This is a genomic window from Acinetobacter sp. YH12231 (assembly GCF_013417755.1).
Lineage (GTDB): Bacteria > Pseudomonadota > Gammaproteobacteria > Pseudomonadales > Moraxellaceae > Acinetobacter > Acinetobacter amyesii.
In genome coordinates, this window is record NZ_VPDJ01000020.1 from 1 (window position 1) to 57,671 (window position 57,671).

The following is a 57,671-nucleotide window of genomic DNA, read 5'->3' on the forward strand; positions in this document are numbered from 1 at the left end:
AGCAAGTAACTTGGACCAGTGTTGATCATTTAGCATTGTTCGAGGCATAGCGAGTGTAAAATTGGGTTTGGCGATTTAATTTTACTATCTCGCTATTTTTTTAATCAACAAATGTCAACAGACCCTAAAATCGACCATGCATATTTGCATCAAGCCATTGTGAAAATAGGCAATCACATGGCGTTTTCCTGTGGTTGATTTGTTTCTAAATGCGTCTATTTCAAGTATCTGCTTCAAATCGCGTTATAACTATTGTTAGACAATAACAGAGAAGAGGCGAGAACGATGACAACTGAAAATAAAATTGATCAATTGAAAGATAAAGCGTCAGAGTTGGGTGATGATCTAAAGCTCAAAGCCAAAGAGGCTCAACTTGAAGGTGAAAAAGCACTCGATGGTACAAAGCATAAAGTTGAAGAACTCAAGCTTGAGGGTGAAAAAACCTTAAATGACGCCAAACATGAACATGCAGAACAGCATGCTGAAACCAAAGACCGTCTAGAGCAGTTAAAAGCAGAAGCGAGTCATAAATTTGATGAAGCCAAAGTCAAAGCCTCCGAACTTAAACATGAGGCTGTCGAAAAATTTGATGAACTAAAAGTGCAGGCGACAGAGAAATTTGACGAGTTAAAAAAGAAAGCCACTGACACACTGCATAAGTTTAAAAAAGATGACCAAGCTTAATTGGGGCTGATTAAAAAGCCGTTCTATAAAGAGCGGCTTTTTTAGGTTTCATTGCTTTAATCCATCTAAATTTTCAGTCTTAATATTTTTGACTTGATCATCGACTACGGTAATCACGTAGCGCATATTGGCAATTTCGTAGGTGTAATCTACCGCCAATTTTGCAGGCAGATTTTTCTCTTGCAGCGGATAGGACACCATTTTCATCGGAGAGGCTTGCATACGCGAGCGCATGAGATCGAGGCTATCACCAATCGCTACAGTTTGTCGGTCAGGTGTTTGAATGGCTTCAGTCGCAATTTCTGCATAGGCTGCTGAAGTCAGGAGCATCAAGGCACATAAAGTCGTTTTATAAATATTCTTCTTATAGATAGTCTTCGGATACATCGTCATCCCCATTTTAAAAACTAAAAAGCACAAAATGTGCCTTTAGATTGCACATCCATCGCTATGATTATTCTGTTGAAACGACTGAAATATAAACTGAAATTACGCTGTAAAAGTATGGTTGATATGTAATCAATTCAAATTTAATGGCTTTGGTTTAGCCGCATAGATCAACTACACGGGCATTTTAAGTGGCGCACGCTAGAAAAATTGTTTGAAAGCTGACTAAATTACTCAACTTTATAAGCTTATAGGGATAAGTCATTCATCTCCCTCTTACTCTGTGGCAAATGAACAGGTAAACTATCGCTATTATCTTTTGATTTTCCTGTTTGGAGACAACATAATGTCGTGGCTTTCTTCTCTAAAATCTGTGTTTTCACCCTCCCAAGAGGTGAAAGAAGAGGAAATCCAACAGGTTTTACAAAACTATGTACTTCCCAATTCAAATAATGCCTTAAAAGACCGTATTTCACAGGTCAATGTGCAAGGTCAGATCTTACAGATTACGATTAACACCTTTCCTTCAGAAGCTAATGACTTACAAAAAATTCATGATGATTTGGCTGATGCGTTGGAAAAATGCGGTATTAATGAGCTGAATATGCATGTGATTCAACAAAAAACAGGGCATAAATCTGAAGGTGGTTGTGGTCACCATCATGCAGAAGGCGAAAGCTGTTCTAGCCATGAAAAAGCTGAAAGTTCAGCAGCAAAAAGTCAGTTACCTCCAGTTGTGGATGCGTCTGCGAAAACACCTGAAGCACCTGCTGAAGTTGATCCGAATAATCCGCCGATTCAAAAAGCGGCTCCACAACAGCGTGATGTACCGAAACATCAACGCATTAAAAATGTCATTTTGGTGTCATCTGGTAAAGGCGGTGTGGGTAAATCGACCACCACTGTGAACTTGGCGCTCGCATTACAACAGCTGGGTTTAAAGGTTGGGGTATTAGATGCAGACATCTATGGTCCAAGTATTCCAACGATGCTCGGCAATGCAGGCCGTACGCCTATGATTGAAGCTGAACAATTTGTACCAATTGAAGCTTATGGTTTGGCAGTCTTATCGATTGGCCATTTAACAGGTGATAACAATACCCCTGTGGCTTGGCGTGGGCCGAAAGCGACGGGGGCGTTAATGCAGCTCTTTAACCAAACTTTATGGCCTGATCTGGATGTATTGGTCATTGATATGCCACCAGGCACAGGTGATATCCAGTTGACGCTTGCACAGCGTATACCGGTGACAGGTGCTGTGATTGTGACGACACCACAAAATGTTGCATTAATGGATGCGACCAAAGGCATTGAGTTGTTTAATCGTGTACATATTCCCGTGATGGGCGTGGTTGAAAATATGTCGACTCACATCTGTTCGAACTGTGGGCATGAAGAGCAAATCTTTGGTACAGGTGGTGGCGACCAACTTTCAGCCCAATACGACATTCCGCTCTTAGGTCGTTTACCGCTGAATGTACAAATTCGTGAAAATGCCGATGCAGGGAAACCATCTGTGATAGCAGGTGATGATGCTGCTGAAAGCTACATGGCGATTGCACAAAAAGTTGCAGATGCGTTACCTCAGGCTGAAAAAGATAAAAACCGTATTTTCTAAGGGTGAACTGAAATTTAAGTTGATCGTATTAAAATCTGGCCTCGTGCCAGATTTTTTATAACGTGGTATTGGGAGTGTTTGAAAATTATGAGTACTGAACTTTAGACATTCAACGATGTCTATGAATTACACATCTAAAAAACGATTTGCACAATTTCTTATTTTTCCTGCGATTATAAGCCGTCTGCCAAGGATAAAATTCTTGAGGCATATCAAAGGATGTCGCGTTTGTACTTAGTTTTTACAAAATAGCTTTCACGATATTTCTATTATTTTGGCTAGGATCAATTCTTTGAACGGCAGTAACTGTACAAACGCATTGTGTCTTAGATTTTTTGCCAAATGTCCTCTGTTACAAGGGGCTTAGCATTGAAAAAATATAGAGGAACAAATAATTTTAAATATTATTTGAAGTCATTAAAACCCACCCATCAAATGAGGGTACGCCTTAGTCTAAGAAATTAAAAAGCCCGGTAATTACCGGGCTTTTTAATTGGTTTTTTAGGAGGAAAGAGACGGGTTTGCTTTACGTTTAGCAGTGATAATATTCACCGTAATTGCGATGATGACCATGATAATGCCTACAATATCTGTAATGGTTTCTGGAATAATCATACACAGCGCACCCACACCTAAAAAAATACGCCAGAACCAGTTGAGATAAGTCTTGAAATAACCTTCAACTGCGGAGCCTAAAGCGAGAATTCCTATCACTGAAGTGACAGTAATACTCGCTATAGTTGTCCATGCTGGAAAGGCAAATTCTCGAGCATTGACTGCAACATTGGTGGTATCAATCATCAGCATGGCAGGGTTATAAACGAATAAAAATGGAACAATAAAACCAGCAAGAGAGAGTTTTAAGGCCTGAAACCCAGTGCGCATTGGATCACCGCCTGCAATTCCTGCACCAGCAAAGGCGGCAAGGGCAACTGGTGGGGTGATGTTTGCAAATAAACCAAAATAGAACACAAACATATGCGCGACTAATACAGGAATATCAAAGTTTGCGAGTGCTGGTGCTGCCATAGTGGCAGTAATGATATAGGCCGGAATAGATGGAAGCCCCATGCCTAAAATCATCGATGCAATCATGGTCAAAAATAAAGTGAGAAAGAGACTACCTGCACCTAAACTCATAATTGAAGAAGTCATTACTGAACCAAAACTTGTCAGACTTACTACGCCGATAATAATACCAACGACAGCACAAGCAGCCATCACAGATAATGATTGTTTGGCTCCATCAACGAGCGCATCTAAAATATCTTTTACGCCCATTCGTGTTGATTTTCTTATAGCTGCTACAAAGATGGTCAGGACGATGGTGTAGACAGCAGCATAGCTCACAGGAATATTTTGAAATAAGAAAAAGACCAGTGCCAAAATTGGAATAAGTAAATGTCCACGCTCTTTTAGAACTTCTTTTACTTTTGGTAAATCAGCTTTAGGTACGCCTTTCAGATCATCTTTACCCGCACGGAAATGAACTTGAGCCATGACGCCAAGGTAATACAATAAAGCAGGTAATAAGGCGGCTAGTGCAATTGTGCCATAACTCACGCCAGTTGTTTCGGCCATAATGAAGGCACTCGCACCCATGACTGGTGGCAAAATTTGTCCACCAACGGATGCACTGGCTTCAACGGCACCAGCAAAATTCTTGTGATAACCAATCTTTTTCATCAATGGAATAGTAAATGAGCCTGTACCAACAACATTGGCAACAGCAGTTCCATTAATACTGCCCATAAATCCACTTGAAATTACAGCAACTTTGGCAGGACCACCTTGTTTATGACCCGCCAATGCCATGGCAAGATCATTGAACAATTTCCCCATACCTGATTTTGCAAGAAAAGCACCAAAAAGGATAAATAAGAAAATAAAAGTGACGGATGCACCAATTGCCGAAGAATATAAGCCCTCGGTTTTTAAATACATATGTCCGAAAATGTCGCTGATGGTATAAGGGCGAGTAATTAATCGATCTGGCAACCAATCAAAGTGACTGATAAATGTATAGGTCAGGAAAATTAAACTTAAAATGGGCAACATCCACCCCATGACCCGGCGAGTTGCTTCTATGACTAATACCACACTCATAATTGCAAACGCGATATCTAAGGTATTTGGAATACCACCTCGAGTGGTCATAATAGATTGATATTCTTTCCATAAATATAAAAAACTGAAGATGGAAAGCAAAGCCAAGAACCAATCGAGAAGTGAAATATGCTGTCGGGAGCTTGTTTGACGAGCTGGATAGAGTAAAAAAATGAGTGCTAGGCCAATAGCGACATGGGCTGCACGCTGTATTAACTCAGGTAAAGGATTAAACGTAATAAATAAATGAAATAATGAATAAAAGATCGCTACAAATGCAACAAAGTAGGTAACAGATTTGCTCATATTGATTCGAGTAACAGATTCCCGATCAAATTTTTCTAATATGGCTTGTTGTTGTTTCTCATCGAGTTGTTCTAATACAACTTTATCTTCTTTGGAATTCATAGGCATTCTCCAATCCACCAAGACTTCCATTTGGGTTGATATTGAACCGAGATGTTGACCAAACTATAGTCTGGGTAACTTTGAAAAATAGACCAAATTTTTTGGTCAGCGAGGATAGTGCCTTGCATATTTCTAGAAATCACCCAGTTGATTTCATCTATATTTTGATTGACCCGCATTCTAATCACACCATTTTTTTGAAACTCAATGGGATAATTTGAGGGTGTACCTGCACCAAATGAAATCAAATCGGTGTGGCGCAGTAAAAACGTATTCTTTTGACGCTGATATTGTTCAGACCAAGCCGTCTTTTCTACTGAATGCTTCCACTGTAAATCAAATTGATCAGTTGAAATTTTGCATATATCAGTTTCAACTCTAACCTGCGTATACAGTGTTGGATAGCTAGCATAGATTAAGAAGAACAATATAAAAAATGCAGTATAAACTGCATTTTTTTGAAGCTTATTATTTTTTAGCCACTTCATCATAGTAGCGTTTCGCGCCTGGATGTAGAGGCGCTACAAGGCCTTGTTGAGCACCTTCAAGCGTGATTTCTGTTGCTGCTTGGTGTGAAGTTGCCAATTGAGGCAAACTGTCAAAGAAAGTTTTTGTTAGTTTGTAGACATCATCATCCGATATATCTGTGCGAACAACTAATGCATTTTTAATTGCGGCAGTTTGAATGTCCGCAGTATTGCCATATGTGCCTTTTGGAATAATCATCGGTAAGAAATAACTTTGATCTTTAGCTATTTCTTTGACTTTATCTGCATTGATTGAAACCAACTGTAGATCAAAGCTTTGTTGAAGTTCCATGAGTGATGAATTTGGAATGCCACTAGTCAGGAATGCTGCATCAAGCTTGCCACCTTTTAAAGCATCAGCGGCTTCAGCATAGCCCAAATAATCAACTTTAATATCTTTATAGGTGATTCCAAAACCATTCAACAGTGTACGTGCATTTACTTCTACACCTGAATTTTGTGCACCTACAGCGATACGTTTACCTTTCAAATCTTCGATATTTTTGATCCCTGATTTTTTAGAGGTTACGATTTGTACGTAGTTGGGATAAAGCGCTGCGACTTGGCTGACATTCTCAACTTTACCATTTGCGAAACTTCCTGTTCCGTTCAGTGCTTCTGTTAAGCTGTCACTCATAACAAATGCCATTTCAACTTTATTCTGTTTCAGAAGGTTTAAGTTTTCGACGGATGCACCTGTAGTTTGAGTCTTAGAATTTACACCAAAGGTTTTGTTATAAATTTCTGCAAGACTTGTCCCAATCACATTGTAAGGTCCTGATGCCCCACCAGTTGCAATGGTTACGAACTTGGTTTGAAGTTTGTCAGATGTAGCAGTTTCTGCGCTTTTTCCTTCCGTGGTATTTTTTGAAGTAGATTGATCATTTGAGCAAGCAGTAATACACGCCAAAGTAACCGAGAGTAACGTGAGTTTTGTCCATTGGTTCATAGAAACGTCCTTTTACACATAAATTTTGAATATTGATTTGATGAGTTTTAATTTTAATTTCCACTACTCAATTGAACATAACTTAATCAATTATTTTTGAAAAGTATTTTTTTTTGATTTTTTAGTCTCCAATAAATAATGGTTATGCGTAAGAATGGCATGGAGCTATATCGTTTATTTTAATAATATTTTGTTACGTGTAAAAACTGTAGGGTATACATGGAATCATGTGAAATTTCTTTTATAAATATAAGTTCAAACTATTTCTTTGAATTGTAAGGTGCTCTGAATGACTGTTCAGCTAAGGTTCTGTTTTTTCTATTTAAGTTACTGAATTTATAATTAAATAAGGAGTTTTTTATAAGCATTTCTATTTTTTATTTTGCTAATACGAAACAACTGAATTAATCTTCGCGGATTAAGTTTGAGGTCAAAGTATGATTTCATGGTTTTTTATTGGTCTAGTTATCAGTATTTTGTTAACGCCGGGACCAACCAATACGCTACTCGCATCTTCGGGTATTCAAGTTGGGCTACGTAAATCATTCCGACTCATTCCAGCGGAAGCCTTTGGTTATCTTATTTCGATTAGCCTATGGGGTTTTCTCATCGGTAAAATTTCCGTATATCTACCTTTATTGCCGACCATTTTGAAATTGTTTAGTGCTGGCTATATTCTATTTTTGGCTATGCGATTATGGCGTACAGCAACTGTTGCTGAAAATTTTAATCAAAAGGGCATTCGTGCACGCGAACTTTTTGTTGCGACGTTATTAAACCCCAAAGCATTATTATTCGCATCTGCGATTTTTCCTGCATTGGCTTGGCAAAATGCGCAGTATTATGTAGCTCACATGCTAATTTTTTTGTTGTTGATCGTTCCAATAGCATTCTTTTGGACCTTTCTTGGTTCAGTTTTGGCATCGAATAAAATTAGTTGGCTCAATCAAGCCAATTTACAACGAACAGCGTCATTGGTCTTGGTTAGTTTTTCGATACCACTGAGTTATTCTGCGATTTTAAAACTCTAAATTGATTTCAAAATGACTAAATCCGCTTAGTTCGGCAAAGCTTATTTTCATTAAGTCGGATTTCAGTTAAAGTACCACGCAATAATTGATTTAAGTTTTTGGATAGAGATAAATGGCTATTAAGTCTGATCGTTGGATTCGCGAAATGAGCGAAAAACACGGCATGATTGAACCGTATGCAGAAAACCAAGTCCGTTATGATGAAAATGGCGAAAAGCTTATTTCGTATGGCGTGTCGAGCTATGGTTATGACGTGCGTTGTGCTCGTGAATTTAAAGTCTTTACCAATGTTCATTCAGCAATTGTTGACCCTAAAAACTTTGACGATAAAAGCTTTATTGATATCGAATCAGACGTTTGTATCATTCCGCCGAACTCGTTTGCACTAGCACGTACAGTCGAATATTTCCGTATTCCACGTAATGTTTTAACCGTTTGTTTGGGTAAATCAACCTATGCTCGCTGCGGTATTATTGTCAATGTGACGCCTCTTGAACCAGAGTGGGAAGGTCACGTGACTTTAGAATTTTCGAATACAACCAACTTACCTGCACGTATTTATGCGGGTGAAGGTGTCGCACAAATGTTGTTCTTCGAATCAGACGAAGTGTGTGAAACCTCTTATAAAGACCGTGGTGGTAAATACCAAGGTCAAACCGGTGTGACATTACCGAAAGCTTAATCCTTCGGATTCAGTTTAAAAAAAGCGGGCGATTAAGCCCGCTTTTTTGTTGGGTCATTCATCGGAAAATAGACCATTCGGTGGGGAAGTTTTTGCAATTGAGTAATTATTCAGCATAATAAAAAGTTAAGTGACTGGTCTATCACAAGTCTCTATTTAAGGAATAAATGGACAATAACATCAAAGCCAGTTCTCAGGAATAAATATAAGAGAGATGCAGAGCATCTGATAAAAGGAAGGTCGAGATGACTCAATTCACCCAGGCTAAGTTATTCCGCCAGAGTTGCTTAGCAGCCGCAGTCAGCATGTTTGCTGCACCATCTGTTTATGCGCTTCAAGATTTATCAGATGAAGCACTTTCAGCCACAACAGGTGAAGGTGTTGCACTCACTTTAGAAAATTTCAAAATGGTCTTTCAAGGGCCAAATGACCGTTCTACCGCTTCTAGTTATGCGTCTGGTATGGTTGATCCAGGGAAAAACGATACAGGTTTTATTCGGATTATTCCTACTGGTGAAAACTATGAACAATTAGGGCAGCGTGCTTACGATAAAATCTACAAAGCAGCTTATGTTGATGCTTATCAGCAAGGCCGAGTTACGGGCTATAACGGTGTTTATGACTCAACTTTCTTAAGTTCTAAAAGCACTTATGAGACCAATAATGCTACACGTATTACCAATGAAACCATCGCAACATATTCAACAGAATATCGTGGTCGATTAGTACAGTCTTATCTTGAATCGCCAACGATGAAGGCATATTACGATCAGCGTTATGCAGATTATAAAAATGGTACTATTATTTCGGGCTTAGAATCTGATGGAACAACAAATAAAACGTTGACAGCAGGTCAGGATAATAAATCTAAAGAATATGCACTGCAAAATACGTATGAGATGATTGAGTTACTATACGGTAACAATAGTACGGGTAATTTACCGACCACTTCGACTTTTTATAAAAATTATGTCTCAGGAAAAATTACACGTTCAAATATTATAGATACGACAAAAAATGCTCAGTTGAATGCGAAAGCTGCAGAAACCCTCAATCAGTTGGCAACTGACTATGCCAAGCTTGAAGCTCAAAAGGCGAGTGATGCAGCATTAGCAACGGTGAAAAAAAATGCTGAGATTACAGCAAAACAAATTGCATCGACTGCGACCGTATCGAGTCTCAGATCGAAAGCAGATGTATTTATATATGGCTTAGCCCTGTCCAACAGTAAAGATAAAAATGGCAAAAGTTCATTAGCAACACGCTATACCGATCAAGGGTTTAATTGGGGCACAGCTGAAAATCCATGGCTTTTCCATGCGGGAAATCAAGATGTTGAACAATTTGCGGCAAATAATAAAGGAAATGTTGGTTACTTAGCCATTGAGGCACCATTAAAGAAAATTGCAGCAGATGATGCATCTAACAATATCAAACTTGGTTTGTGGATGGATGTATTTTCACGGTCTTTGAATTCAAGTAATGTTGTTGATCCGATTACCGGTGCGCCGACCAGTGGCTTGGATAAAGACTATCGTTTACGTACTCAAATTGTTGCGAATGGTTTGAGCTTCAATGGTTCACAAGTTCGAATTTTTCAAACCCTAAAATCAACCAATACCAATTACAACCAAACCTTGGGTTTAGCCAGTCTAATTCGTATTAACACCAACGATCGTGCTGAATCACTCAGTATTAATGATAGTGATTTGGATGCTCGCGGCATGCGTATCAGTACAGCTGCACGCCCTGAATTGGATGATGGAACAGCAGCGACACCAGCGATGGATCGATCTGCAGCTCCAATCTTTCATGAAACTGAAGGTCTATATTTATATAGCCCAAATATCAATTTAGTTTTAGGAAATATGTATCAGCCCTTTATTGTGGGTTCAGAAGGTCGAAATATTATTTTGGAAGTGACACGTATTCCAAATGTACCTTCTATTTACAGTAAAATTTATACTTACTATACGGATATCGCTGGTAATACCACAGGTACATCGGGTTTAAATGCCTCAGACTTTAAAGGATCAACCTGTAACGTCTATAGTTGTGGCACGGAGTTAAAAGCAAACTCTTCAGATGCGACAGCACTATATCAAGGACGTAATGCAACACACAGTAGCATTGCGATCGGTACAGTAGAGCGCTTGCCTGGTAATCTGTTGAATGCAAAAAGTACGGATACTGCGACAGGTGTGGTGTTTAAAGGTGTCAATGGACAAAGCACGAATTTAGGATCTGTTGCCATAGATGGCGTATTGATTCAGCACTTAAAAATAAGAACAACAGGGCTGTAGGAGAAATCACATGTATAAAATTTTATGCGCTGTTGTTTGTGCTGCACTGACACAAACTCATGCAGGTTTAGTGTCTATGGATAATAGGGAACTTACCGCTGCAACCGGTCAAGGCGGTGCAGATCTCAGTTGGACACTTTCCTTAAATCATCAATATGCCAATGATATGTCAAAAAACAACATATCAATCATGGATGCGAATGGTAAAACAACGCAAGCATTTTATGGATATCAATGTTCATCCAATGAGTTTTGTCGCTTAGCACTTGCGCCCAATAATCATGTGGATGCAAATGGTAATAAGAAATGGTTGGTGTTTAAACAGTTTCAAGGAACGTTACAGATCGATCAATTTTCACTAGATGGTGTGACGATTATCAATCGTGAAGGTAATCCACAAACGGCTATGCAGTTGACATTTTATGATGATAAGCCATTAAAAATTAGGAATTTAGGCTTTGCTACGTTGGCGGTGGAAACAGGTACGACAGGTAAGGAAGGTTACGAGAATACCAGTACTTATACGACCTATACCGAAAAGAAAGCTGATGGAACAACTTCAACTTTAGCTGTGCCTGATTTTGATCGTGGTTCAGAACAAGGATTTATGGGTGTTAATGTGCATGGCAACATGCACATGAGTGGAAAGTTAAACATCTTCAGTTTTAACTGCACTGGAAATGGTGCAGGTCGCTGTTAATCAGCTGTGACTGAATATAAGGATATAGTGATGAAAAAAATAACAACTTTGACGGCACTCGCAACCAGTATTTTACTTGCTCAACACACCTATGCTTTTGAAGCAATGACCGACGAAAGCTTGGGTGCAGTTACTGGCCAAGATGGTATTTCGATTACCCATGAAGTTTCTAGAGTCAAAGTCGATCAATTAAATTGGGTTGACCCAACCGACCAAAATAAGATGAAAATGGGTTTGCACAATGTGCAAATAGATGGCGTTGGGCAAAGCACCATTACATCAAAATTAGATTTTGATGTTGGGACTACGGATGCTGGTGTAGGCATGCGTATAGCTGCGAGTGTCAGCCCATTTACGGCTGTTGCACAAAATATTATGTTGCTGTGTCAAGGAACAACGTGCCAAACGCCTACACAAAATTTAGGTTCACTTACGATTGCAACATCTTCACCTTTAAAAGTATTACTTGAAACCAGCAATGGTCTATTTAACCGTAATGATACGGCGTATATGGAATTTCAATTGCAAAATGCCAGTATTAGTCATGGTATGAATGGATATAGCGTAACCTTAAAGGACTTTAACTTTAACTTTGCTGGTTCAGGTTATATGTATGTTGCAGCTGATGAAGGCATTGTTCTCACCACAAAATCCACAGGGAGCAAAGATCATACGGTCAATTTGGGGCGGGTCAAGGACACATCAGATGTGCATAGCTCACGTAGCGATGCCACAAACCCCGGCGTTAATATCGATTTACGATACGGTACCGATGGTGGTGCACAGCGCAATTTAATTCGTATGGGAGCATCGGGTGCTGTCACTAATGCACGAGTGGCCTTAAACGCCAATCAAGAAGGAATCAAAGATTTTGGTCTAGCAACGAAAGCTTCAGGATATGAGTCTGTTGGTTCAGGTGGTTTACATTTAGGAGTGCGCGCGGATTTTACTTCAAAGGATGATCCGAGTCTTGTTGCAGGTCAAGCACCGACAACCTTAGAAATTGGCCATACGGGTATTGGTAGTTATGCCATTGAATTTTCTAATTTAACGTCTTTAGTTGCTGATAAAAATGCCTATATTGATTTTGGCGATATTTATATCAATACCATTCAAGCAAAAAGCCTTGATTTTCTGGTAAATGATAAATTAAAAGCGACATTAGGTTTAACCAATAATGTTTTAACCCAAAACTTGTCAAATCAAACGGCAGGCGGAAATTTTGCACTAGTGGCGATTCGTGGTATGGATTTTCAGTCCATCGCGCGTACCGCACGATTTATTTCTGATAACTCAATTGCTGCAATTGCAAGTAATGACAACAGTTGGGGGATTGGTATCCCGATTTATAATATGAATGCCAATGTTGCATTATCAGAGAAAAAATACAGTTATAAAAATGCGGCTGAAAAATCAGGTATTGGCTATAACCTTGTAATGAGCACAGATGGTTATGGAGTTGATAAAAAAACAGGAACACCAAGTACAACTTCCATTATTTTGATTGATGGTAAAAAAGGTATTAATGGTCAAGAAGTCAATTATTATGCAGGCTTACGAAACATCAATGCCCTTATTCAATCTGATGGTGTGATTGGTTATGAAAATGATGGCATCTATGTACGTGCAGATAATTTATTGATTGCAGCTAATGCCGAGTTAGCGATTGGTCAACTTCCGGGTTCAACCTATAACTGTGCGACTACAGCTTCTGCCAAATGTGGGACTACAGTACCTTTAGATAATTTCTCTAAACGTGATGATGTGTTGACGAATATTGCGTTTAAACTTGATGGTAAAGGTGAGCTATTTATAGTGCCGGGTCTAAATGACAGTGCAGAAAATAATTATTTATCTTTCCGTGGAAGCTTTGAATTTAAAGCATTAACAGATGCTGAAAAGAAAGATCAAAAAGTTATGGGAAGCTATTTAAGTTTGATGAATGAAGATGTAAATGCCAGCGGTGTCGTTTCAGCTTCAAGTATCAATATTAATAAAATGCAGGGCGATCTAGGCTTTGATGCTCGAATTAAAATGAAACAAGATTCGGTAGAGTTTGATAATCAGGTGAAATTCAATCCAACCAATAATATGTCTAAAGCGTTTCGTGCAGAAGTATCGATGTTAACAAATGGCAATATGCAAAAGATGGCGGATATAGCCCTAACCGGTGGAACAATGCGAAGCACCATGGGGATTACTCCACGCTAGTAAAATTAAATCAATAACAAATAAATAAAATAACGAACAGGGAATTTGTTATGAAAAAGAAGTTAATCAGAGGTTTGATCTTCTCGACATTTGCGATGAGTAGCTTATCTCATGCAATGATGGCTTTAGATGATGAAAGCTTATCAAAAGTTGATGGTCAAGCATTACTCTCCATGGAATATACGCAGGGGTATAATTCTGTGGATGAGAGTGGACAAGCCGTAGACCAATCCAATGTCGGCTTTTATAAGCTTGGTTTAGAAGCTGAAATGGAGCTCAATGCCAATATTAAAAAGCTGCAATTGGGTTGTGGCGGTGCAAATGGCTCAGGTGCTTGTGATATTGATATCGATCATATTTCATTGAGTGGATTGCCTGTAAATAGCAATTATACGTCTGATGAACGTGCGGCAACTTCTGCTTTGTTGACCAATCCTTTTATCGAAATTGCAATTAAAGATCCCAAATCAGCTGCAACTCGTGAAGTGATGGGCTTTCGTCTGAGCGCTGAAAAAATTTCTGGGTTAATGACATTAGGTACAGAAAATAGTAATACACCCAATGGTATCAACACCTTTAGTGGGTATATGAAAACCAAAGCGTCTGCGGGTGTTGCAACAACTGCCGAGCGTGTGATGGACTATGCTTCTACGCAGCAATACATTGAAGGGGCAGTTAAGGGGACATTATTTGGTGCTGAAGTTGATCTACCGCTTCACTACAAATCAGATAATTATTCCTTTAATTTAAAATCAACCACAGCACCTTTTACAATTCCAGCCACTGTCGTGAGCGGGAATAGAATTAAGGATAATATTGCGGTATTAAAAGGCACAGGTACAGTTGATCGTCTAGATTTTAGTGGTCCATTAGAAGCTCAGATCTCTCTACTTGGGTTAAATATTAATTTGAATAAAGACGTAACAGGCTATCTTACTGGACTACAAACCGATATTACGGTAAATCAAAGTTTAGGTTTGATCCATGCACTTTATCTAAATAACCCTGCTTCGTTATCCTTACAAGCTCAAAAAATACTCTGGCCTGGTGCTGCAGTTGCAGCAGAAAGAGGTTGGTGGTTGGCGATGGAAGATGAGGTCGATTTGGGGAGTATTACACCTTCAGATAAAGTGGCGATTACGGATGAAGTGTTGAAACAAACGATCGCTGGAATTAACCATGACTTAAGTACCAATGTTCGTAATTGTGGAGATTTAATCTTTGGTTGTGTTGCAGGTTCGGCTTTAGATGTTAAAGAAATTAAAAACCCGTCATTAATTGATTTCCCATTAAACAATTTAAAACTTTCTGGACAGGAGTTTCGTTCTAACTGCTTCGGCGGGCTGAAATTCTGTTAAGGCTTAAAGTATTTAATATAAAAAAATCCCGCACTTAGCGGGATTTTTTTATATTTAGCGCAAATTATTTTGCAATTTTCGCTAAAAGGTCTTCTTTACTGAGGTTGCTTGATTCTTCATCACGGCGACCTTTGTACTCAAATGTACCAGCATCCAAACCTTTCTCACCAATAACGATACGGTGTGGAATACCTGTTAACTCGATATCAGAGAATTTAACACCTGGACGTTCATTACGATCATCTAGAAGAACATCATAACCAGCAGCAGTTAATTCTGCATACAGTGCTTCAGCTGCTTCCATTGTACGTGGTGACTTATGTGCATTCATTGGCACGATAGCAACTTCGAAAGGAGCAATTGCAGACGGCCAAATAATACCTTTGTCATCGAAGTTTTGTTCAATCGCAGAAGCAACAACACGAGTTACACCAATACCGTAGCAACCCATAGTCACAACGAGAGGTTTGCCATCTTCACCTAAAACTTTGCAGCCAAGCGCTTCAGAGTATTTTTGACCCAACTGGAAGATATGACCAACTTCGATACCACGTTTAATCAAGATTGTACCTCGACCATCTGGAGAAGGGTCACCTTCAACAACATTACGCAGGTCATAAACTTCGGTGTATTGTGCATCACGTTCCCAGTTTACACCTACAGCATGTTTATCAACTTGGTTTGCACCAGCAACAAAGTCTGAAAGTACAGACGCTGCACGGTCAACAATAACGGTAATGCCTTTTTCGGTTAAGCCTTGAGGGCCACAGAAACCAGCAGTTAAGCCTAAGTCAGCTAATTGTGCTTCAGTTGCAAAAGTTAATGGAGCAGCAATTAATGGGTGTTTTTCTGCTTTAATTTCATTCAGTTCATGGTCACCACGTAGGAATAAGGCAACCACTGGTGCAGCTTTACCTTCTTCAGCAACACCTTGAACCAATAATGCTTTGACAGATTGAGTAGGGTCTGATTTAAGGAATTCAGAAACCTCAGCAATGGTTTTTTGATTTGGTGTATCAACAATTTCAAGTGCTTTAGTTGGAGCAGCACGTTCACCTACTAATACTGCTTCCGCCATTTCTACGTTAGCAGCATAATCTGACTCTGTAGAGAATGCGATGTCATCTTCACCGCTAGACGCAAGGACGTGGAATTCGTGTGAACCAGAACCACCAATTGAACCTGTATCCGCTTGAACTGGACGGAAATTTAAACCTAAACGAGTGAAAATTTTGCAATAAGCTGCATACATCTTGTCATAGGTTTCTTGTAAAGAAGCTTGGTCAACATGGAAAGAATAGGCATCTTTCATGATGAATTCACGTGAACGCATCACACCGAAACGAGGGCGGATTTCGTCACGGAATTTGGTTTGTACTTGGTAGAAGTTTGCAGGCAATTGCTTATAGCTTTTCAATTCATTGCGAGCAAGATCTGTAATCACTTCTTCATGTGTAGGGCCAAGTACAAAGTCATTGTTATGACGGTCTTTAAAACGTAAAAGTTCTGGACCATATTGTACGAAACGACCTGATTCTTCCCATAAAGATGCGGGTTGAGTGACAGGCATCAGGACTTGAAGTGAACCAGCACGATCCATCTCTTCGCGGATAATCGCTTCAACTTTATTTAATACGCGAACGCCCATCGGCAGCCAAGTGTATAAACCTGAAGCCAATTTACGAATCATCCCGGCACGAAGCATAAGCTGATGTGAAATAACTTCAGCATCGTTTGGGGTTTCTCTTAACGTTGCAAATAAAAAGCGACTCGCGCGCATGGAAACTGTCCTAAAAAATTAAGCGTTAAAGTGGAGAGTATACAATAAAAAATGAGGTGAACATTTTCCAAAGTCACCTCATTTTAAATTTTGTCATTATGACATGATTTTTTTGGCCTGACGTGCAAGGAAGTTTCGGAAATCATCCAAATAGGTAAAAATCACTGGAACAACCACGAGTGTCAGTAAGGTAGAAGTAATCACTCCGCCAATCACGGCATGTGCCATTGGCGCGCTTTGTTCACCGCCTTCACCTAGACCAAGTGCAAGCGGAACCATACCCATCACCATTGCACTGGTGGTCATTAAAATGGGGCGTAAACGGGTTTTACCTGCTTCAGTAATTGAGTCATAACGATCTACACCATGATCCATGGCTTTTTTAATAAAGTCGATGAGTAGAATTGCGTTCTTTGTCACCAAGCCCATGAGCATAATAATCCCGATAATGGAAAAGAGGTTCATGGTTGAATTAAATAAGAATAAGGCTAAGAACACCCCAATCAATGATAAGGGCAATGAAGCCATAATGGCTGCAGGGTGAATGAAGCTATTAAATTGTGAACCCAAAACAATATAAATAAATACAATAGAGAGGGTAATCGCTGTCATTGCATAACCCGCAGACTCAGCCATATCTTTATTGGCACCTTGCGTGACAAAACTATAACCTGGTGGCAAGTCGAAGTTTTTCTCTATCTCATTGATTTCGGCACCAATATCACCCGCAGGACGTCCTGCTGTGTTGGCTTCAACCATTACTTCACGTGCCAGATCACGACGGTTAATTTGTGAAGCACCAAGTGTTTCTTCAAAGCTTGCCACACTTGCCAATGGAACTAAAATAGGTAAGCCTGCAGCATCGGTTTTTTGTGATGTGATGTACATGCTTTGAATGTCAGTTGGCAGTCGACGCTGATCTTCAGTGAGTCTTAAATTTACATCATAGGTTTCGCCTTTATCATCCTTCCACGTTGTTACATTATCACCCGCAAGAAGAGGGCGTAATACATTGGCGATTTGATTGACGGATAAACCTAAATCACTGGCTAAAACGCGATTGATATGTACACCTAAGGTCGGTTTAGGTTCTTTGAGTGAGCTTTCTAAGTCGACAATACCTTCGACTTTGGCAACTTCAACCAAGAATCGATCTGAAATGCGTTGTAACTCATCTAAGTCTGGTCCTTTAATCGAGATCATTACCGGCTTTTGGCCGCCCGATACTGTTTCATCAGCTGAGGCAATCGAGGTAATGGTAATACCTGCTACATGTTTTAAGCGGGTACGGAATTCATTGTTGAGATCCGTTAATGTTTGACTACGCTCCGTACGTGGTGAAACAGTGACACGAATGCTAGCATGGTTTTTACCCCGATCAGTGGCACTATTAATTGCACCATAAGTGGCTTTGACTTCTGGATGTTGGCGAATGATACGATCTACTTGCTTAAGCTTAGCCTGCGAATATTCAAGGGTTGCATCAATTGGTGTTTCAAATTTGATCCGAATTTCACCTTTGTCTGGTACGGGTACAAATTCAGTTCCGATCATTTTGGATAAACCTAATGCACCAAATAAAGACGCGACGGCGATTAAAAGGGTAATGAGCCTAAATTTTAAAGCAAGCTTGAGTAATTTTTCATAATGATGGCTTAGGTTGTCGAGCTTGCCCGAAATCCAGTTAAAAAAACGTTTGATTTTACCCGGCTTTTTATTTGGATCTTGGCGCTCTGCCCAGTGAGCAGACAACATCGGGTCAAGGGTGAAACTCACAAACATTGAAATCAGTACAGCGGTACTGACGGTTACACCAAATTGATAGAAGAAACGCCCAATAATGCCGCCCATAAATGCCACAGGTAAAAATACCGCGACAATGGTCAATGTTGTGGCCAATACAGCTAAACCAATTTCTTTCGTGCCGTCGAGTGCAGCGGTGACGTGGTCCTTGCCCATATCGGCATGGCGGACAATATTTTCGCGTACTACAATAGCATCATCAATCAGGAGACCGATACTCAGTGAGAGAGCTAGTAGGGTCATCATATTGATGGTAAAACCAAAAATCCAAACAAAGGTGAGGGTACCTAGTAGTGAAATCGGTAGAGTTAAACCTGTAATGGCTGTCGAACGAAATGAGCCGAGAAATAACAATACAATGAGTACCGCAAGTACTGCACCTTCAATTATGGTACGTGCCACGTCTTTAATGCTGCCACGAATACCTTTTGAAGAATCAACCACAATTTCTGCGGTCGTGCCTTTCGGCAATTGCTGTTGGATTTTACTTAAGGTTTTACGGGTATTATCAACTACCTCAATCACATTAGAGTCCGAACTTCTCAGAATGTCGACAGCGACGGCGGTTTTACCATTCAGATAAGCACTCGACTCCATTTCAGCTTGGCTATCTTCTATTTCGGCAATTTGTTTGAGATAAATCGGCGCGCCATTTTTATTGGCAACCACTAAATCACCGAATGAGTTTGGGTGAATAACCCGAGATTTAATTTCGACCACCAATTCTGAATTCTTTTGCTTTAAAGTCCCCCCCGGAACTTCAATATTTTCAGATTTTAGGGTGTTTATAACTTGGTCTATCCCAATCCCGAAACTTTGTAATTTTTGCGGATTTACTTGAATACGAATTTGACGCTGCGCATCACCCAATAAATTGACCGTACCGACACCGGGAACTGTTCTGAGTTGTGGCACAATCCGTTGATTCAGATAGGAACTCAAATCACGTAAAGACATGTCCTTCGATTCAAAAACAATCGACATAATCGCACTGGCAGTAGGGTCGTAGCGTTCTACAATCGGGTCATCAATTTCATCACGAAATTGTGCGGTTACTGGTGCAATTTTATCTCGAATATCTTGTGCAGCTACCGAGGATGAGACATCTAGATTAAATTCGACAATGACCGTGGATAAACCTTCACTGGATTGAGAAATGACTTGCTTGAGGCCTGAAATGGTATTGATCTGATCTTCAAGTTTCTTAGTGATTTCAGATTCGACAGACTCAGGAGAAGCACCTGGATAGTTGGTGTAGACCACAACAAAAGGGAAGTCGACATCAGGAAATTCCTCAACGCCCATACGTTGCCAAGAAGCGAGTCCTAGCAACATCAGACAGAACATCATCATGATGGTGAAAACAGGATATTTCACACTAATTCGGGTTAACCACATAACAACTGTCCTGCCTTATTCTTTTAATTTTGGCTGATACTTACATCTTGTTTGATATCTGAATCATTAAATTTAATTCGGCTGATCAGATCACTATTTTGTAAGCCCTGAACAATCGCGGTGTTATTGCTATAATTCTGATTCAAAATTTGTACAGGCACTTTGGCAATTTTATTTTGACGAATGACCCAGACATAAGGTTGGTCTTTTAGACTTTGAATGGTATCGAGTGGAATTTTTTGGCCTGAAATATTATCGGTACCTAAAATGTGACCTTCGACAAAAGCACCAATACTTAATGATGTAATGGTTTCATTTGGGGCTGCAAAAAATTCAATTTGACGACTAGCCTGATCGGCAATTGGTGAAATCCGACTGATTTGTGCTGTGAGTAAATTGCTATTGCCTTGGATGTTATATTCAATCTTTTGTCCAATTTTCAGCGCTGCTTGCTGATCACTTGGTAATTTGGCTTGAATTTCTAATTGGTCTGGATTGACGATTTCAAAAAGGGTTTGTCCGGCAGCAACCGTTTGTCCCGGTTCAACATCACGCTTGGTAATCACGCCTTGGATAGGGCTATAAATGGTGCCGTCTTGATTGGCTTTACGTGCAATATCGACATTGGCTTGTTGGGCGCGAACATTTTCCATTTGAGCTTGGTAATCGACACGACTTTGTTCAAACTCTACTTTGGAAATAAAGCCTTGATTTAGCAAGCGCTGTTTACGTTCCATCATCAGTTTAGCTTGATTGGCTTGAGCTTGCGTGGATGCGAGGTTCGCTTGAGATTGAGCAAGACGTGCTGCATTGTCTTGATTATTTAAATGCACTAACACTTGGCCTTTGCTGACACGTTGCCCGACCTCTGCATTAACATTGGTTGCAGTCGCAGTGACTTGGGCTTGAATACTGCTCTGATTGACCGCCCGAATGGTACCTGTAAAGGCAGTTTTTGAAATGGCGTTGCCTTGTTCGATCGTCACCAGATCTTGTTGAATTAATTCAATCTTATTTTCTGGTTTTACACTTTGCTGCGGATCTTCTTTTTGACATGCAGCCAAAGTCAGGCTTATGCAAAGCAGGCTAAGCTTTAAAAATGGGGATGATTGCTGTGCAGATTGCATAATGGTCCTTATATCAGCGGTCTACAAAAGCAATTGAATAACAAGTTTATTCCATCGCTTTTAAACGCGTAATAATTCTGTCGTATTCAGCTTCTGTATTTCGATAGCGAGTTTGTAACGATTGAATGTATTCTTTTTTCGCTACCATATTTTTTTGATTATTATCCAACATTGTTTTTAATTTTGCCGGAACGGTTTCACCTTTTCGAAAATGTTCACGTTCTTGGCGAACAAATAATACACGATCATTTTGTAATTGTTTTAATTGTTCTTGTTCAAACACGATCTGTTTACGTATACCAGTCAGTGCATCACGCTTTTTAATGGCCGCAGTTCGGCTATTGGTATAGGCTTTTTTAAGTTTGATATCTGAAGCTTGCTGACGTGCTTGGGCAGCACGCTGAGGAGCTTGTCTAACGTCCGCTTCAGCATTGTAGGGGCGGTTACGTTTAATCACTTGCATATTTTGATCAAGTGCTTCATAACCATAGCGGATGTGATTTGGTGTCACATTGGTACTGATGTTTGCTATGCCTTTACTGTCATAGTAACGATACCAAGTCGCCTTTTGTGGTTGCTGCGTATTGGTTGGTGCAGCAAATAAAAGCGGGGTATAAGCCAGTAAACAAGTCGTCAGAATGATTTTTTTTGAGAAATGTTTAAGGCCAATCAAGTGAATTTTTTTTGTAAACGGACTCAACCTTGTACTCCCCAGTTTAAAGTTGACTAAATTACTTATTTTAAAGTAATAATCTTGCTATAATATGCTTAATTAAGACAATTAAATACTATTCCAAGTTAAAAAAAAATCGTTGGTCATCGGAAAGTGTGAAGCAGTTAATAAAAACAAGAAATCTTGTGTGTTTGCGCAGAAAATGTTCATTGAAAACGCAAGTAAAGATATGTTAAAAATGTTCACAACTTGTAAATAATAATGCTGCTAACTTAATTGTTTGTACATCCTCAATGGGTAGGGTCAATAAATGGACGATAAATTCCAAAATCTAAAAGTCATGGTAATTGATGATTCAAAAACCATTCGTCGTACGGCCGAAACGCTGCTTCAGCGTGAAGGATGTGAAGTCGTCACTGCTGTAGATGGTTTTGAAGCACTTTCAAAAATTGCAGATGCGAATCCAGATATCGTATTTGTCGATATTATGATGCCACGTCTTGATGGCTATCAAACTTGTGCCCTGATTAAAAACTCTCAAAATTATCAAAATATTCCTGTGATTATGCTTTCAAGTAAAGACGGTTTATTTGATCAGGCGAAGGGTCGTGTTGTGGGTTCGGATGAATACTTAACGAAGCCATTCAGTAAAGATGAATTGCTGAATGCAATCCGTAATCACGTTACAGCTTAATTAGATTTTTTATTTTTGGGGGAAAAAGCATGGCACGTATCCTAATCGTTGATGATTCACCAACAGAAACTTTCCGTTTTAAAGAAATTTTAGGTAAACACGGATTTGAAGTGATTGAAGCTTCAAATGGGGCAGATGGGGTGACAATGGCTCAAGCTGAGTTACCAGACTTGGTCTTAATGGATGTGGTAATGCCGGGTGTGAATGGTTTCCAAGCAACACGTCAAATTGCACGTGGTGCGACCACCAAACATATTCCGATTGTCATTGTAAGTACCAAAGATCAGGCAACTGACCGTGTTTGGGGTAAACGCCAAGGTGCTTCTGATTATCTAACTAAACCTGTAGACGAAAAACAATTAATTGATGTGATTAAGCAACACCTCAATGCAGGATAAAGCTCTATGGCAGCAAATGGATTTATCGAATTACTTCGAATCGCAAAACGAGGAAACAAGAACTACGTTTCCACTGAAAATGAAGTAAACCGATGGTCAGGCATTGCTTTTGAGATGATGGGGCAATATTACGTTGCTCCTTTAGGTGAAGTAGCTGAAGTGATCTACCCACCAAAATATACGCCAGTTCCCAACACCCAACCTTGGGTGATAGGACTAGCCAATATTCGGGGACGCTTACTTTCTTTGTCTGACCTAGCACAATATATAACCGGTCATCGAAGTAGTTTTTCACCCACTCAAAAAGTTTTATGTATTAGTCATAATGACCATTATGTCGGTTTGGTAGTCGATCAAGTTTTGGGTATTCAACACTTTAATAAGAAAAGTTATTTTTCTAAACATAATGAGTTGGATCGAAATTTACAGGAATATTGTCAGGGGTATTTCCACCAGCATAACCAGCAGTGGAATGTATTTCTCTTCAGTCGTTTACTGCAAAATCCAAAATACATGAACGCATCTATAAAATTTATAAATTAATTGTCGCGCACGAACGAAAGAAGGCGTAATCGGGGAGAAGCTGAATGGGCTTTAAACTTAAAAAGAAAAATACGGGTGAAAGCACCAGTGGTCGTAAAGGCGGTAATGCTTTTCTGGCAAAACTGCAATCACAGACAGATCAATTATCTCGAGTTTTTGGTGATAGTGAAAAATCCAAACCATTTATTTATGGTGCGATTGGTTCATTAGTACTGGCAACGATCATTTTATTATACCTATTCTATAGCGTTCCTCGCGGTAACCAATTGACGCAAAGTTTGGGTGAACTCCGTCTTCTTTCGCAAACAATTTCGCGTCAAGCAACTGAAGCAACAGCTTCGGGTACTGAAGATGCAATGAAAAAATTAATTGCTTCTCAAGATTCGTTCAAAGAAAACTTAGAAACTGTAAAAGATATTCATGCAAATACCGATGCGCTGAAATCTGTAGATACGCAGTGGGCTGAAGTTTCAAAAAGTATTGACTTGATTACTTCGCAACAAAAAATCATTAACAAGCTATATGACACGAACATCGCGATTGGTGAAACCATTCCGGGGATTCAGGCGGAATATAACTTGATGGTCGACCAAATGGCACGTCAAGACATGCCTTCGAACCAGGTGGTTATTGCGAAAAACCAAGTATTCATTGCGGAACGTATTTTACGTTCGATCAGTTCGGTGCTTTCAGGTTCTGATAGCTCACGTGAGTCTGCGGATGACTTCAGTGCAGATACGGAAACCTTCGGTTTGTACTTAAATGCTCAATTGGACGGTAGTGCAGAGCTCGGTGTACAGCGTATTGAAAGCCCTGAATTACGTGAATCACTTGAAGGTATTAAAGCCGAATATGACGACGTATTAAAATCAGCTTCAGCGACGATTTTGAAAAACTCAACGCAAATTGTGAACGTACGTAAAGCATCTTCACAAATTTTTGCTGAGTCAGACAATTTGTTGGGTAATTTAAATCAATTGTCTTCTAACACTGGTCTGAAAACCATTTTACCTGCGGTACTGTTGATTCTTGCATTAACTGCCTTCTTGATCTGTGTATTCAAACTTCTTTCTTTACGTGGTCAATCGGATAAATTCCGTGTAACCCGTCTTCAAGAAGAATATGACCGTAACCAGAACGCGATTTTACGTTTACTCGATGAAATTGCCGATCTTGCAGACGGTGACTTGCGTTCGTATGCGACGGTATCTGAAGACTTTACCGGTGCGATTGCCGACTCGATTAACTTCGCAATCGACCAATTACGTGACCTTGTATCGCGTATTACAGAAACTTCTCAAGAAGTTGCACAATATACGGCGAATACGCAGGGTATTACCAACCAGCTTGCAGAAGCATCTGAGCATCAGGCGCAAGAGATTGCTGGTGCATCTGCCGCGATTAACGAAATGGCAATGTCGATTGACCAAGTATCTTCGAACGCTGAAGAATCAGCTGTCGTAGCAGAACGTTCAGTACAAATTGCTGCAAACGGTGCAGATGTTGTAAACCGTTCAATTGAAGGTATGGACACGATTCGTGAGCAGATTCAAGAAACTTCAAAACGTATTAAACGTTTGGGTGAGTCTTCTCAAGAGATTGGTAACATTGTCGCACTGATTAACGATATTGCCGACCAAACGAACATCTTGGCATTAAACGCAGCAATTCAGGCGTCGATGGCGGGTGAGGCAGGTCGTGGTTTCGCCGTGGTAGCGGATGAGGTACAGCGTCTTGCGGAACGTTCAGCGTCTGCAACCAAACAGATTGAAGGCTTGGTAAAAACCATTCAAACGGATACTAACGAAGCCGTAATTTCGATGGAACAAACGACTTCGGAAGTTGTACGTGGTGCGAACTTGTCTAAAGATGCCGGCGTAGCACTGGATGAAATTCAGTCTGTATCGGGTAACTTGGCGAAACTGATTGCAAACATTTCGGATGCTGCAAAACTTCAGTCTGCTTCTGCAGGTCATATTGCGACAACGATGAACGTTGTACAAGAAATTACCTCGCAAACCACCAGTGCAACATTTGATACTGCACGTTCGGTATCTGAATTGGCGAACATGGCTGAATCATTACGTGAATCTGTATCTGACTTTAAACTCCCAGAGTAAGTCAGGCGCAAACCTGCAGTACCTTAGCTACGGCTAGGGTACTGCACCGATTACAGATAACACATCGATAAGGTGAACTTAACGTCACAGTTAAGTCTTAGGTGATGGTTACAATTAAGTTTGAGCAACCTTCTTGGTGGCAAAACATAAGAAGCCTTAGCTATGAAAGAAATATTAAAAAATTTAGTTGAAACAACTACGCTTCCTGAAGATAGTTATCTTGATCAAGATGCAGAAATTTTAGAGATTTTTGTTGAAGAAATAGAAGAAATCTTTGAAGAACTAGCGGGTTTATTTACAACTTGGTTGGAAAATCCACAAGATAAAGACACTTTAACGACGATTCGTCGTCATTTCCATACCCTGAAAGGTTCAGGTCGTATGGTCGGGGCAAAATCGGCGGGTGAATCTGCATGGGCAGTTGAAGATACGCTGAACCGTGTTATTGCGGGTTCAGTACAGTTAACGCCGACCGTTCAAAAGTTTGCACAAACAGTTTTAAATGTTTATCAATATAAGCTCTATCCACGGTTTAAAAATGTTGCCGAATTGGATGTTGACTTACGTCCATTGGTTTTAATGGGGCAACAATTACAACAAAATATTAGCCTTGAGCCTGCACTCGAAGAATTATTAAAACTGGCAGATCAATTAAAATCTGAAGATGCTGTCACTGGTTTAGAGCTGACTGAAGTTGAAACTACAGAACATGTGGAAGTAGTTGAAAGCACGATCGATGCAGTGGCCGAATCAGAAACAAATCTTGAGCAAGTGGATGCAGATGCATCACTGGTCGAAGAGACTGTGAGCATTTTTATTGAAGAAGCTGAAGAACATCTACAAACGATTGATCAGTTCCTCCAATCTGATGATAGTAAATCACAAGACTATAATGGCTTGATTCGCGCGCTACACACCTTACGTGGTAGTTCGTCGATGGCACAAATCGAAGAGATTTTTGAAGCCAGTTCAAAAGTTGAAAATTTATTCAAAACCTTATTGCAAGACGAAATCGTATCGAGCTCGAAAGAAACTGCTTTATTGATTCAATATGCTGAATTTGTTCGTGATTATTTACACGTGCTCCGTTCAGGGGATAAGGCAAATCTTGCGTCTATTTATGAAACCTTCAAAGCCGCTTGGGATGATTATGGTTTTGCAAGCCAAGATCAATTGGCGCCTGAAGATAATCCGCAAGGTTTGGTTTCTAAACTAATCGAATTAAATATTGATCAGTTATTAGATGCTGAATTTGAGTTTGATAAACGTGCTCTAGCTGAATTCCCAGACTATATTCAACAGCTCAGTCAACAAGCTTTAGAGTTGATTGAACATACGGATAATCGTGCGTCTGTTGGTATCCATGATTTCACGACTCAAATGCGTGCAGCGTATCAGTCTTTAATTGAAAAGCCTGAATTGCTCCATGCTGATTATGGATATGAGTTATTTGCACAAGCGCATCAAGAATTCATTCACTTATTTGACACCTTAGCTGCGGGTCAGCGTGTGGTGTTAAGTGAAGAGGTTCAGCGTTTCTTAAATGAGCTAGCTGCATTTGTTCAACAAGACATTGAAGCAGTTGCAGCAACGACTACACAAGAAGCCAATATCGTTGCCGAACCTGTTGCCACTGCAGAAGATAAAGCCGCTGTTCCAAATACAACAGCAGTAGACTTTGCACAATTAAGTCAGCGTATCCAACTTGATCATCAACAGATGCAAGCGGCGGATGCGAATAATGACTTTGATGAAGATCTTTTAGGGATCTTTATTGAAGAGGCAGAAGAATTATTGGTGGGGATTGACCAAGACCTCAGTACTTGGACACGTGATAAGACCAATACTTCAGCTTTGAATAATTTAATGCGTTATTTGCATACCCTAAAAGGTGGTGCAAATATGATTGCCGCGTCTCATGTGGGTTTAATTTCGCATGAATTGGAGTCAATTTATGAGCGCATTATTCGTCAGCAAATTTCGATTACTCCTGCGTTAATTCAAATTATTCGCTTGGTGCAGGATGATATTTCAGATCGTATTCAAACCATTCGTGACCAAGGGATCGACTACCCAGCGAATAATGTGATCGATATTCTAAGGAATATTCAGTCAATTGTGGCAGGAGAACATTCAGAACCTGTTGCATTGGCTTCGGCTCCTATTTTAGCTGAAACTGAACAAGCAGCAGTAGAACCAGATGTATCGGTGTCAGAGCCGATGAATGTTGTTGAAGACACAGCAGAAGCAGTGGTTGAAGCTCAAACGACTGCTCACACTGAGTCCGCTGTTGAACATCTTGAACATGCGGTTGCTGATCATGTTGAGCATCCAGATGATGATCTACGTTCTGTCATGGAAGAAACCTTCCTTGAAGAGTCTGAGGAAATTCTTGAACAAGCCGTTCAATTATTAAATCAATGGACTGAACAACGTAGTGACCGTAACGTATTGCTTCAATTACAACGTGCTGCCCACAGTATTAAGGGTGGTGCGCGTATGGTTGAAAATGAACCTGTTGCCGCAATTGCGTATCAACTTGAGACGACGTTTGAGCATTTCGCGGTTCATCATTTCAACTCAAATGCATATGACGGCTTACTCAAAACGACGTTGGCATGGTTAAAAGAAGCGATCTTCAACCACGACTATAGTAATTTTGACAGCATCAAATTGAGCTTAGAGTCCATTCAATATGTGGATGTTACGGTTCAACTGCCAAACCGTGTTGCAGAATTGGAACAAGGTATCGTCAGCAAAGGCTTTGAATTTATTCAAGGTGATGGTGTTGAACCGCCATCGATGTTGGGTGAGTGGACTGAAGCCAATTCTTCTGATAACAGCAATGAGATGATTCGTATCTCGGCTGATCTCGTCGAGAAGATGATTGACTTATCAGGCGAAAACTCGATTAACCGTTCACGTATTGAAATGGACTTAGGTCAGCTAGGCAATACCTTGAATGAAATGGAGTTAGCAATTAAGCGACTTGCTGACCAGTTACGTCGAATGGATGGTGAGCTTGAGTCACAAATTATTGCCAAACATGGTTCTGAAAATTCACGCTATGCGGATTTCGACCCATTGGAGATGGACCAATATTCATCGATTAACCAATTGTCAAAATCTCTAGCCGAATCTGCGTCGGATTTGGTTGACTTCAAGAGCACTTTGGCAGAAAAAATCCGTGATGCGGAAGGTCTGTTATTACAACAATCACGTATTCAGTCAGAAATTCAAGAAAGTCTGATGCGTACCCGTTTGGTGCCATTTGATCGTTTGTTACCACGTTTACAACGTATTGTGCGTCAAACCTCTTCGACCTTGAACCGTCCTGCAGAATTGATTGTTCAAAATACAGAAGGTGAATTGGACCGTACGATCTTAGAGCGTTTGGTGACACCATTTGAACATATGCTGCGTAATGCGGTCGACCATGGTTTAGAAGATACTGCTGACCGTTTGGCTTTAAAAAAGCCAGAAGTAGGTAGCATCGTCTTGAACATTAGTCGTCAGGGTACTGATGTACTGGTGTCTTTCAGTGATGATGGTAAAGGGATTGATGAAACCAAAATTAAAGACAAAGCCTTAAAACTTGGTTTAATCAAAGCGGATCAGTTCCTCGATAAACAAGAAATCTTGCAATTGATCTTCCATCCAGGTTTCTCAACGGCACAATCGGTAACGCAAATTTCGGGTCGTGGTGTTGGTCTGGATGTGGTGCAAAGTGAAATTAAAGCCTTGGGTGGTCATGTTTCCGTTGAGTCTGAGTTAGGTAAAGGGACGACCTTTACCATTCGTGTACCAACCACAGTAGCGGTCAGCGATGCCTTGATGGTGAAAGCGGGCGATCAGCAATATGCGATTTCATTAGCGCAAATTGAACGTATTGTCCGTATTGCACCTACGGCACTCGAAACTTACTTCAATAGTAAGGATGACGTGTTTAAAATTGACAACACCAATTACAAACTACGTTATCTATCAGAGTTTGTGGGTAATCAGCCAATTCCACGTTTAAATAATGTCGGCCATTCATTGCCTGTATTGCTAATAAAAGGCAACAGTGGTCAAACCATTGCTTTATTGGTAGATCAGCTGGTGGGTTCACGTTCTCAAATCGTGGTGAAACCAATTGGTCAACAATTTACCAGTGTGGCCGCGATTGCAGGTGCCACGATTCTAGGTGATGGTCATGTATGTTTGATTTTGGATGGGCAAAATATTGCACGTCAAATTCAAACTACGCAGCGTGTTAAACATTCAGCTGAACAGCGTGATTTGGGCCGTCAATCCAATGCACGTCGTTTAGTGATGATTGTCGATGACTCGGTGACAGTACGTAAGGTGACTTCACGCTTACTTGAACGTCAAGGTTATGACATCGTGACCGCGAAAGATGGTGTAGATGCAATTGAGCAGCTTGAAAATGTCCGTCCAGACTTGATGCTACTCGATATTGAAATGCCACGTATGGATGGTTTCGAAGTGACAAACTTAGTCCGTCACCACGACATTCACCGTGACTTGCCAATCATTATGATTACATCGCGTACTGGTGAAAAACATCGTGAGCGTGCATTTAGCTTAGGTGTGACTCACTATATGGGTAAACCATTCCAAGAAGCTGAATTGCTTGCCAATATTGAAGCTTTAATTGCAGAAAAGCAGGGGTAATTTATGAGCCAAAACACTGTTTCTCAGGTTGTCAGCGATAAAATTGATCAGCAGGAACTGCAACATCTCATTACGGTTTCTACCGGTTTTATCGATGCGTATATCATCGATTGTCATGGTAAAGAGCCAATGTTGTTGCCACAAAATATTGTGCTTTCAGCGCTCGATAGTGCAACCAAGGTTCCTTTTGTTGAATGGCATGAATTGAAATTGCCTGTTTTCTCGGTCAATGATCCTGCAAAAAATCAGGGCGTGGCTTTGGTGATTGAAGGCGATGATGTTGGACAGCGTTTTGCACTGATGTGTAATGAAATGCCGAAAACCATTCGTCTGCGTATTTCTGAAGTGGTTGATGAAGAAAAAACCGTGAAAGACGCCAATATTTTCCAATATGTACGCATGGCCGATCAGGTATTTCATATTCCAAATTTAGCCAATATTCAAAACAGCATTGGGCTTCAAGCGGCTTAGTATTTGTAAAAACGAGATATAAAAAAGGAACTCCATTGAGTTCCTTTTTTTGACTATGTGGGGAATATTTAAGCCAACAGGTTTTCTAAAATCTTTTCGTAAATTTCAGAAAGTGGTTCCAACTCTGCCACATTGACGTGTTCATTGATTTGGTGAATCGTGGCATTTAAAACACCCAGCTCAAGCACCTGTGCACCTGTAGGCGCAATGAATCGACCATCAGAAGTACCACCACTGGTCGAAAGTTCAGTTTCTGTCCCAGTAACATCTCGAATGGCATCACGTGCGGCATTCACTAACTCACCGACTGGGGTTAGGAATGGAAGACCAGATAACGTCCAAGAGATGTCATATTCAACACCATGACGATCTAAAATTTCCAAGGTACGTGCTTTGAGTTCATCTGCCGTTACTTCTGTTGAATAACGGAAATTAAACAGTAAATTCATCGTGCCCGGAACAACGTTGGTTGCACCTGTGCCGGCATTAATATTGGAAATTTGGAACGACGTTGCAGGGAAGTATTCGTTACCATTGTCCCACACGGTATCGCAAAGCTCAGCCAATGCTTTTGAAGCTGTATGGATTGGGTTGATTGCTAGATGTGGGTAAGCAACGTGACCTTGTTTACCTTTAACTGTTAAATTGGCATTTAGCGAACCACGACGACCATTTTTAACAATATCGCCAAGTGTGTTGGTGCTTGAAGGTTCACCCACCAAACACCAAGTCATTTTTTCATTACGCGCTTCTAAAGTTTCAACAACTTTGACTGTCCCATTGATCGAAGGACCTTCTTCGTCAGAGGTAATGAGAAATGCAATAGAACCTTTATGGTTTGGATGTTTCGCAACAAAACGTTCGGAAGCAACAACCATAGCTGCCAACGCGGTTTTCATATCTGCGCTGCCACGACCATATAGTTTTCCGTCGCGAATTTCAGGAAGAAATGGGTCAGAACCCCATGCATCCAAGTTACCCGTAGGTACTACATCCGTATGACCTGCAAAGCAAAATACTGGTGCTTCAGTCCCTTTACGTGCCCAAAGATTATCTACATCATCAAAACGCATATTTTCAATGTTAAAGCCAATTTTGGCTAAACGATCCGCCATAATGTTCTGGCAGGTATGGTCAATCGGTGTCACCGACGGTTGGCGAAGTAGTTCTAGGCTGAGATCAAGAGTTGCTGTTGAGGTCATGCTAAATACAGAAGTCAAAAATGTCGCAATATAATAGGCGAATCAACAAGCGAAGGGAAATTTAGACGTAAAAAACCCTATTAAAAAAATAGGGCTCTTTTATAAATTCTTGGGAAAGAAATTAATTGCGGCGAATTTCTTCCGAAGTTTTCTCAGCAGTATTGGTTACAGCATCTCCAGCTTTAGATACGTCTTTACCAACACCTTTTACTGTATTACAACCTGTCAGTACGAAAGCAACCATAAGTGATGCAGCTAAAATTTTTTTCATTGAATGTAATCTCCATTATGAAAGAATAATTTTTAGAAGACTAAATTATTCTGTTGTGAGATTTAGATTAAAAAATAGCCGTATCAAACAGTAGGTGGTTTTTACGGTGGTTGAGTAAATAAATGTAAATTTCTACTAAATGGTGCATTGAGTCTTAAATTGTTTGCGGCAAAACCAAGCGTGGCTGTCTATACATATAATAGCTTTCATCACTGTCTTTTTTATATAAACCATCTGTCCACCAATGTGCGGTTGCACTCGTCGGTTGCTGCTGCACGCAGATCCATTCATGTCGTTGTAGGCGATAATAGCCTTGACTCGTAGATGGAATGACATGTCCCCATTGACCTATTCTACGCGCAGGATTGACCCAGTTTGGCAATGCGTTGGTACGCTGAATAGGTAAATATAATTGGCCCTTTAAAACGCAATAGCGCTGTTGAATCTGCTGCCCAAGTGCTTCATCAAATTGGAATTGTTTTTGGGTAAAATGATTAAGCTTACGAGCCAAAGTATCACTACGATTTAAGCCATACCAATAGGGTAATTGAAAATCGCGCTCGGCTAGATAATATTTTAAAGCCACTTCCCAATGTTCAACTTTACCACTTTCGGTATTTTTTAAAACAAAATCCAGTTCACCAACTGTACGAGGGCCGTCAATTTTTTGAATGCTATGTCCGAGTAACTGGTATGGATGGTATGGGTGATCGAGCAGCCAAAACCATATAAACATTTCGAAACGTAAACCAAGGCGAGTACTTTTTAATTTTTGTAAAAATTCTACTAATTCACTTGGGTGTTGTTCGAGTTGTTTTAAACGGGGAAGATAGGCTTCAAAATATTTATGCCAAAGCTCGTTTGGATGAAAATGAAAGGGATAGCGGATTTCGAGTTCATTGGGAATTTGCTGCAGAATATTTGGGCTAGCAATACAGAAAGCCAATTGGCGAACTAAGGGCTGTTTAAATTGCAACCATGGCTCAAAATAAGACGACGTTGTCGGGGTTACAGCCATATTGAAACCTTTCGAATAATGCAGAATAACAACGGATAATTGTTAAAAACATCTTATACTACCTGAATTGAAAGTTCAGGGTAGCGGTATGAAGACGTTGTTTTGGCGAAGCTTAGTGGTTGTCTTTGTCATTTTAGGCTTTATAGGGGCTTTATTGCCGGGAATGCCCACGACAGTCTTCTTAATATTAGCAGCATGGGCAGCTTCAAAAGGCTGGCCACAAATGGATGCTTGGTTATTGAATCATCCTAAATACGGCCCAACCCTACGCGCTTGGCGCGAAAATGGCACCGTCCCCCGCAAAGCAAAATGGTTTGCATCGATCATGATGTTTGTGAGTGGTCTGATTATGCTTTTTACTTCTGCACCGATTGCCGTCAAGATTTTCACGGACTTAACCATGTTGATCGTTGGTATTTGGTTATGGACACGACCTGAGCCAAATCAGATGCGGACTATTGAACAATCGCCGCAGACACAACCAGTAGATAAAGATAAGCAGAAAGAGCAAGAGCATGTCTGAATATACCCAAGATCAAGCCGATATCCTGATTAACTTGAAAGATCAAACTTTAACTTTGCCGAAGCTCAATAAGTTTTATCTAATTTCATCGGGTAAAAATGGCATTGGTGAACAAGAAAATAGTGGTAAGACTCCACGTGGTTGGCATCAAATTGCGGAAAAGTTTGGTGGACAACAACCTCAAAATGCAGTTTTTAAAGCACGTCAGTGGACAGGTGAGGTTTACGACGAGCAACTTGCCGCATTACATCCTGAGCGGGATTGGATTTTATCTCGAATATTGTGGCTCAGTGGTTTGGAACCCGGCTTTAATGTGGGTGAGGGCTGTGATACTTATCAGCGTTATATTTATATTCATGGCACACCAGATACTGAACCAATGGGTATACCTATGTCACATGGTTGTATTCGCATGCGAAACAGCGATGTTGTAGAACTTTATCAATTGATTCCATTAAATGCGCTGGTTTACATCACTGAACATTGAACACGTCGTTAAAAGCACAAGCCATGAAAACCGAAGTTCATGGCATCAAAACAAAGATTTGAAAAATTAAAGTGAGTTTGAAAGGCGTTTTTTTGTCAGGACTTTTGTCAGGACTAATGCTCGCAAACCAACAGAAAATCGTGTTTGAATGTATTTTGTACACTAGGTTGTTTTAGAATGCCGGATGTGTGGTGAATTAATCGTCGGTTTGCTGAATGATTAGTTATGAGTCCATCTGAAAAACTGTTTTTTATGTGAATGATGCAGAATATAAGTCATATTTTTAGTAATAAATTTACAGGTTTATAGCTAAAAAATGTTCAAAAATACTGATTTTTCCGCAATATAACTTATTTTTTAATCACTCAAACAGAAAAAGTGGAAAAGAGTTAGAAAAGCGTTTGACAGACCGTGAGGATTCTCTATAATGCACCTCATCAAACGATGAACATGTTTTGAAAAGGGCGCTTAGCTCAGTTGGTAGAGCGTCTGCCTTACAAGCAGAATGTCGGCGGTTCGATCCCGTCAGCGCCCACCAAACCTTTTCAACGTTAAGATATTTAGAGTGCAGCGGTAGTTCAGTTGGTTAGAATACCGGCCTGTCACGCCGGGGGTCGCGGGTTCGAGTCCCGTCCGCTGCGCCACTTTAAATCTTAATTCGTTTGAACCACAATAGCGACATTGTGTAAGTGCAGCGGTAGTTCAGTTGGTTAGAATACCGGCCTGTCACGCCGGGGGTCGCGGGTTCGAGTCCCGTCCGCTGCGCCATTTACATGATAGACCTTTTGAGGGCGCTTAGCTCAGTTGGTAGAGCGTCTGCCTTACAAGCAGAATGTCGGCGGTTCGATCCCGTCAGCGCCCACCATATTTTTTGTGATGCAGCGGTAGTTCAGTTGGTTAGAATACCGGCCTGTCACGCCGGGGGTCGCGGGTTCGAGTCCCGTCCGCTGCGCCATTTCAAAGAATATAATTGTTGTACCCTTTAAGGGCGCTTAGCTCAGTTGGTAGAGCGTCTGCCTTACAAGCAGAATGTCGGCGGTTCGATCCCGTCAGCGCCCACCATATCTTTATGATATTGGTTGTGTTTCGAAAGAAACTACGTGATGCAGCGGTAGTTCAGTTGGTTAGAATACCGGCCTGTCACGCCGGGGGTCGCGGGTTCGAGTCCCGTCCGCTGCGCCATTTATCTTAAAAATCTCTGTTCAAGAGAATGCCTTTAGAAAAATCTTCGATTTTTCTCTTGCGCTCAGACAAGGCTCCGCTTTGTTACTCTTCGCTCAGGGCGCTTAGCTCAGTTGGTAGAGCGTCTGCCTTACAAGCAGAATGTCGGCGGTTCGATCCCGTCAGCGCCCACCATATTCTTCTATAGAAACTTCTTTATCCAAAAGCTTGCCTAAATTTTCTGATTTACATAAAATTCGCTCTATAATAATTTTAATATTGTATGTGATCTATGAGAAATCCATATCAGCGCAAGGCAGCGTCTAAAACTCAAACTACAAATTACAATCCTCAAGAAACCTATAAACAATTTATTGAAAATATGGTCGCTCAAGGTGGCGTGATTGCGTTATATCAAGATGGTTGGGCACTTTGTGCGACACCTACAGGTCAACGTTCCTTCGCTATTTGGCAAAACCGTGGTTTGGCACGTTTATTAATTAAAGACAATTGGTCCAATTATGAAATTCAGGAAATTTCATTAAAAGACTTTATCGAAAAAGTCATTCCGTTTTTACGCAGCGAGAGCACTACGGTATCTTTAGATTTGACCCCAGAAGGGCAAAATATTTTGGTTGCGCCTGAAAAGATGCTGTTAGATATTAAAAATTATTTATATCAAGTCTATCAACAGCGCCCAGAAATCTTTGAAAACCTTAAAATTCCTTTGCCACGTAGCATTCGTTTAAATTAATGATTTATTTACAGCATAAAAAAGCCCTTGTTTACTGATCAAACAAGGGCTTTTTTTAATATTCGTTAAGTACAAAACCGCTCAAAAAAGCAAAATATTCACGTAGCCAAGAGTTGTAGCGGATGTACAGCGGTGTAGGCGCTGCAATGGTATACACCTGTGTATAGCCTAACTTTCGTGCAATTGCTTTTGCACGTGGAAGGTGAAAGTCACTACTGGCAATCGCAATGGGGGCATCAAGCGAAATCTGATGTCGTTTTAAAATCATTTTACTGTTAATCAGATTGAATTCTGTGCTGGTACTTCTGCTTTCTTCATATATGCGTGCGGCTGAAATGTCATAATGTTGAAGTAAATAGCGCTTCATGACAGAAGATTCGGTCATTTTTTCATTAAAGCCTAAACCACCCGTCATGATCATAATAGTATTGGGCTGTTGCAAGGCATACGGTGCTGCGGCATCGAGACGCGCCTTTAAGGTCGGAGAGGGTTGACCATTTTCAATACCGCTACCCAAAACGATGATGGCTTGGAAGGAAGTAAATGGCTTAGATTGGTGGCTATTGAAGTGTAAATACGCAAAAAACAGCAAAAGGCTCAATAGCCAAAGCCAAAACAACCACCATGCCGCACGCCAGAGCCTTTTGAGTTTGGGGGAATGATCTAAAATATTGTGGATTTTGGTTGTAAATAGTCCGGATATAAGAAAAATACACCCAATGACTAAGGGTAAAAGAATGCCTAAATGAATTTTATCTAATGTAAGCAACCAAATGGCATCTACACAGAGCAGCAAGCCTACACAAAGCAGTAGTATTCTTTTCATTCAAAAAATTAAAGCAGTATCCGTATTTGGCCTAAGTATAGCGAAAAAAAAACCAGACACGAGGTCTGGTTTTGAGTTGGGGCTATTGATTAGTAAACATCTTATTAGTAAACATCACGACGGTAACGCCCAGCTTGACGCAGGTCAGCCACGACATCTTCACCTAGTATATCAATCAATGCGTGGTCAACGTCCGTTGCCATACCATTGATACTACCGCAAACGTATATCACGGCACCTTGTTCTACCCATGATTTTAATAGGGCCGCTTGATCACGTAGCTCATGATGCACATAGCGTTTCTCCGTTTGATCACGAGAGAAGGTGAGGTCTATGCGTTGTACTAAGCCTGTGTTTTGCCATGCTTCAATGATGTCTTGATAGAAGAAATCATGTGCGCGTTGGCGCTCACCAAAAATCAGCCAGTTTTGCGTATAGTCTTGACGAACGCGTGCATGTAATAAGCTGAGTAAACCAGCAATACCTGTACCGTTACCAATACAAATCACAGGACGATTATCGGCGATCAAATGGAATGATTCATTGGTACGAATACGCAGTTGTAGTGTGCTATTGATCGCTGCATGTTGTGTTAACCACCCTGAGCCTAAGCCGAGCTCACCATCCACATTGGATTGCTGACGTACCACTAAGCGTAATACTTGCTGACTTGGAATACTTGCAATGGAGTATTCACGAGTTGGAAGCGGTGGAAGCTGTTCGAGCAAATGATCAAGGTTGGCAAATGGTTCAATATCTGTATTTAGGTTACGATCCCATAATGCATCTTCAATGCGTTGCTGATTCGAATCAACCACTTGCTGACTTTGAATCTGGTACTTTTGCATGAAGTTTGCAATACGTTCAGCACTATTCCCCGGCTGAATCTCTGCAATATCACCCGCTTGCCAGTTGGCTTCATGTTGCGGTTTTAACTCAATATTAAATGCAGGGGCACCTAAACTGTTCGGGTTGAGTAGATCACGTTTGGTCAATGTCCATGCATCAAAAGTTTTTTCAATTTGCATGTGCTGAAGTTCAAGTTTAGTCGCTTTGGCTAAAGCGCTATTCCATGCTTGAATGGCTTGGGTGTCGCCATTATTGACTTCAATTGTGTCAAACAGGGGCTTTGCAGCATTACTTTGCATCCAACGATGAATCGCATGACCAAAGCTACAGAAAGTATCAGGATATTCTTCAGAACCTAAAGCTAATACGGCAAACTGAACATGACTCAAATCGAGGCTTTGTGTCATCAGTTTACGTTCAAAGCTTGAAGCGAGGTCAGGTGCTTCGCCAGTGCCATAAGTACTTGCAACAAATAAAACCTGAGTGGCTTGCGTTAAGTCATCAGCAGAAAGTTGCTGAACAGCTTTCACTGTGACGGGCTGACGAGCCTCTTGTAAGCTTGTTGCTGTACGCCATGCCAATTGTTCAGACTGACCTGTTTGTGATGCATAGCAAATTAACCAAGGCTGTGCGTTTGGGTCGATGGCAACAGGTGCTAAGCTTTGACGAGCTTGCTGTGTCAGTTTTTTCTGTTTACGACGTTTGAGATAGAGCATCCATCCTGTGACAAAGAACAGCGGCATCATGAGGGATGCAATAACCACAAAGAACTGATAAATCGGTCCGAAGAAACTACCACGATGCACAGGTAACATGCTGGTCATGATTTTTTCATTTAATTTTTTATCTTCGTATAACTCGATATCGGTGAGAGCAGACGTTTTGTAGTTATAAGTCGCTTTGTTGCGAGCACGTTCATGTTGAGGGACGGCATCCACAAAGTTAATTTCTAATTCACCATTGGCTTTTTTCGGAATATTAAAAGTGACACTTGAGTATTCACGACCAATATTTTGATTAAAGCCATTCCAACTTTGGGTAAGGGCAATATTCACTTGTTCTGGTTTTAGACCACGTTTTTCTCCGCGACCTTCAGCACCATGTTTGTTTTCTTGAGAGCCGTGTTCAGAGGGACTCGACGTTGCAGGGTTACTTTCAGAACGTGCTTGGTGTTCACCACGAGTTTGTCCTGCTTCAGTGGCTTGTTTTTCAGCGCTTTGCTTTGCACCCGCCTGTTCAGCAGATTGCCTATTCGGTTTTGGACCTTCTTGTAACTGGGGCTGTGGACGTTCAACGCCCATGACTTTAAACATGCCATTACGCCACCAATCATAAGACCAGTACAGACCTGTACATGCCAAAATGAGATAAAAAACAATCACCCATGTGCCGACGACTGCATGTAAATCCCATAGGAAATTACGTCCTTTGAGCTTTGGTTTAACTGCAAGCCATTGTTTTACAGAATGTCTTTTTGGCCAACGTAGATACAAACCACTCAATACAAAATAAATCAGCATTAGTGTACATGCGCCGGTAATTTGTTTACCAACAGGGCCAACAGTTAAATTACGGTGTAGCTGCTGTACAAACTGGAAGAACTTTTGACCTTTGATTTCAGGTAAAACTTCGGCTGTATAGGGGTTAACCATCATGTTATAGCCACGACGAGCACCTTCTTTGACAATATTCACGGTACTTGAGGCGGTAGCATCTGAGGCAATAGAGATGCTGTTAATTTTCATGTCAGGATCAGACTGACTAAAGTGCTGATAAAGCTCAGCAGGGGTTAGTTTAGGCTGCTGTTGAGCCTGAACCACATAACTGTCCTGATTGATTGCTTTAAGTATTTGCTGTTCATAGGAATAAATGGCACCTGTAACCCCCATGAGCGAGAGTATTAAGCCGGCACTAATCCCCAAGAACCAGTGAATCTGGAAAAGGGTTTTCTTAAACATGATGAATTTAATATTGATAAAAGGTTGCTGAATTGCGACAAATTATAAACGATGATTTAGTAGAGAATGTGGAAAAAGTAAGTAATATTCATTCTCATTATTGTAATTATCAATAATTATTCAAAAATTAAACACATAAAAAAACCTCCAAAGAGAGGAGGCTTTTTATAAACAAATGTCTGTTAGGCTTAAATTGGTTTAGCAGGGCCTACAGTTTCATTTAAATGTTTACGAATGGTCGAAAATGGAAACTTCTTGCTATCCATACGTTTAGGCAAGATGTATGCGCCGTCTTGACCCTTTACTTTAAAGTTCAAAAGGATGAAGTCTTTGGTGTCATACCATTCATGAATGTCTTTCCAACCGACAGTCATCGTCCCCATGTTTGCGCCCATACGTTGCTGCATAGAGATCCCATGCGGCTGAACACCCATACGGATGCCTTTAATTTCTTGAACAGGGACTTCGTTCAGTTTGCGTTTCGCATACCATTCGATACCGAATTTACGCACAAGGAAGTAAATCACGACACAGACAATAGCTACCCAGCAAAATACTGTTGAATAGTTCTTAATAAAGATGAGGCCCAAGAGTGCCAGTGCAAGAATTGCACCCATAATTAGCCATGCTTTTTTGCCAATTTTGAAGTTACTGCGAGACAGAACAAGTTGAGCATAACGTTGTTCTTCTTCAGAAATTTCATAAGCCACTGGCTCTAGCGTGTAGGCGTATAAATTTTTTGCGGTCATAGTGAAAGTAACAGATTTAAAACTGTAAAAAGTTTAGCATTATTTATACCAATTCAGTGAGTATATTGTTCCAAAATCATCCAAATTATAGTGAAGCCAGTTCCGTCGATGCTTGATCATGCTCATGACTGAGATTTTGTTTCAATTGACTAAATTGGTTCAACACGTTAAACATTAAGGATAGCTGTTGTAGCACAATCAAGGATTTTTGATCTTCCTCACTGTTTTGTGACAAACGCTGACGGATTTCTTGCAACATATTTTGCGCAGATAAGTCTGGAACTTCGTCACGCAGCAATGCACCTTGAATGTCATCCGTGGCTTTATCCAATAAGGTTAAGACTTGTTGATCTTGAATTTTTTCACGGTGTGCACCCAAGGCTGCGATATAACTAATAAAGGTATGATTGAGGCACAAAAACTCAAAGGCTAAAGCTTTTTGAGTCGGATCGGTATCGGGTTCGGTGGCTAAAGTGGAAATCAGTGAAGCCACTTCTGCATCGGTATTATGGGCTGCACGACGGACCACACGATAATTCAACCCGTTATTACGACCAGATTTGTATTGTTCAACCACTTCGGCCAAATAATCACACTGCGCTTGAATCGAACGGCTGATGGTTCGAGGCAGGCGACGGAATTTCCAATCTGGGAAAATGAAACTCACACCAAACCATGCCAAGGCACAACCAATGAGCGTGTCAATCATACGCGGCATAGCTGCGGCAAAACCCATGCCATCTAAGTTAAAGTTGATCAGCGCCAAAATGGTAATAAACGCAGTGGCTTGTGCATATTGCTTACTGCGTAATTCAAAAAACAGCACGCCACTTAAAATGAGCAGTAATAACTGACCTTCGACAGAAGGGACAAAATATAAAATTGCATAACCTAAAATAATCCCGACCAATGTGCCAATGATACGTAAATAGAGGCGGCGCTTGGTGGCGTTAAAGTTCGGCTGGCTGACAAACAGGGCAGTCAATAAAATCCAATAGCCATAACTGATATTGGTCACTTGGACAAAAATATAACCAATAAATAACACGGTCGATAAACGCACAGCATGACGGAACAGCACCGACTCAGGGCTCAAATGTTGTTTGAATCGAATGACGATGTCGTCCCAACCTTTTAAATCATCATCTTTTAAACGATTTTCAATCAGGGCTTGTCGGTCAATATAACGCTCGGTTTCGACGTTACGTAATTGCGCATCTATGCCTTTTAGGTTTTGGTATAAAGCAAATAAAGAGTTGATCCAAACTTCATCATATTTTTGCTCTTCACGCAGCTTTTCGAGTGACAGTTTTAGATTGTGGAAAGCATGTTTAAAGCGTTGATTATGATGATATGGCTTTCGCTGTAAGATACTGATACTCAAATCTTTACAGGCTTTTCCTTGAATTGAAAGCACACGTTGAAAGCGAAATAAAATATCACTATGTTCAAAAATACGGGTCAATTTTTGATAATCAATATGCGCGGAATCGGCACGTTCATGAATGTCTTGCGCGACAAAATAATATTGCAGGCTACGACGCGTATCTTTTTGTCCACGGTCGCCTTTTAAACGCGTTAATAAGGCTGTTTTCATATCGTTGAAAATGCCAATTAATTTGCCATTTTCTAGCGATAGCTCAATCAAACTTTGCTGATAACTTTCCGGTGTCATATCGACATCAAACAAGTTAGATTTTGCAAATAAGAAGTCACCTAGAGACGAATAGCTTTGCGCCAATTTGTCCTGAACTTGACGCACTGGAAACAGCAGAAAGCTCAAAGTCGAAAGCAGTCCATACCACATCGCACCGATGACCAATAAACCTGCTTGTGTATACCAATTTTCAAAAAGTTCGACCCCAAGCATGGAATACACGGAGATCACCAAACAACCATAAGAAATGGTGGCATAGCGACGACCCAATGAACCCAAAAGAATCCAACCGATACAAGAAACGATCAGGCCTAATGCAAATAAAATCGGATGCGGGAACAACAGATAAATGGATACCGCAGTAATAAAGAACCCAATATAAGTATAAATTTGATTGAGCACACGGACTGAAAAGCGGTCATCGATATCACTTAGACCTGCGGCAACCACACCCAAGGTGAGGGGAATGGTCATCAATTGCTGATCTAAAAAATATGGGACAAAGGCTGTTCCTGCGAAGGCAATGACCATGCGCAAGTTATACATAAAGGTCGTGTTATAGGTTGCTTGTTTCAGTCGTGCGAGCCAGGCGTTCAAAATTATTCCTTTGCTAAAGCGATGGGGCAGTAAGCAATGTGTATCGTGTGAATTTTCACATTGAAGCCAAGAAATAATACTATGTGCAGTGTAAACTTGTCTGCAAAACTTGCTTGCGATAAATGAATTATTCTTATGAAAAGCGCCGAATCACAAAAGGAATTTTCTCAACGCTGGATCGTCTTATTGGCGTTGCTGACTGCTTTGGGGCCACTTTCAATCGACATGTATTTGCCGGCTTTACCTCAAATGGCCGACGATTTTGGTGTGACAACGCAACAAGTGGCCAATAGTCTTCCAGCGTATTTCTTGGGTTTGGCGATTGGCCAGTTAATTTATGGGCCGGTCAGCGACCGCATTGGGCGTAAAACACCGCTATATTTCGGTTTGGTTTTATATATTTGTGCCAGTTTTCTGTGTGTCTTTGCCAACAGTGAATGGAGCTTGATCGCGGCTCGCGTTTTGCAAGCCTTGGGTGGCTGTGTTGGTGTGGTGATTGCCCGTGCAGCAATTCGTGATCGCTTAAGTATGCAAGCTTCTGCTCAAGCATTTGCCAGTATGATGATCGTGACAACAATTGCACCGATCATTGCACCTACTTTAGGCGCGTGGGTGTTACAGGTGTTTGAATGGCAATACATATTTGCGGTATTGGTGCTTGTCGGTATTTTTTGTCTTTTCTGCGTACATTTTTTCTTTCAAGAAACCCTACCTGTCGAGCGGCGCTTAAAATTAAGTCTGAAACAAGTCTTAGGCTTATATAGTGTGATTTTACAGGACGAAACTTTCCGTAAACCGATGCTCACAGGCTGTTTCTCTGGCGCGATTTTATTTTGTTATATCAGTGGCTCATCTGCCATTTTGATGGATGGTTATGGTCTGAGCCAACAGCAATTTGCTTACGTATTTGGTGCGAATGCTTTAGGGATTATGGTGTTTTCGACCCTCAATAAGAAACTTGCAAATCGACTGGATGTTCGCCATCGATTGCACTTGGGTAATGCACTTCAATTGTGTGGTGTGCTGATCTTATTGGCGGCAGGATTATTTAATCTTTCATCTATCGTTGTTGTAATGTTGGGCATGTTCTTATGTGTTGCATCAATCGGCTTCACTGGTCCAAATGCAATGGCTTTGGCGATGTCTGAACAAGGCTCACGAGCTGGCACAGCCAGTGCAATCATGGGAAGTATGCAATTTGCGTGTGGTCTATTGGCCGGAGTGTTTTTGAACTTTTTAGTATGGTCAGCGCTGATCAATATGGCCCTGATTATGCTGCTATTTGTGGTTGTTGCAATGTTCACCATGCGTAGTTTAAAAGCTTCAGCCATGGGGTGAACTAAATGCAGGTGATGACGTTTAGCAGGTCTGACTTAAACGTCGGTCATCAACGTACGTGTATTATTGATCAAATATCCGCGTCACTCATTATAAATGTTCATCATCCATAACGATGAATGAGGGCGCTATTTTCCCATTATGAATTCTATTGCTGTTTACTCGAAACTTATATCTAAACAATCATCCACTTGGAAATAATTAGTGATACGGTGGATCGCTGTTGTCCCACTCGAATGAAATAGAGCAACTGATAAATAAGTATTATTTGCATTAAACACAGTGCTTTATGTAGATCACTATATATCGAATGCCTCTATTGGCAATATGTCGGATTTTATCATTTTTATAACATACCTATAAAGTATGGATTTTTACCTTTAAGGTATGAATAATGAGCTTTTTTGCCATCTGAATCGGCTAAGTCTGAATTTTAACTAAATATTTCAGTCTATTTTCAGTAATGGATTCAGGTTTCTTGCTTTTTGCTTTCAAGTATTTCGTTATTGGGGGCTACAAGTTAAGGTTCTAATGCGACTAAAGCACGGATAGGCAGCATGAAATTTGTCCGCTCAAATAGCTGAATAACAAAGCACCCGGATTTAGGGTATACAACAATGACAGGACAATAGAGAGCTTAGGATGAAAACTCAAACTGTATTCCACCCAATGAAAACCCTTGTTGTTGCAATGAGTTTGGCAACGGTCTCAATGGCTCATGCAGGCAGCAATACTTCTGAAATTGAACAATTACGTGCTGAAGTCGCAGAACTAAAAAGTTTGATTAAAGCGCAGCAGCAAGTTCAACAACAGCAACAAACAGAGATTCAGCAAGTTAAAGCGCGTCCTGTTGCACCACCACCGCCACCAGCTTCTCCAGCTGCAAGCTTGAAATCTAAAACTGGTGCAGATGTAAGTCTTTATGGTTTTGTTCGTGGTGATGCAAACTACATCATTGAAGGTGCTGATGATGACTTCAACAAAATTGCGTCTACAGATGGAAATACAAAAGATAAATTACGTGCGACAGCAAAAACCACACGTTTTGGTTTAGATTTTACAGCACCGGTCGGTGGTGATGATAAAGTGGGCGGTAAAATCGAGGTCGATTTCAATGGAAGTGGCGAAACTATTCGTCTACGTCATGGTTATTTAACCTTTAACAACTGGTTATTTGGTCAAACGACATCAAACTTCTTGTCTAGTCATGCGCCAGAAATGATTGACTTTAATACAAACGTCGGTGGTGGTACTACACGTACTCCTCAAGTTCGTTACAACTACAAGTTAGCTCCAGATACTCAATTATTCGTTTCTGCAGAAGAAGGGGATAGTAAAGGGACTGTTGCTACAGATCCGACTTACCGCATTCCAAATTTAACTGCAAAATTGACTCAAGGTTTTGCGGCAGGTAAAGGTAACGCGTCAGCTCGTGCATTGGTTGAAAACTACAAATCTAAGGCAGCAGATGACACAGAAACAGCTTGGGGTGTAGCAGCGGGTGCATCTTATGCAGTCACTGATCAATTGAAATTGAATGGTGATGTTTCTTATACAGAAGGTAATAGTAACTATTTATATGGTTCTAACTCGGCTTACTCTGTAGTCGATGGCAACATCGAGCAAAATAAATTCACTGCTGTACAAGTGGGTGCAACCTATAAGTTTAATGAAAAACTACGTTCAACTTTAGCTTATGGCGCGCTATTTGCGGATGATGGCAGCGCGTATGCGAAAGATGCATCTAACTCAAATGCGAATGAAGAAGCACAGCAAGCTTGGATTAACTTTATTTATGCACCTGTAAAACCAGTTGAACTTGGCTTGGAATATGTAAACGGTAAACGCAAAAACTTTGCGGGTGAATCTTATAACGATGACCGCGTTGGTTTAATGGCTAAATATAGCTTCTAAGCTCAACGACCGATTCTAATCGCACAAAAAAAGCCTGACTCAGTTCAGGCTTTTTTTGTTTAAACAGGGAGTGTAACAAAGCAGATGAACAAATATGTCTGAGCAATTAAAGTCACCGAATAGCCTAGTCATGATGTCGTTGAACCACGTACAGTATATGGATTACGCTTAAATCTTTAATATTTTATATAGATTAAAAATGCGAATGTATTTAAATAAAAACAATTAGATATAACTTTAAATTATAGGAAAATTAACTTTTTGTAATAAAAAATACTGAAATTTTATTGTTCAGGCTGCATAATGTGCGACTTTTCAGAAATAGTGCGAAACAGTACAGACATACACAATGTTCTGTCATTGAATTTGCTTCATTTGAGGCTGTTTCTCAATTTAAAACTTTTAGCGATTTGTTAGTCATTTTGAGTTAATTTTTAAAGCTCAGACTTACTTATTTGAATCAGATGATGAATATTTTTCAAACTCTTTAGCTTGAGTCGTTGAATTGCATTATTGATTTGAAATTACAAAATGTAGTTGTATTTCAGACCATAAAGGCAGCTAATGCTGATAGAAGAGCTTTAAAAATATTCAAATAATTTTGGACAAATTATATGGAATTTAGTTTTAACGCGTTTTATACCTTAATCGCAGCGGTAATTGTGCTTTTGTTGGGACGATTTCTTGTTAATCGTATTGGATTTTTAGGTCGATACAACATTCCAGAGCCTGTTGCCGGTGGTTTAGTTGCCGCAATTATTTCTTTGGTGGTGCACAGTCTTTGGGGCTATAGCATTACAACGAGTAGTGAATTACAAACGAGTTTCATGCTGATTTTCTTCGCTTCTATTGGCTTAAGTGCAAACTTTGCCAAATTAAAAGAGGGAGGAATCGGCTTGGTCATCTTTATAGTCGCTGTTGCTTCATTCATCATGGTGCAGAACCTCGTAGGTATCAGTCTTGCGACGGTGCTAGGTATTGACCCTCTGATTGGCTTGATTGCAGGTTCTATTACCCTTACTGGTGGTCATGGTACTGCAGGCGCATGGGGTGAAATTTTAGAAGTTCAACATGGCATTCAAGGTGCATTAGCCTTAGGTATGGCAAGTGCGACATTTGGTTTGATTATTGGCGGCATTATCGGTGGTCCACTGGCTAAGCTATTAATTAACCGCTATCAACTTGCAACGCCACGTACTCATGAACAAATTGAAAAAAGTGATAACACTCCTTTAGCAGATATTAATTCAACAGAATATGTGCCGTTTGAATATCCGCATCGAGTTCGTCTCATTACAGCAGATAATGCGATTACCACATTAGGTTTATTTGCAGGGTGTTTAGCATTTGCGGACTTCATGACCGATTTTAGTAAAGGTACTGTATTTGAATTACCGACATTTGTTTGGGCACTGGCTGGTGGTGTAATTTTGCGAAATGTACTGGAGGGTATTTTCCGTGTACAAATTTTCGACCGCGCTATCGATGTATTTGGTAATGCATCTCTATCTTTGTATTTGGCGATGGCATTGTTGTCATTAAAGTTATGGCAATTATCCGATCTCGCTGGCCCACTTGTAGTCATTTTGGGTGCACAAACGCTGACGATGGCTTTGTATGCTGCTTTTGTGACTTTCCGTGTCATGGGTAAAAACTATGATGCTGCTGTTTTATCAGCAGGTCACTGTGGTTTTGGTATGGGTGCAACGCCGACGGCTGTGGCAAATATGCAAGCGATTACAAATATGTATGGCCCTTCACATAAGGCATTTTTAATTGTACCGCTATGTGGTGCATTCTTTGTTGACTTAATTAATGCGACGGTTATTCAGTTAATTCTCAAATTTTTCGCTTAATTCTACAAAGGCTCTAAATTAGAGCCTTTGTTTTTGTATTCGCATTTTAGGTATTGATTATGGATGAACAATTAAATGCAACTCTCATGGGCTGGGTCAAAGTTTTTAATGATCCACTTTGGGATTTCTTAGTCGTATTTTTAGTGGCTGTTGGTATTTTCTATACCTTAATCACTGGCGCAGTTCAGATTCGTCTATTTTTTCATAGTATTCAAGTGATGAAATCTAGCCGTAAAGAAGGCGATGATGAACATGGGATTACACCATTCCAAGCCTTTGTGACAGGGTTAGCCAGTCGTGTCGGTGTAGGTAACGTTGCAGGTGTTGCAATTGCGATTGCGATTGGTGGGCCTGGTGCGGTGTTCTGGATGTGGTTTACCGCATTTTTAGGGATGAGTTCAGCATTTGTGGAATCTTCACTTGCACAGCTTTTTAAAGTGCGTGATACGCAAAATCAGCAATTTCGTGGTGGTCCAGCGTACTACATCACGCAAGGCTTGAAGCAAAAGTGGTTGGGTGTGGTTTTTGCCATCGCGCTGATTTCAACTTACGGTTTTGTCTTTAATGCGGTGCAAGCCAATGCGATTACAGGTGCGACCTCACATGCGTGGGGCTGGGATAAAGCCAATATCATTTTAGACTTAGGTGGTTTCGGTTTCGAAATCTCTTGGGTGGGCTTATTCTTGGTGTTTATTACCGCGCTGATTATTTTTGGCGGGATTAAACGAATCGCCAAAGTTGCAGAAAGATTTGTACCCTTTATGGCGTTGCTTTATCTCGCAGTTGCTTTCTATGTTGCATTTGCTAACTTTGCGATTCTCCCAGATATTTTCCAGTTAATTTTCAGTAAAGCCTTTGAATTTGATGCTGCGGCAGGTGGTTTTTTCGGTGCTATGGTTTCTATGGCAATGATGCAGGGGATTAAACGTGGTTTATTCTCGAATGAAGCGGGTATGGGCTCTGCACCCAATGCCGCAGCAGCATCAGATGTTAAACACCCAGTCAATCAAGGCCTGGTTCAGATGCTCGGTGTATTTGTCGATACATTTGTGGTGTGTACTTGTACGGCGATCATTATTTTGGCATCCGGCTTGTATGATAATGCAGGCTTTGAAGGCGTTGCTTTGACACAAATGGCGCTTGAAAGCCAGATTGGCGCATGGGGAGATGACTTCCTTGCCATTATCTTGTTCTTATTCGCTTATTCTTCAGTAATCGGTAATTATGCTTATGCTGAAGGTAATGTACAGTTTATCAATAACAATCCTAAGGTCATGTTTGTATTCCGTGTATTCGTCCTGATGATGGTGTACTTTGGTTCAATCATGAGTGTGCCCCTGATTTGGAACTTAGCAGACCTCTTCATGGGCGTGATGGCGAGTATTAACCTTTTTGCGATTTTATTGCTGACTCCATTCTTATTGATGTTGATGAAAGACTACACCTCACAGTTAAAACGTGGTGTAAAAGAGCCTGTGTTTAAAATGGATGAACATCCAAAATATAAGGATCGCGTTAATTCCGATATTTGGTAAAGTCAAAAATTAACTTTAAAAAGCTCCGTTGTCGGGGCTTTTTTTGCTAGATAAGAGCTTAAATCCTGATGTGGAAATTCTGCTAGACATTGAAATTTTGACAGCCAATGACTTTCTAGGTTGTATGTCAATATAATGTGCATCGGTCAGAGGCATTAACGAATAATAACAGTGACGTGAATGCGGACTGATTAGACTACTTTTTCTCTTCAAATCTCGAGTTGCATTTGGAATATCTCTCAATGAAAAGCATAACTGTTTTGATGACTGCATTCGCAATCAGCCTTGTGGGTTGTCAAAGTGTGGGCTCAAAAACGGTCAGCGCTGAAACAACCGCACAAATTCGGACTTATACAGCAGCACCTGCACAGGTGGCGAATAACCGCATTGACTTTAAAAAAGTGAAAAAGCAGGAAAAGCGTCCGATTGTTGCTTTGGTTTTAGGGAGTGGTGGGGCACGTGGTTATGCACACATTGGCGCCATTCAGATACTTGAACAGCAGGGAATACACCCAGATTTCATTGTTGGAACCAGTGCGGGTAGCATTGTGGGTTCAATCTATGCATCAGGTAAAAGTGCCAATGAGTTAAGAGATATCGCCTTAAATATGAAAGCCAATGATGTTCGAGAAATACGCTTGGACAAAAAAGGCTTTTTTGACGGTAAAAAAGTTGAAGATTATATCAATGAGCAAGTTGATGACGTGCCTTTAGAGTTGCTAAAAACCCCAATGTATGTGGTGGCAACCGAGTTAAAGAATGGCAAAAAAGTCGTGTTCAACTATGGCAATACGGGGCAGGCTGTTCGTGCTTCGGTGTCGATTCCGAGCATGTTTATTCCAACGATTATTGAAGACACAGAATATGTTGATGGCGGATTGGTCAGCCCTGTTCCTGTGGATGTTGCACGCGATTTAGGGGCAGATATTATTATTGCAGTAGATATTTTGGCACGACCTATTCATACCGAAACGTCTAATGTTTGGGGCTTGTTTAACCAAAATATCAATATTATGCAAAATCGTTTAGCTCAAGAAGAACTCAAGCGAGCAGACATTGTGATTCAACCTGATTTACGTGAAAAAGCACATATATTTGATGTAAAAGGTCGTGAAGCGACGATGCTTGCAGGTGAAGAGGCAACCTTAGAAAAACTTGGAGAGATTTCTCGGGTTTATGCTGAACATCAATATAGCAAGGGACATCATATTCCTTATTTAGCAGCCAAAGACTAGGTTGGTACGATCCGTAAATTGACATGCATCCTGTTCACCTCTCAGGGTGCATTTTTATTTCAGCAAAGCATTTTAATTTTTGCTCTCAGCTTTTCCCATGCTCAATAGTATCTAGTAATCATTAATATATTGGATGTTGATTGGTTTTAGGTCTTAATCAAAAGATTTGCCAGATATAAAAATCGTGATAATAAAAAAATACACAGTTAATTATTTGAAATTAATTAAGAAAATCCTATTAATTGGTTTTACGTAGATTTTAAGAGTATATACCTATATTAGCATTTTTATTCATGTGCTTACGTTTACCAATAGCGTTGAAGTGTTTAGAATATCATCAGGTTATTAATACTTAAAACCAATAAATATTTTAAAGGTAGCAGTAGATGAAAACGCTTGATGTGGGGCAAAAAGTAAAGCTTGCGATGATGGAAGATAGCGTATTTATTGTCACTCATGTACATGTCGATAATTCTTATACGCTAGAAAGCACTAATGATGGTGAACAAAAAACCAGCTATGATAACGTCTCTTTCGAGATGTTAAAAGTCTTAGAAGATTAAGTTAAATGCAGTGCTGTGTTGAATCGATGGAGCAACGCGTTTTAATGGATGTGTTTTAAATATAAAACACAGCACAGCTTGAATTAAAAATCGTATAGATAACGTGATAAATTCTTGTTTATCGGGTGTATATCGATATCGATATATATTTTACTGAATGATGGTATGATCACTATAAATAATAATGATGGTTTTTTTGCCGATTTGAACATTTAATTTTGATTAAAATCTATATAATAATCACATTAATCATTGTTATATCACGAGTCTAGAGAAACAAGATGTCCCCATTAGATCAAATTGCGAATGCACTAGACGACCAGTCAGAATTATCGATGTCAGTTTTAATGACTCCTGACATGGCGAATTTTTCGGGTAATGTGCATGGTGGAACGATTCTAAAATTGTTAGACCAAGTCGCGTATGCTTGTGCAAGTCGCTATTCTGGTAGCTACGTGGTGACACTATCAGTCGATAAAGTAAATTTTAAAGAACCAATTCACGTGGGTGAGTTAGTGACTTTCCTTGCAAGTGTGAACCATGTAGGTCGTACTTCTATGGAAATTGGTATTCGTGTTGAAGCGCAGAACATTCAAAAACGTACAGTGCGTCATACCAATAGTTGCTATTTCACAATGGTCGCTGTTGATGATCAAGGTAAACCAAAACAAATTCCGGCATTAAATCTAGATAATGACTGGAAACGTTGTCGCTTCGAAGCTGCGGAACATCGTAAAGTGGCGCGTTTACAGGAAAATCATCATCCTTCTTGCAGTATTTATAAAAAGTCGACACAAAGCTAATCGCTTTGGTGGCTGAATATTTGAAAAGATCGCTTAAGCGATCTTTTTTTATTCTGAAATTCGTCTGGAGAGTGCAGTTGGGATTTGAATTCCGAGTGTGCGACTAAAGTTTATTCTTCACAGCTCAGTTAATGATAGTCATTCAGTCCAATACTGTTTAATATAAAACGATACGTAGCGTTTCGTTTTTAAATTATGAGTGAAACTGAAAAAACTTCTCGGCGTAAGCAATGTATCTTACAAGCGGTCACAGATGCTTTGGCGGAAAGTGATTATCGAAGCATGACCATTGAAGATATTGCCGCTCGCGCAGGCGTTGGAAAATCGACGATTTACCGTTGGTGGAAGCATAAGTCCGATCTGGTTTTCGATGCTTTTAAAGCGCACACCGCCTCGGTGTTTGAACTCGATTTATCACAAAGTTTAGAGTTCAATCTAAATCAACAATTGCTCAAATTATCACGGGCTTTAAATCAGCACGTGGGTCGAGCATTGCTCGTGGTTTTGGCAGAGCATCGTGAAGCAGCAGGTGAGTTTTTTAAACAGTATTTGTTACCTCGACGTGAAGCGACACGTGAGCTGATCCAATTGGCCATTCAACGAGGCGAAATTCGCGCGGATTATCCTTTCGAACTCATGTTGGATATGTTGTATGGCCCGATTCATTATCAGATCATTTTCTTTAACACTCAGCCAGATGAAGACTATATCAAGCGACTGGTGCAGTTGGCGCTAAACCCGATTTTTACGGAGCACCAAGCCACGCGTAGCAGCGAGGCAATGACCTCATGACTACTCAACATCAGGCATCGTTATGGAACAAGTCTTTTGTTTTTTGTCTGTGTAATAACTTGTTTTTATTTAGCTATTACTTTGCGCTGCTGACCATATTACCCATTTATATTATGAAAGAATTGGGTGGTTCGATTCAGCAAGCGGGTATGGCTTTAACGCTGTTTTTGGTGTCATCCATTGCGATTCGTCCCTTTTCCGGCATGATCATTGAGCGTTTTGGTAAAGCCAATTCTGTACGTATTTCAGGCTTTATTTTTGTCGTTTTTGCGCTGAGTTATTTGTGGATTGACAGCATGTGGTCGTTGTTGGTCATTCGTTTTTTACATGGTTTTTGGTTCAGTATATTAACCACGGTCAATGTTCCCATCGTAAATGATTACATCCCAGATCATCGAAAGGGCGAAGGCATGGGCTACTTTGTCATGTCGACCAACTTAGGAGTGGTGATCGGGCCATTTTTAGCGCTGAGTATGATTCAATCCAGCAGTTTTAGTACCTTATTTGCAGTATTAGCCTTATTGGTTGCAGTGGGCTATATTTTTACGTGGTTGGTTCAAATACAAGAACACGTACAGCATAAATCAAGTGATCAAGCGAGCCAATCCGCAGCCATCCAATGGCGTGATGTGATAGAAACACGGGTACTTGCCATCAGTTTTGTGGCATTGCTGACCGCATTTGCATATTCGAGTGTGATGAGTTTTATCACCGCTTATGCAGAGTTGAAGCATTTACTCGCTTATACCAGTATCTTTTTTATTGTCTTTGCTGTGTCGATGTTGCTCGTCCGTCCTTGGGTTGGCAAAGTCTATGATCGTAAAGGCCCGAGTGCAGTCATCTATCCATCATTTATTTGCTTTGCCATTGGTTTGGTGGTTGTGAGTTTTCTCACGAATCAATGGCTGCTTTGGATATCGGCAGTTTTTATGGGCATCGGCTACGGTTCAGTTTTCCCATGCCTGCAAACGGTCGCGATTCAAACGGTAGAAAAAGCCCGAATGGGACATGCGATATCCACCTTTTTTGCCTTGTTTGATATTGGCCTTGCTGTCGGTTCGGTCATTATGGGTGTGCTGATTGCATACTTTGGATTTCAGGCAACCTATTTATTTTGTGCGGTGATGGTGCTGTTCACTTTGTGGATGTATCGTTTATTCGTGGCAAACCAATTTAAACGCAGTGCTTTAGGAGCTGAATAATGGAATTACGACATCTACGATATTTTGTTGCGGTTGCCGAAGAGCTAAATTTTACCAAGGCTGCGCAGCGAATGTGTACTGTGCAACCTTCTTTAAGTCAGCAAATTAAAGACTTAGAACAGGAAGTTGGGGTGCAATTATTGATGCGAACCAACCGAAAAGTTGAGTTGACTGCAGAAGGTCAGGCCTTTTTAAAAGAAGCGCGTTTGAGTTTAGAACATGCTGAAAAAGCCATGATAGATGCGCGTCAAATTGCGCAGCTCAGTAAAGAACAACTGAATATCGGCTTTGTTCCTGTGGCTGAAATGAAGGTCTTTCCTTATATCATGCCGAATATCCGTGCTCAGTTTCCTGAGTTAAAAATTCATTTTCATAGTTTAATGGATGTCGATCAGATCAGTGCAGTGCGTAAAGGGGAAATTGATATTGCCTTTACCCGTTATGTCGAAGAAAGCCCTGATATAGAATCTGTTCAGATTTTTACTGAGCCTTTGGCGCTGATTGTACCGAAAAATTCGCCTGTGGCAGAACAGCGGCACATTAGCATTAAAAACATGAATAATCAGGATTTTATTATTAGTGATGAACATTCATCACCTGAGCTATACCGAATTATTCAAGATTTCTTTAAGCAAAATAAACTGAATGTGAACTTGGTACAGCATTCGACCAATATTTTGTTAAATGTCAATTTGGTCGGTATGGGCGTGGGGTGGAGTTTGGTACCGTCTTATGTCATTCCATTGCTCGGTGATAAAATATTGGTTAAAAGTACGGTTGAACCTTTGCCGACCATTGGTTTGTATGCGAGCTATCGAAAAGATCGTAAAAATGATGCAATCGAATTGATTTTAAAAGTCTTAAAAGAGCAGTTCTATATGGGCTTTTTCTAAGCCTTTAAATATTGCCCTAAGATTTAAATAAAAAAATCCTGAATTAAGCGCTTCGGGATTTTTTATTTATCGTATTTTTAATCAAAGACTCAATGATAAGTTGCCTTTATCGCTCTGATTTATTTAAACCATTTTTGTAAATAGGGTTTCATCACGCGGTAGGCAATCAAACCGATAAAAATAATCAGATAGAGTGGCCAAATCGTAATGAGAATAACCAGTAGGCTCAACACAAATTGCCAACCTTTTTGAATACCATACCACGCTCTTTGCCAGAAACTATCGCCATTTAACTGCGCAACAGCATCAAGGTTAATATCGATATGTTCACGGACAGTGGCAGGTTGAGTAAAGCCAATCACAATCGTGCTATAGCGGACACGATCTTGAACTTCTAAGCGAGTCAGGCGTGAGATTTCATTGACTTGCGCTGCTGCTACATGGTCTGGCACGACCGTTGTTTGCGACATTTTTTCTTCGAGTAGTTTTAGCTCATAGCGTTTTGCCGAATATTGCTGACGGTTCAAAAAATGCATAAGGGGCAACAGTTGATTAACGAAATGTGCAGCTTTTTCACTTGGCACACGAATGATCATTTCCGCTTGCGGATTTATTTTTTCAAAGATTTTAATTTTGCCGTCAGCAATCGGGTAGGATTGACTCTCTTGCACCACAAAGTCGATATTTTTCTGTTCAATAAAGCCACCTAAACTTAGCGTGAGTTTTTCAATTTCTAAGGCCGTTTTAACCACATCTTTCGACTCAAAACTGACATTGGCTTCTCGAACCATTTTACGAGAGGCTTCGGCTGGGTTGACCTGCTCATTTAAAATAGTTTCAGGTTTTTGTGTTGTTGCAGGCGTGGTAGACGGCTCATTGGAAGTGCTTTCCGCTGCTTGATCTTGCTGTGTACTGACTTGAGCAGGTTGTGCATCTGCGCTGGCTTCAGTTGCCATTTCTTCGGTTTTCTTGGAACAGCCTGAAATTAAAATCACCGTAAACATGGCAATTAAATATTTATTTTTCATCGATGTAGAGCTCAATTGTTTGATTATCAGAAAGTCGGAGTAAATACTTTTTGCTTTAAATATAAATTCAAATTTAGCGTAATTATTAGTCGGGCGTATTGTATCGGAAAGTGTTTAAAGCACGGATGAACGCAACATAATTCTACATAAAGCCGCGTATAGTAATAGACAGAACAACAAGGATGAAAATAAGGATATCTACAATGAACCCAGCAATGAAACTCTACAGCAATCCACGCTCACGCAGTAATACCATTCTGCCTTTATTAAAAGAATTAGACATCGAGTCAGAAGTTGACATTATTGAAGTGCCATATGAAGAGATGCATCAAGCGGCATATCTCAAGATTAATCCCATGGGCAAAGTTCCCTGCTTGGTCGATGGTACTGCTGTGATCAGTGAAACTGCAGCCATCTTTAGCTATTTAGCCGATAAATTCAGTGACAAAGGTTTAGCACCCGCATTGGATGATCCAAAACGGGGTGAATATTTGAAATGGATGTTTTTTTGTCATGGTCCGCTGACTGAATATATGGACATGAAAAATGTCGGCATTAGTACTGAGTTGATGGATGAAAAACGTGGCAGTTTGAGTTTTGGTAATGAAAAAATACTTTTAGATTTTATTAAAACAGGGCTTGCGCAGGCACAGCCATATCTGTTGGGGGATAAAATTAGCGCAGCAGATTTGTATTTAGCTTATTGGATGGTGTATGCAATTTCATTCAAAATATTGCCATATTTAGATGAATTTAAACCTTTTATTCAGCAGATTCAGCAACGTGAATCGGTAAAAAATGTGCATTGGTTTCAGTCGGTTTAACTTGGATGCTTATTTGATTGTTGGCTGAACTTGGTATTGCTATATGTCTATTCATATAACTCTTTCTTTGAGAACTAAAAAGAAAGAGTTTTAAATATCAATCACTAAGATGATAAAGCGATTTTAATTATTGCCTAGATAATGTATGGCATATATTGCGCTAAATTAAATAGACTCAATCGTTGTTGGTTCTATTTAAAAAATCATGGGCTTCATCATCAGATAGAGGTGGGCCTAAATCTCTTTCAAGTTTGGCATATATTTCGAGTAGCCTTTTTTGATGTGGGTCCATATCTAAGGCACGATGCTGCTGATATGTTAATTGATCATCAATCCAATAATAATGCTGAACCGCAGCCCCTGCGAAACTGGTTTTCAAATGGAGTTTGTAATAACCAGAAAATTTATGTTTCTTGGTATCTAGACAGAGATAGGCGAAGGTAGACCAACCACTTTCGGGAAATTTAAGGCGAGTTCGGCAGGGCTTCTTTTCTAGTGTAAATGTGGGTGAATAGACTTGGCCTTTTAGAATGATATTTTTATCTTGACCAAAATATTGAGTTTGTAATGCAAATAAAGCAAGAATCACTGTGGTGAGAAAAAAGCTGGCAATGACTGCATAAAAAAATGAAATGTATAAATGGAAGGACAAAAAATTAGATTCTTCGTTTTTGTTCACATCTTTTTCTAAGCGTAATAAATAGCAATTCAAAGAAATAAGAAAACAGAGGCAAAAAACGAAAATAGCTAACCAACTATTGGCATGAAAATGATGTATCTCTACGAAAATGAGTGAACAGATAAAAATAAAGCCCAACAAACTATAAATGAATAATTTCTGAAATCTTTTTTGCATTTTGCGAAGCTTATAATTATGTATTGAACGATTATAGCATGCGATGTTTATAGTGATTATAGAAAAAATCACCATGCTTTATGCATGGTGATTTTTAATTCTTGCAGATCTATTTAGATTATTAAGCATGCA

45 protein-coding genes, 8 tRNA genes and 2 pseudogenes (1 of these 55 running past the window's edge) are annotated in these 57,671 nt (G+C 40.2%); 37 read left to right on the forward strand and 18 right to left on the reverse strand.

Features of this window, described 5'->3' with window-relative positions; translation table 11 throughout:
* Nucleotides 1-285 precede the first annotated feature (285 nt).
* Nucleotides 286-684 (forward strand): hypothetical protein, encoded by a 399-nt coding sequence (locus FTV11_RS12675; RefSeq protein WP_180021294.1) that lies wholly within the window; start codon nt 286-288, stop codon nt 682-684.
* A 48-nt stretch (nt 685-732) separates the two neighbouring features.
* Here the strand turns inward: FTV11_RS12675 and FTV11_RS12680 are convergent, their stop codons facing one another.
* A complete protein-coding gene (locus FTV11_RS12680; protein WP_180074107.1) occupies nt 733-1,071 on the reverse strand; it encodes a hypothetical protein in 339 nt (112 codons plus the stop codon).
* Nucleotides 1,072-1,417: 346 nt separating this feature from the next.
* On the opposite strand from FTV11_RS12680, the gene apbC reads away from it, so the two are divergent.
* On the forward strand, nt 1,418-2,689 hold the full coding sequence (gene apbC / locus FTV11_RS12685) for an iron-sulfur cluster carrier protein ApbC (RefSeq protein ID WP_180025843.1): 1,272 nt from the start codon (nt 1,418-1,420) through the stop codon (nt 2,687-2,689).
* 501 nt (nt 2,690-3,190) lie between these two features.
* Here the strand turns inward: apbC and FTV11_RS12690 are convergent.
* Genes FTV11_RS12690 through FTV11_RS12700 form a run of 3 tightly spaced genes read right to left on the reverse strand, consistent with a single transcriptional unit; the run spans nt 3,191 to nt 6,679 of the window.
* The gene (locus FTV11_RS12690; RefSeq protein ID WP_168379309.1) at nt 3,191-5,203 is read right to left on the reverse strand and encodes a TRAP transporter permease; all 2,013 of its coding nucleotides are present in this window, start codon (nt 5,201-5,203) and stop codon (nt 3,191-3,193) included.
* Nucleotides 5,200-5,694: a DUF1850 domain-containing protein gene (locus FTV11_RS12695; RefSeq protein ID WP_257222191.1), complete on the reverse strand. Its 495-nt coding sequence runs from the start codon at nt 5,692-5,694 to the stop codon at nt 5,200-5,202. Before FTV11_RS12695 ends, FTV11_RS12690 begins: the two co-directional genes overlap by 4 nt.
* Complete coding sequence (locus tag FTV11_RS12700) at nt 5,672-6,679, reverse strand: TAXI family TRAP transporter solute-binding subunit (protein WP_168379308.1); 1,008 nt, start codon at nt 6,677-6,679, stop codon at nt 5,672-5,674. The genes FTV11_RS12695 and FTV11_RS12700 overlap by 23 nt, the downstream gene beginning before the upstream one ends.
* A gap of 437 nt (nt 6,680-7,116) precedes the next feature.
* On the opposite strand from FTV11_RS12700, the gene FTV11_RS12705 reads away from it, so the two are divergent.
* The 6 genes from FTV11_RS12705 to FTV11_RS12730 all read left to right on the forward strand — a co-directional run bounded on the left by FTV11_RS12705 (nt 7,117) and on the right by FTV11_RS12730 (nt 14,964).
* Nucleotides 7,117-7,710 (forward strand): LysE family translocator, encoded by a 594-nt coding sequence (locus FTV11_RS12705; protein ID WP_180023160.1) that lies wholly within the window; start codon nt 7,117-7,119, stop codon nt 7,708-7,710.
* 112 nt (nt 7,711-7,822) lie between these two features.
* Nucleotides 7,823-8,392, forward strand: a complete 570-nt coding sequence (dcd, locus tag FTV11_RS12710; RefSeq protein ID WP_005008040.1) for a dCTP deaminase — start codon at nt 7,823-7,825, stop codon at nt 8,390-8,392.
* 245 nt (nt 8,393-8,637) lie between these two features.
* On the forward strand, nt 8,638-10,695 hold the full coding sequence (locus FTV11_RS12715; RefSeq protein WP_180074108.1) for a hypothetical protein: 2,058 nt from the start codon (nt 8,638-8,640) through the stop codon (nt 10,693-10,695).
* A 10-nt stretch (nt 10,696-10,705) separates the two neighbouring features.
* Nucleotides 10,706-11,395: a hypothetical protein gene (locus FTV11_RS12720; RefSeq protein ID WP_168379306.1), complete on the forward strand. Its 690-nt coding sequence runs from the start codon at nt 10,706-10,708 to the stop codon at nt 11,393-11,395.
* Between the two features lie 30 nt (nt 11,396-11,425).
* Complete coding sequence (locus tag FTV11_RS12725; protein ID WP_168379305.1) at nt 11,426-13,606, forward strand: DUF6160 family protein; 2,181 nt, start codon at nt 11,426-11,428, stop codon at nt 13,604-13,606.
* Nucleotides 13,607-13,656: 50 nt separating this feature from the next.
* Entirely contained in the window at nt 13,657-14,964 is a 1,308-nt protein-coding gene (locus tag FTV11_RS12730; RefSeq protein WP_180009837.1) for a hypothetical protein, read from the forward strand.
* 64 nt (nt 14,965-15,028) lie between these two features.
* Here the strand turns inward: FTV11_RS12730 and FTV11_RS12735 are convergent, their stop codons facing one another.
* From FTV11_RS12735 to FTV11_RS12750, 4 genes are all read right to left on the reverse strand, one after another.
* Nucleotides 15,029-16,744 (reverse strand): proline--tRNA ligase, encoded by a 1,716-nt coding sequence (locus FTV11_RS12735; RefSeq protein ID WP_180039693.1) that lies wholly within the window; start codon nt 16,742-16,744, stop codon nt 15,029-15,031.
* Nucleotides 16,745-16,840: 96 nt separating this feature from the next.
* Nucleotides 16,841-19,945 (reverse strand): efflux RND transporter permease subunit, encoded by a 3,105-nt coding sequence (locus FTV11_RS12740; RefSeq protein WP_180074109.1) that lies wholly within the window; start codon nt 19,943-19,945, stop codon nt 16,841-16,843.
* A gap of 23 nt (nt 19,946-19,968) precedes the next feature.
* Nucleotides 19,969-21,072, reverse strand: a complete 1,104-nt coding sequence (locus FTV11_RS12745; protein WP_180074110.1) for an efflux RND transporter periplasmic adaptor subunit — start codon at nt 21,070-21,072, stop codon at nt 19,969-19,971.
* A gap of 46 nt (nt 21,073-21,118) precedes the next feature.
* On the reverse strand, nt 21,119-21,694 hold the full coding sequence (locus FTV11_RS12750) for a hypothetical protein (protein ID WP_257220979.1): 576 nt from the start codon (nt 21,692-21,694) through the stop codon (nt 21,119-21,121).
* 361 nt (nt 21,695-22,055) lie between these two features.
* Between FTV11_RS12750 and pilG the strand changes: the two genes are divergently transcribed.
* The 7 genes and pseudogenes from pilG to FTV11_RS12780 all read left to right on the forward strand — a co-directional run bounded on the left by pilG (nt 22,056) and on the right by FTV11_RS12780 (nt 30,648).
* Entirely contained in the window at nt 22,056-22,439 is a 384-nt protein-coding gene (gene pilG / locus FTV11_RS12755) for a twitching motility response regulator PilG (protein ID WP_078191060.1), read from the forward strand.
* A gap of 29 nt (nt 22,440-22,468) precedes the next feature.
* Nucleotides 22,469-22,837, forward strand: a complete 369-nt coding sequence (locus FTV11_RS12760) for a response regulator (RefSeq protein ID WP_078191059.1) — start codon at nt 22,469-22,471, stop codon at nt 22,835-22,837.
* A 6-nt stretch (nt 22,838-22,843) separates the two neighbouring features.
* On the forward strand, nt 22,844-23,380 hold the full coding sequence (locus FTV11_RS12765; protein ID WP_180007529.1) for a chemotaxis protein CheW: 537 nt from the start codon (nt 22,844-22,846) through the stop codon (nt 23,378-23,380).
* A gap of 44 nt (nt 23,381-23,424) precedes the next feature.
* Entirely contained in the window at nt 23,425-25,500 is a 2,076-nt protein-coding gene (locus tag FTV11_RS12770; RefSeq protein ID WP_180004985.1) for a methyl-accepting chemotaxis protein, read from the forward strand.
* 162 nt (nt 25,501-25,662) lie between these two features.
* A pseudogene (locus FTV11_RS17340) lies at nt 25,663-26,194 on the forward strand (Hpt domain-containing protein); the annotation flags it as partial.
* Nucleotides 26,195-26,292: 98 nt separating this feature from the next.
* Nucleotides 26,293-30,177, forward strand: a pseudogene (locus FTV11_RS12775) (Hpt domain-containing protein); the annotation flags it as partial.
* Nucleotides 30,178-30,180: 3 nt separating this feature from the next.
* Nucleotides 30,181-30,648 carry a hypothetical protein gene (locus tag FTV11_RS12780; RefSeq protein WP_168379297.1) on the forward strand — a complete coding sequence of 156 codons (468 nt, stop codon included), beginning with the start codon at nt 30,181-30,183 and terminating at the stop codon, nt 30,646-30,648.
* Nucleotides 30,649-30,716: 68 nt separating this feature from the next.
* Here FTV11_RS12780 and dapE read toward each other — a convergent pair whose 3' ends face one another.
* The 3 genes from dapE to FTV11_RS12795 all read right to left on the reverse strand — a co-directional run bounded on the left by dapE (nt 30,717) and on the right by FTV11_RS12795 (nt 33,139).
* On the reverse strand, nt 30,717-31,850 hold the full coding sequence (dapE, locus tag FTV11_RS12785; RefSeq protein WP_180025835.1) for a succinyl-diaminopimelate desuccinylase: 1,134 nt from the start codon (nt 31,848-31,850) through the stop codon (nt 30,717-30,719).
* 121 nt (nt 31,851-31,971) lie between these two features.
* Nucleotides 31,972-32,121, reverse strand: a complete 150-nt coding sequence (locus FTV11_RS12790) for an entericidin A/B family lipoprotein (RefSeq protein ID WP_078191053.1) — start codon at nt 32,119-32,121, stop codon at nt 31,972-31,974.
* A 154-nt stretch (nt 32,122-32,275) separates the two neighbouring features.
* Entirely contained in the window at nt 32,276-33,139 is an 864-nt protein-coding gene (locus FTV11_RS12795) for a DUF1853 family protein (protein WP_180025834.1), read from the reverse strand.
* Nucleotides 33,140-33,227: 88 nt separating this feature from the next.
* Between FTV11_RS12795 and FTV11_RS12800 the strand changes: the two genes are divergently transcribed.
* The 11 genes from FTV11_RS12800 to FTV11_RS12850 all read left to right on the forward strand — a co-directional run bounded on the left by FTV11_RS12800 (nt 33,228) and on the right by FTV11_RS12850 (nt 36,064).
* A complete protein-coding gene (locus FTV11_RS12800) occupies nt 33,228-33,662 on the forward strand; it encodes a YbaN family protein (protein WP_180025833.1) in 435 nt (144 codons plus the stop codon).
* A complete protein-coding gene (elsL, locus tag FTV11_RS12805; RefSeq protein WP_180007533.1) occupies nt 33,655-34,149 on the forward strand; it encodes a cell wall-recycling L,D-carboxypeptidase ElsL in 495 nt (164 codons plus the stop codon). Before FTV11_RS12800 ends, elsL begins: the two co-directional genes overlap by 8 nt.
* A gap of 462 nt (nt 34,150-34,611) precedes the next feature.
* Nucleotides 34,612-34,687 (forward strand) — tRNA-Val (locus FTV11_RS12810).
* A 29-nt stretch (nt 34,688-34,716) separates the two neighbouring features.
* A tRNA-Asp gene (locus tag FTV11_RS12815) sits at nt 34,717-34,793 on the forward strand.
* A 47-nt stretch (nt 34,794-34,840) separates the two neighbouring features.
* A tRNA-Asp gene (locus tag FTV11_RS12820) sits at nt 34,841-34,917 on the forward strand.
* Nucleotides 34,918-34,938: 21 nt separating this feature from the next.
* A tRNA-Val gene (locus FTV11_RS12825) sits at nt 34,939-35,014 on the forward strand.
* A 13-nt stretch (nt 35,015-35,027) separates the two neighbouring features.
* Nucleotides 35,028-35,104 (forward strand) — tRNA-Asp (locus FTV11_RS12830).
* Between the two features lie 31 nt (nt 35,105-35,135).
* A tRNA-Val gene (locus tag FTV11_RS12835) sits at nt 35,136-35,211 on the forward strand.
* A 43-nt stretch (nt 35,212-35,254) separates the two neighbouring features.
* Nucleotides 35,255-35,331, forward strand: a tRNA-Asp gene (locus FTV11_RS12840).
* Nucleotides 35,332-35,429: 98 nt separating this feature from the next.
* Nucleotides 35,430-35,505 (forward strand) — tRNA-Val (locus tag FTV11_RS12845).
* A 97-nt stretch (nt 35,506-35,602) separates the two neighbouring features.
* On the forward strand, nt 35,603-36,064 hold the full coding sequence (locus FTV11_RS12850; protein ID WP_078191441.1) for a DUF2750 domain-containing protein: 462 nt from the start codon (nt 35,603-35,605) through the stop codon (nt 36,062-36,064).
* Between the two features lie 55 nt (nt 36,065-36,119).
* Here the strand turns inward: FTV11_RS12850 and FTV11_RS12855 are convergent, their stop codons facing one another.
* From FTV11_RS12855 to yccS, 4 genes are all read right to left on the reverse strand, one after another.
* Entirely contained in the window at nt 36,120-36,890 is a 771-nt protein-coding gene (locus FTV11_RS12855; RefSeq protein WP_180025832.1) for a YdcF family protein, read from the reverse strand.
* A gap of 104 nt (nt 36,891-36,994) precedes the next feature.
* A complete protein-coding gene (locus tag FTV11_RS12860) occupies nt 36,995-39,697 on the reverse strand; it encodes a sulfite reductase flavoprotein subunit alpha (protein ID WP_180074111.1) in 2,703 nt (900 codons plus the stop codon).
* Nucleotides 39,698-39,885: 188 nt separating this feature from the next.
* Complete coding sequence (locus FTV11_RS12865; protein WP_180004995.1) at nt 39,886-40,446, reverse strand: YcxB family protein; 561 nt, start codon at nt 40,444-40,446, stop codon at nt 39,886-39,888.
* Between the two features lie 85 nt (nt 40,447-40,531).
* The gene (yccS, locus tag FTV11_RS12870; RefSeq protein WP_180074112.1) at nt 40,532-42,700 is read right to left on the reverse strand and encodes a YccS family putative transporter; all 2,169 of its coding nucleotides are present in this window, start codon (nt 42,698-42,700) and stop codon (nt 40,532-40,534) included.
* A 135-nt stretch (nt 42,701-42,835) separates the two neighbouring features.
* Between yccS and FTV11_RS12875 the strand changes: the two genes are divergently transcribed.
* The 10 genes from FTV11_RS12875 to FTV11_RS12920 all read left to right on the forward strand — a co-directional run bounded on the left by FTV11_RS12875 (nt 42,836) and on the right by FTV11_RS12920 (nt 54,831).
* On the forward strand, nt 42,836-44,038 hold the full coding sequence (locus FTV11_RS12875) for a multidrug effflux MFS transporter (RefSeq protein ID WP_180074113.1): 1,203 nt from the start codon (nt 42,836-42,838) through the stop codon (nt 44,036-44,038).
* A 642-nt stretch (nt 44,039-44,680) separates the two neighbouring features.
* Complete coding sequence (locus FTV11_RS12880) at nt 44,681-45,952, forward strand: DcaP family trimeric outer membrane transporter (RefSeq protein WP_180064924.1); 1,272 nt, start codon at nt 44,681-44,683, stop codon at nt 45,950-45,952.
* 614 nt (nt 45,953-46,566) lie between these two features.
* Entirely contained in the window at nt 46,567-47,808 is a 1,242-nt protein-coding gene (gltS, locus tag FTV11_RS12885) for a sodium/glutamate symporter (RefSeq protein WP_168379287.1), read from the forward strand.
* Between the two features lie 59 nt (nt 47,809-47,867).
* A complete protein-coding gene (locus FTV11_RS12890) occupies nt 47,868-49,343 on the forward strand; it encodes a sodium:alanine symporter family protein (RefSeq protein WP_180074114.1) in 1,476 nt (491 codons plus the stop codon).
* A gap of 242 nt (nt 49,344-49,585) precedes the next feature.
* Nucleotides 49,586-50,578, forward strand: a complete 993-nt coding sequence (locus FTV11_RS12895) for a patatin-like phospholipase family protein (RefSeq protein WP_180005304.1) — start codon at nt 49,586-49,588, stop codon at nt 50,576-50,578.
* Between the two features lie 386 nt (nt 50,579-50,964).
* A complete protein-coding gene (locus tag FTV11_RS12900; protein ID WP_168379284.1) occupies nt 50,965-51,141 on the forward strand; it encodes a hypothetical protein in 177 nt (58 codons plus the stop codon).
* 281 nt (nt 51,142-51,422) lie between these two features.
* The gene (locus tag FTV11_RS12905; RefSeq protein WP_078191431.1) at nt 51,423-51,944 is read left to right on the forward strand and encodes an acyl-CoA thioesterase; all 522 of its coding nucleotides are present in this window, start codon (nt 51,423-51,425) and stop codon (nt 51,942-51,944) included.
* A 195-nt stretch (nt 51,945-52,139) separates the two neighbouring features.
* Nucleotides 52,140-52,736, forward strand: coding sequence for a TetR/AcrR family transcriptional regulator (locus tag FTV11_RS12910; protein WP_168379283.1), 597 nt, complete (start codon nt 52,140-52,142; stop codon nt 52,734-52,736).
* Entirely contained in the window at nt 52,733-53,938 is a 1,206-nt protein-coding gene (locus tag FTV11_RS12915) for an MFS transporter (RefSeq protein ID WP_180074115.1), read from the forward strand. Before FTV11_RS12910 ends, FTV11_RS12915 begins: the two co-directional genes overlap by 4 nt.
* The gene (locus tag FTV11_RS12920) at nt 53,938-54,831 is read left to right on the forward strand and encodes a LysR substrate-binding domain-containing protein (RefSeq protein ID WP_078191428.1); all 894 of its coding nucleotides are present in this window, start codon (nt 53,938-53,940) and stop codon (nt 54,829-54,831) included. The genes FTV11_RS12915 and FTV11_RS12920 overlap by 1 nt, the downstream gene beginning before the upstream one ends.
* Before the next feature lie 119 nt (nt 54,832-54,950).
* Here FTV11_RS12920 and FTV11_RS12925 read toward each other — a convergent pair whose 3' ends face one another.
* A complete protein-coding gene (locus FTV11_RS12925; protein ID WP_180074116.1) occupies nt 54,951-55,859 on the reverse strand; it encodes a DUF4349 domain-containing protein in 909 nt (302 codons plus the stop codon).
* A gap of 215 nt (nt 55,860-56,074) precedes the next feature.
* Here FTV11_RS12925 and FTV11_RS12930 point away from each other — a divergent pair, with 215 nt between their 5' ends.
* Entirely contained in the window at nt 56,075-56,683 is a 609-nt protein-coding gene (locus tag FTV11_RS12930) for a glutathione S-transferase family protein (protein ID WP_180074127.1), read from the forward strand.
* Between the two features lie 175 nt (nt 56,684-56,858).
* On the opposite strand, the gene FTV11_RS12935 is transcribed toward FTV11_RS12930, so the two are convergent.
* Both FTV11_RS12935 and FTV11_RS12940 read right to left on the reverse strand, forming a co-directional pair.
* Nucleotides 56,859-57,539 (reverse strand): hypothetical protein, encoded by a 681-nt coding sequence (locus tag FTV11_RS12935; protein ID WP_180074117.1) that lies wholly within the window; start codon nt 57,537-57,539, stop codon nt 56,859-56,861.
* A gap of 121 nt (nt 57,540-57,660) precedes the next feature.
* Nucleotides 57,661-57,671: the final stretch of a bifunctional 3-(3-hydroxy-phenyl)propionate/3-hydroxycinnamic acid hydroxylase gene (locus FTV11_RS12940; protein WP_180074118.1), read on the reverse strand. The gene runs 1,594 nt beyond the window's last position; the window shows 11 of its 1,605 coding nt (coding positions 1,595-1,605); the start codon falls outside the window, past its right edge; the stop codon is at nt 57,661-57,663.

Coding starts and splice junctions, on each gene's coding strand:
- FTV11_RS12675 (WP_180021294.1), top strand. CDS start 286: ATGACAACTGAAAATAAAATTGATCAATTGAAAGATAAAGCGTCAGAG.
- FTV11_RS12680 (WP_180074107.1), bottom strand. CDS start 1,071: ATGTATCCGAAGACTATCTATAAGAAGAATATTTATAAAACGACTTTA.
- apbC (WP_180025843.1), top strand. CDS start 1,418: ATGTCGTGGCTTTCTTCTCTAAAATCTGTGTTTTCACCCTCCCAAGAG.
- FTV11_RS12690 (WP_168379309.1), bottom strand. CDS start 5,203: ATGAATTCCAAAGAAGATAAAGTTGTATTAGAACAACTCGATGAGAAA.
- FTV11_RS12695 (WP_257222191.1), bottom strand. CDS start 5,694: ATGATGAAGTGGCTAAAAAATAATAAGCTTCAAAAAAATGCAGTTTAT.
- FTV11_RS12700 (WP_168379308.1), bottom strand. CDS start 6,679: ATGAACCAATGGACAAAACTCACGTTACTCTCGGTTACTTTGGCGTGT.
- FTV11_RS12705 (WP_180023160.1), top strand. CDS start 7,117: ATGATTTCATGGTTTTTTATTGGTCTAGTTATCAGTATTTTGTTAACG.
- dcd (WP_005008040.1), top strand. CDS start 7,823: ATGGCTATTAAGTCTGATCGTTGGATTCGCGAAATGAGCGAAAAACAC.
- FTV11_RS12715 (WP_180074108.1), top strand. CDS start 8,638: ATGACTCAATTCACCCAGGCTAAGTTATTCCGCCAGAGTTGCTTAGCA.
- FTV11_RS12720 (WP_168379306.1), top strand. CDS start 10,706: ATGTATAAAATTTTATGCGCTGTTGTTTGTGCTGCACTGACACAAACT.
- FTV11_RS12725 (WP_168379305.1), top strand. CDS start 11,426: ATGAAAAAAATAACAACTTTGACGGCACTCGCAACCAGTATTTTACTT.
- FTV11_RS12730 (WP_180009837.1), top strand. CDS start 13,657: ATGAAAAAGAAGTTAATCAGAGGTTTGATCTTCTCGACATTTGCGATG.
- FTV11_RS12735 (WP_180039693.1), bottom strand. CDS start 16,744: ATGCGCGCGAGTCGCTTTTTATTTGCAACGTTAAGAGAAACCCCAAAC.
- FTV11_RS12740 (WP_180074109.1), bottom strand. CDS start 19,945: ATGTGGTTAACCCGAATTAGTGTGAAATATCCTGTTTTCACCATCATG.
- FTV11_RS12745 (WP_180074110.1), bottom strand. CDS start 21,072: ATGCAATCTGCACAGCAATCATCCCCATTTTTAAAGCTTAGCCTGCTT.
- pilG (WP_078191060.1), top strand. CDS start 22,056: ATGGACGATAAATTCCAAAATCTAAAAGTCATGGTAATTGATGATTCA.
- FTV11_RS12760 (WP_078191059.1), top strand. CDS start 22,469: ATGGCACGTATCCTAATCGTTGATGATTCACCAACAGAAACTTTCCGT.
- FTV11_RS12765 (WP_180007529.1), top strand. CDS start 22,844: ATGGCAGCAAATGGATTTATCGAATTACTTCGAATCGCAAAACGAGGA.
- FTV11_RS12770 (WP_180004985.1), top strand. CDS start 23,425: ATGGGCTTTAAACTTAAAAAGAAAAATACGGGTGAAAGCACCAGTGGT.
- FTV11_RS12780 (WP_168379297.1), top strand. CDS start 30,181: ATGAGCCAAAACACTGTTTCTCAGGTTGTCAGCGATAAAATTGATCAG.
- dapE (WP_180025835.1), bottom strand. CDS start 31,850: ATGACCTCAACAGCAACTCTTGATCTCAGCCTAGAACTACTTCGCCAA.
- FTV11_RS12790 (WP_078191053.1), bottom strand. CDS start 32,121: ATGAAAAAAATTTTAGCTGCATCACTTATGGTTGCTTTCGTACTGACA.
- FTV11_RS12795 (WP_180025834.1), bottom strand. CDS start 33,139: ATGGCTGTAACCCCGACAACGTCGTCTTATTTTGAGCCATGGTTGCAA.
- FTV11_RS12800 (WP_180025833.1), top strand. CDS start 33,228: ATGAAGACGTTGTTTTGGCGAAGCTTAGTGGTTGTCTTTGTCATTTTA.
- elsL (WP_180007533.1), top strand. CDS start 33,655: ATGTCTGAATATACCCAAGATCAAGCCGATATCCTGATTAACTTGAAA.
- FTV11_RS12850 (WP_078191441.1), top strand. CDS start 35,603: ATGAGAAATCCATATCAGCGCAAGGCAGCGTCTAAAACTCAAACTACA.
- FTV11_RS12855 (WP_180025832.1), bottom strand. CDS start 36,890: ATGAAAAGAATACTACTGCTTTGTGTAGGCTTGCTGCTCTGTGTAGAT.
- FTV11_RS12860 (WP_180074111.1), bottom strand. CDS start 39,697: ATGTTTAAGAAAACCCTTTTCCAGATTCACTGGTTCTTGGGGATTAGT.
- FTV11_RS12865 (WP_180004995.1), bottom strand. CDS start 40,446: ATGACCGCAAAAAATTTATACGCCTACACGCTAGAGCCAGTGGCTTAT.
- FTV11_RS12875 (WP_180074113.1), top strand. CDS start 42,836: ATGAAAAGCGCCGAATCACAAAAGGAATTTTCTCAACGCTGGATCGTC.
- FTV11_RS12880 (WP_180064924.1), top strand. CDS start 44,681: ATGAAAACTCAAACTGTATTCCACCCAATGAAAACCCTTGTTGTTGCA.
- gltS (WP_168379287.1), top strand. CDS start 46,567: ATGGAATTTAGTTTTAACGCGTTTTATACCTTAATCGCAGCGGTAATT.
- FTV11_RS12890 (WP_180074114.1), top strand. CDS start 47,868: ATGGATGAACAATTAAATGCAACTCTCATGGGCTGGGTCAAAGTTTTT.
- FTV11_RS12895 (WP_180005304.1), top strand. CDS start 49,586: ATGAAAAGCATAACTGTTTTGATGACTGCATTCGCAATCAGCCTTGTG.
- FTV11_RS12900 (WP_168379284.1), top strand. CDS start 50,965: ATGAAAACGCTTGATGTGGGGCAAAAAGTAAAGCTTGCGATGATGGAA.
- FTV11_RS12905 (WP_078191431.1), top strand. CDS start 51,423: ATGTCCCCATTAGATCAAATTGCGAATGCACTAGACGACCAGTCAGAA.
- FTV11_RS12910 (WP_168379283.1), top strand. CDS start 52,140: ATGAGTGAAACTGAAAAAACTTCTCGGCGTAAGCAATGTATCTTACAA.
- FTV11_RS12915 (WP_180074115.1), top strand. CDS start 52,733: ATGACTACTCAACATCAGGCATCGTTATGGAACAAGTCTTTTGTTTTT.
- FTV11_RS12920 (WP_078191428.1), top strand. CDS start 53,938: ATGGAATTACGACATCTACGATATTTTGTTGCGGTTGCCGAAGAGCTA.
- FTV11_RS12925 (WP_180074116.1), bottom strand. CDS start 55,859: ATGAAAAATAAATATTTAATTGCCATGTTTACGGTGATTTTAATTTCA.
- FTV11_RS12930 (WP_180074127.1), top strand. CDS start 56,075: ATGAAACTCTACAGCAATCCACGCTCACGCAGTAATACCATTCTGCCT.
- FTV11_RS12935 (WP_180074117.1), bottom strand. CDS start 57,539: ATGCAAAAAAGATTTCAGAAATTATTCATTTATAGTTTGTTGGGCTTT.